Here is a 57192-nt window from a genome sequence, read left to right as displayed (position 1 = left end):
CAGCGGACACAGCACCTCGACGCGGCGGTCGAGGTTGCGTGGCATCATGTCGGCCGAGGAGATATACACAGCCGCTTTCGCGCTCGGCAGGCCCTGGCCCATGCCGAAGCAGTAGATTCGGCCGTGTTCCAGGAAGCGCCCGATGATCGACTTGACGCGGATGTTCTCCGACAGGCCTGGAATGCCGGGCCTGAGGCAGCAGATGCCGCGCACGACGAGCTCGACCTGGACGCCGGCTTGCGAGGCCTCGTAGAGCGCGTCGATGATGTCGGGGTCGACCAGCGCATTCATCTTCATCCAGACCGCGCCGGGGCGGCCATGCCGCGCATGCGCGGTCTCGCCTTGGATGTGCTCGATGATGCGCTTGCGCAACGTCAGCGGCGACACCGCCATCTTTTCCAGATCGCTCGGCGCGGCATAACCGGTGATGAAGTTGAACACGCGCGCCGCGTCGCGGCCGATGGTCGGATCGGAGGTGAAGTAGGAGAGGTCGGTGTAGATACGTGCGGTGACGGGGTGATAATTGCCGGTGCCGGTGTGGACATAAGTGGTGAGGCCGCCGCCCTCGCGGCGCACCACCATCGAGAGCTTCGCGTGCGTCTTCAGTTCGAGGAAGCCGTAGACGACCTGCACGCCGGCACGTTCGAGGTCGCGGGCCCAGCGGATGTTGGCCTCCTCGTCGAAGCGCGCCTTCAATTCGATCAGCGCGGTGACGGACTTGCCGGCTTCGGCGGCTTCCGCCAGCGTGCGCACGATCGGCGAATTGTTGGAGGTGCGGTAGAGCGTCTGCTTGATCGCGACGACATCGGGATCGCGGGCGGCCTGCTGCAGGAACTGCACCACCACGTCGAAGGATTCGTAGGGATGATGGACGACGAGGTCCTTCTGCCGGATCGCGGCAAAGATGTCGCCGCCATGCTCGCGCACGCGCTCGGGATGGCGCGGTACGTAAGGGGTGAATTCGAGATCGGGCCGGTCGAGGCGGGTGAGCTGCGAGAGCTCGTTCATGGCGAGCACGCCGTCGACCAGGAAGACCTCGTCGTCGGCGGCCGACAGCGCATGCTGCACGAAGCTGCGCAGCTCCTCCGGCATCTTGCCGTCGATCTCGAGCCGGATCACCGACCCGCGGCGGCGGCGCTTCAGCGCGGTCTCGAACAGGCGGACAAGGTCTTCGGCCTCTTCCTCGATTTCGAGCTCGGAGTCGCGGATGATGCGGAAGGCGCCCTGGCCGTGGAGATTGTAGCCGGGGAACAGGCGGTTGATGAACAGCCCGGTCGCCTGCTCGAGCGAGATCAGCCGGACGACCTTGCCCTCGGCCGGCAATCGGATGAAGCGGTCGATCTTGCCGGGCATGCGGATCAGAGCGTTCATCTGCTTGCCGTCGGCGGCGCGCGTGAGCTGGAGCGCGATGGTGAAGCCGAGGCTCGGAATGAACGGGAAGGGGTGGGCAGGGTCGATCGCGAGCGGGGTCAGCAGCGGGAACACGTTGTTGAGGAAGTAGTCCTCGATCCAGGTCCGTTCCGCCTTGGTGACGTCCTTGCCGTCGACCAGCACGATGCCGACGTCGGCCAGCGTGCCGCGCAGGTCGCGCCAGATCGCCTGCTGGTCAGAGGCAAGCTGCGAGACGGTGCGGTTGATCAGCGCGAGCTGCTCGGACGGCGTCAGGCCGTCGGGGCTGCGCTCGGCGATGCCCTCGCGGATCTGGGCCTTGATGCCGGCGACGCGGACCATGAAGAATTCGTCGAGGTTGTTCGCTGAAATCGACAGGAATCGCACCCGCTCCAGCATGGGGTGGCTGGGATTGACCGCTTCCTCCAGGACGCGGCGGTTGAAATGCAGCCAGGAGAGCTCGCGATTGATGAAGCGCTCGGGACTTGAGGCAATCGCCGGCAGGCCCTCGGTCTCCGGGGCTTTTTCTTTAATTTCAACAGCTTGCGCAGAGTCCATCAGAAGTCGATCCATCCAGTTCGCCCCAATTTGCGACTTATGCGCAAAACCGGCGGGAGCATGTGTTAGTCCGATGACGTTTCGATGACATTGCCTATAGAGTAACTCGCAAGCGCCCCCAAAGTATGGTTCCACCGTCTTCGGGCTGCGACATTATCGGCGTATTCATTTCGATGACATTGATGTTCCGCCGCTGCGTCGCGTCAAGCGGCCTTGGAGCCAGGGTGGAAGGGTCAGGCGTCCCGAAGCAGCTCGGCGGCCAGCGCCCGTGTGACGGGGCGACCGAGGCGCAGGGCCTCGCTGTCGAGCAACTGCACGGCCTCCCGTGCGGCCGCCGAGGACCGCTCCAGGCGGGTGGCGAGGTAGCTGACCACGCTCTCATCCACGGTGAGCTGGCGGTCGGCGCAGAACTTGACGATCAGGCCGCGGAAGAGCTGGTCGTCGGGCGGCAGCAGCGAGATCACAGGAACCGCGCGCAGCCGCGAGCGCAGATCGCGCAGCTCGATCTCGAGCGACGCCGGTACCTCGCGGCCGGTGAAGAGCAGGTAGGCTCCATCCTCGCGGGCGAGGTTCATCAGATGAAACAGGGCCCGCTCGTCGAACTCTTTTGCCTTGATATCCTCAACAACCAGCGCGCCGGTGGCGAGCGCGCCCGGGACGTTTTCGGCGGTCAGCCCATTGGCTGTGGTCGAGCGGGCGCCGGAATCCTCGGCCCAGATCGCGGCGAGATGGCTCTTGCCGCTTCCTTCCGGGCCGGCCAGCCACATGATCCGGTTCGGCCATTCAGGCCAGGCATCGATGAGGGCAAGACCGGCTTCGTTGGCGGGGCCTTCGAGGAAATTATCCCGGCTGAGGCTCTCCGCGTGCGGAAGCGAGAATGCCAATTGTCGGGGGTGAACGCGGCCTGCCACGCTTGCTGTGCTCCGTGCCGGCACGCCGGCTTCGTTTGAAGAGATTCGACGTCATCGAGCGGGAGTTGGCCTTTTGCGGGGCCGCATCCCGGCTCATTTGGCCTCGATGGTGCTACTTGGCCTCGATCGTGCTCATGTGCCGCAGCCACTCGACGAGATAGAGCGACACGGAAGAGAGCGTGAAGACCGTGACGAGGCCCATCAGGATCATATCATAGGGCGCCGGTTTGAAGCCGAAGGCCAGGGAGGCCAGCACCAGCGCCGCATAGGCCACCTGGGCGGCGGTGTTGAGCTTCGACACCTTCGACGGCTTCATCTCGACCGGCTTGTCGAACAGCCAGGACACGATCACGGCGGCGACGATCATGATGTCGCGCGACACCACCAGGATCACGATCCAGCGCGGGATGTCGCCCCAGATCCCCAGTGCCAGATAGATCGAGACCAGCAGCGCCTTGTCCGCGAGCGGGTCGAGCAGGGCGCCGAGCTCGCTCGTCATGTTGAAGCGCTTGGCGAGGAAGCCGTCGACCGCGTCGCTCACGCCGGCAATGAGGAAGACGGCGAACGCAACCTCCATTTGGCTCGACACGATGGCCCAGACGATGATTGGGACCAGCATGATGCGGCCCAGGGTAATGATATTCGGAATACTCACGCGGCGCTTCCTGGCACCCGGCCTGACCTCGAATCCGGCCCGTTTGAGGGCTGAACCGGTTGATATCTACATAGTATAGGGCGGGGCGCCACGCTTGCCATTGCGCGTCCCCGGAATTCGACGTAACCAGCCGCAAACCCACTGGAAATCGGGCATGACCGACCGCAAAAACGGCCTCACTTACGCCGATTCAGGCGTCGATATCGACGCGGGCAACCGCCTGGTCGATCTGATCAAGCCGATGGTGCGCGCCACCGCGCGGCCCGGCGCCGACGCCGAGATAGGCGGCTTCGGCGGCTTGTTCGACCTCAAAGCGGCCGGTTTCAAGGACCCCGTCCTGGTCGCCGCGACCGACGGCGTCGGCACCAAGGTCAAGATCGCGATCGAGACCGGCCTGCATGGCGGGATCGGCATCGACCTCGTCGCCATGAGCGTCAACGACCTCGTGGTGCAGGGCGCCGAGCCGTTGTTCTTCCTCGACTATTTCGCCTGCGGCAAGCTCGACCCGGAGGCGACCGCCTCGATCGTCGCCGGTGTCGCCGAAGGCTGCCGCGAATCCGGCTGCGCCCTGATCGGGGGCGAGACCGCCGAGATGCCCGGCCTCTACAAGGACGGCGACTACGACCTCGGCGGCTTTGCCGTCGGCGCCGCCGAGCGCGGTACCTTGTTGCCGCGCAAGGACATCGCCGCGGGGGATGCCGTGATTGGCCTTGCCTCGTCCGGCGTGCACTCCAACGGCTTCTCGCTGGTGCGCAAGATCGTCGAGCAGTCCGGCCTCAGCTTTGAGGCGCCGGCCCCGTTCGCGCCGGTCATGACGCTCGGCGGCGCGCTGCTGACGCCGACGCGGCTCTACGTCAAATCCTGCCTGCGTGCGATCCGCGAGACCGGCGCGGTGAAGGGGCTTGCCCACATCACCGGCGGCGGTTTCACCGACAACATTCCGCGCGTGCTGCCGAGCCATCTTGGCGTCGGCATCGATCTGGCGCGCCTGCCGGTGCTGCCGGTGTTCAAATGGCTGGCCGCCCAAGCCGGTATCGCCGAGCTCGAAATGCTGCGCACCTTCAACTGCGGCATCGGCATGATCGCGATCGTCGAGCCCGACAAGGTCGATCAGGTCGTCCAGGTCTTCAGCGATGCCGGTGAGACGGTGGCGCAGCTCGGTACCGTGATTCCGGCCGAGGGCGAGCACCGCGTCGTCTACAACGGCCACCTCGACCTGGCGCTGTGATGACTGGCGCTGTGATGAAGCGCCGCGTCGCCATCCTGATCTCCGGCCGCGGCTCCAACATGTCCGCGCTGATCAGGGCCGCTGCTGCGGCGGAGTTTCCGGCGGAAATCTCGCTCGTCATCTCCAACAAGGCCGACGCTCTGGGGCTCGAACGCGCCAAGGCGAGCGGCGTCAACACGCTGGTGATCGAGAGCAAGCCGTTCGGCAAGGACCGCGCCGGCTTCGAAAAGCTGCTGCAGGCCGCGCTCGACCAGCACGGCATCGAGCTGATCTGTCTCGGTGGCTTCATGCGCCTGTTCACGGCCGAGTTCACCAAGGCCTGGTACGGGCGGATGCTCAACATCCATCCGTCGCTGCTGCCGTTATTCCCGGGTTTGGACCCGCACGGTCAGGCTTTGCGCGCCGGCGTCAAACTGTCTGGCGCGACAGTGCACTTTGTCATCCCTGAGACCGATGCCGGCCCGATCGTGATGCAGGGTGCGGTCCCCGTCAGCGACCACGACACGGGCGCTACGCTGTCGGAGCGCATTCTCGAGGTGGAGCATCGCATCTATCCCGAAGCGCTGCGGCTGCTTGCGACCGGCAAGGTCCGGATCGAGGGCGATGTGTGCAGGACGGACGGAAGCGGGCCCTCGGAGAATTTCCTGGTATCGCCGGTGGTGCGCTGAAGCACCGTCGCGCCGTGTTTCGTCTTCGCAAACAAAATCCCCCGGCAGAGCCGGGGGCATCGTCATGATCTCTCGCGCTAAGCTTTGAGAGAAATCAGGAGACCTTGAGGTTCTCCGCGGATGCTTTGCCGCGGTTCTCCACGAGGTCGTATTCAACCACCTGGTTCTCATTAAGGGTCGAGAGTCCGGCACGCTCGACGGCCGAGATATGGACGAACACGTCCTTATCGCTGCCGTTCGGCTTGATGAACCCATAGCCCTTGGTCGGGTTGAACCATTTGACGGTGCCCTTTTGCGGCATCGCTCATCTCCTCCACTAGATACAAAAAAGACGCGGCCGCAGTTTCGCGTGCCACGCCACAAACGGGCTTCCGGAAGTCTGTTCGAGTCTCAATGTCGCGAAACGCACAGCCGAGCGGCCAATTCCGATTGTGTCCAATATTGCAACATGAAATTCGCGCGTTAGCAAGCGGCGCACGGCTTTCAAGATCGCGGCGGCTGTCGCCCTCTGCAATTTGCGACCTGTGGCAAGGGAACCACAATCGAGGCAATAGCCCCGCTCCAGCGCGCCAACCGGTTGACCCTGCGTGGCAGTTCGGCACAAATCGCCGCAAGCGCGCGCCGTTCGTGTTGCATTTTTGCGCTCCGCCACTTTGCTTCGGGATTAGTCGTCATGCGCTGCGCCTTGCAGCTCTCCGGGACACGGCAGACGGTCGGGCTGGGCCGTGTCCGCCGGATCGCGGCTGCGCTCGTCATGGCGCTTGGACTCGTCGTGACGATGTCGGCGACATCAGCCTTCGCGCAGAGTCCGACGCCCACGCCGACCCCGACCCCGACACCCACGGCGTCACCGACCCCCATGCCGACCGCGACCAATTACGACCAGTCGGCCGGCAACAGTGCGCTCAATCTTGGCTCCAATTTCCTGGAGCGGCTCGGCAACCAGGCCTCTAGCGGCGTCAACCGTGCATCGCGCAACAATCCCGGTGGGGGCGGCGCCTCGGCGAGCACGGAGGATCCGCTCTACCGCACCTGGTTCGAAGGCTATGGCATCTCGGTCCGGACCGACGCGCAGGGCGACTTCGTCGGCGACAAGCGCAAGACCTTTGGCGGCGTCGCCGGCTTCGGCGCGCGGGTCGCGCCGGGCGTCAACCTCGGCTTCTCCGTCGACCAGAGCCATACCGACATCGACGTGCCGCTGGCGCTGCAGTCGGCGACGCTCGACCTGACGCAAATCGGTTTCAACGGCTCGGTCGACAAGGGACCGTGGACCTGGGCATTCGCGGTGGTGCACGGTTTCGGCAAGGTCCGTTCCAGCAGGGACACCGGCGTTGGTCTTGCGACCGCGGGTTATCGTGCTGCGATCGACGGTGGCCTGACCGAGATCAGCTACTACTGGACCCAGGACCAGATGCGCGTCGTACCCAAGGGCGCGCTCGAATATGTGCGCGCCACCAGCGCTGCGTTCCAGGAGGCTGGAGGGCTCGATCCATTGAACGTCGGCTCCACGGCACTCTCTCGCGCACGCGTGATGATCGGCGCGGAGATCGGGCGCTACTTCATCTACGACCAGAAGATCCTGGACCTGTCGGCCTACGGCAAGTTCGTCGACAATTTCTACCAGAACCTGGGATCGGTGCAGGTCAGCCTGGGAACCCAGAGCATTGTCGTTCCCGGCATCGGGGAGAGCCGTTACGGCATGGATGCCGGCGCCTCGGCCTCGCTCAGCCTCACCAGCGTCGCGCGGCTCTACGTCAACTATGACGGCAAGTTCCGCAACGAGCTGACGTCGCATCAGGGCACGGTTGGCTTCGAATACAGATGGTGAGGGCGAAGCGCGCCCTGCGTCTACGTCGGCGTTGCCGCGACATAACCCGTTAGCCCAAAGCCCTCGCGCGCGGCCGTCATCATTGGCACCAGCGCATTCGGATGGATGAACTCGTCGCGGAAGCAGGGATAGGTCTTGGCATCGAAGATCTTCTTCAGCCAGTCGACCACGATCTTGTGGCGCTCGGAGTTGCGGAATTCCTTGTGATAGGTGAGCCAGAGATCGGCGTGGTGGCTGACGCCCAGATCGACGGCAACGAGCGGTGCGCCGAGCGCGATCGACACGGTCGGCAGGAAGCCGATGCCGGCGCCGCGCTCCACCGCATAGAGCACGCCGACCGAGGAGTTGGTCTTGATCCCGACGATGCCCTCGAGCGACTTCAGTCCAAGCACGCGCGCGTAGGCGCCGTCGTCGACCTGCGGCGCGCTCTGCTTGATGATGCGATGGTTCTTCAACTCGGCGAGGGACGCCGGCACGCCGTAGAGGCTCTCGTATTCCCTGGAGACGAAGGGATAGATGTGCAGGCGGCCGAGCTTGGCGACGATCAGGTCGGGATTGGTCGGCGGCTCGAGCTGGATCGCGATGTCGGATTCAAGCCGGGCGACGTCGGCCTGCTCCATCGCGCAGCGCAGATCGACGGTGATCTTGCGATAGGTCTTCTGGAAATCGATCAGCCGCGGCAGGATCCAGAAATTGCCGGGGCCTTCCGTCACCGCGACGCGCACGGTGCCTGACGTGTCGTTCGACGATCGCGAGGCACGCCGGAAGACGTTGAAGGCATGACGCTCCATATGCGCGACGTCGGCGATCATCGCAGCGCCTTCATCGCTGAGCGTCAGTCCGCTCTGGTCGCGCAGGAACAGCTTGCAGTCGATGCTCTCTTCGAGCCGGTCGATCCTGCGCATCAGCGTGGTGGAGGTGAGGCCGAGTTCTTCGGCCGCGTTGCGGAAACTTTTATATTTTGCGCACGCTAAAAAGAGTTTCAAATCGTCCCAGGACGCGTCCAGGGCTTCTTCACGGTGCTGCATCAAAGCAGCACCCCGGTGCAATAACTGCTGCATACGCCAGATCCCCAACCGCTAAGGTCATCGTCATAGCGGGGCACTAAATCCTCGAACGATAGAGGGGTGACATGAGTATGGAAAGGGGCTCCTTTGCCGCAAGGCATGATTTCGATGCATTGCCGCTCAGTCCGGACGTCGATGTACGATGTGCGCAATCTTCCGAAATTGCTGCGCTTTCTGACATGGCGCACCGGCTGGTACCGGGTGTGCAGATCGGAACGGCAGAGCTTGCGCGATATTTCACGTTCGATCCTCAGAGCATCCTGACGTTCAGTCGCAAGGGCAATCTGGTCGGCGGCATGGCCTTCTTGTTCCTCAACGACCGCGGACATGATGCGCTGCTGCTCGACGAGATCTGCCTGACCGCACCCGAGACGCGCTATCTCGCTTCCGCGAAGGAAGACGTTGCAGCGATCTACATCTGGGCGATCGCGGCGACGGGCCGCGGTATCGCCGGTCTCGGCAAGGCCGCGGCTCATCTCCGTCAGGTAAGGTTTCGCGGCGCGGATTGCTATGCGCAGCCGTCAACCGTGGCCGGACGCGACATCATGAAGGCGACGGGATTCGACCCCGTCCCGAGCTTCCAGCCCGATCTCTGGTGTTACGAGCGGCCCTGGCATCGGCAGCCGATGCGGATGCCGGGCGCGATCATCCAAACAAGGAGTTTTGCAGATGCACGGCACTAGGATTCCCCTCGCCAAGCCCGACTCCCGCGCCATCACCATTCGCCTCGCGCGCGATCCCAACGACCTCATGCTGGTCACCGCCATTCGCGCGGCGGTCTATCTCGCCGAGCAGGATTGTCCGTTCGACGAGGAGTTCGACGGCAACGACATGGTCGCAGCGCACTTCATCGGCTACGTCGGCAACGAGCCTGCGGGTTGCCTGCGGGTACGCTTCTTCGGTGATTTCGCCAAGGTGGAGCGGCTCGCGGTGCGTCATCAATATCGGCGCTCGCGCGTCTCGTTCAAGCTGGTGCAGGCGAGCGTCGACTATGTGAAGCGCAAGGGCTTTCGCAAGATCTACGGCCAGGCGCAGGACCGGCTGGTCGATTTCTGGGCTCATTTCGGCGCCAAGCCGCTCGGTCACAACCGCAAGATCACCTTCTCGGATTTCTCCTACACCGAGATGCTGCTGGAGATCGAGCCGGGGCCGGACGCCATCACGCTGGACAGCGATCCCTATGTGATCATTCGGCCCGAGGGCGATTGGGACCGACCCGGCGTGCTCGACGCATCCGCGGGGCGGGCGGTGACCTCGCCGCTACGGGACCTCGCACTCGCCGATCACTGAAATTGGTGCAGCTCTGCGCAAGACAATGCTGACTTCCATTACCGATGATCCGCCGATCCTGGTCTGTGCGGATCTCCAGGTCGAATATCTGACCCCCGGGCGTCGCCATGTCATCCTCGACGGCGAAGCCGCGACTGTGCGCTGCCTGGAGCTCCTGACGCTGTGGCGCACCAATCTCTGGCCGGTGATGCATCTGAAGCGCATCGCCCAGGCGGCGTGGTTCAATCCGGCATCCAGGCTGACTGATTGGATCGCTGAGGCGAAGCCGCGACCCGGCGAAATGACTTTCGAGCACCCGCTGCCGTCGGCCTACAGCTCTTCGCGGTTCGTGGACTACATGTCCAATATCCGCAATGTGCGCTGCATTCTGGTCGGCTTTTCCCTGGACGAAACTATCCTGGCCACCGCCGTCGACGGGTTTCACCGCAGCCATCGCTACCAGATCGTCACTGACGCCGTGGCCTGCCGGCAGCCGGGCACGGGCGATGCCGCCGTCTACAAACAGTCGGTGGTGAATGTGATCGGGAATTTTGCTACAGTCCATGCCAGCGCCGAACTGATCAGAACCAGCGGCGCCATCGCGGTCTAGGCGGCCGTGGTCGGCGGATGGATGGGGTGGGACATTGTCACGGGGGGACGAGCTCAAGGAGCTGGCGAGCGATTTGTCGCGTGCCGTGGAGCTGGCGCGCCGCGTCGGCTTGCCCACGACCGTCTATCTGCTCTCGATGGCGTTGGTGGAGGTGAAGGAAGCCGCTCGCGCTGCCGACGAAGGGGATGACGACGGCGCGGCGTAGGGTTTCGGGCCTGCGGCGAAAGCGTTTCTCTCAGGATCGGCCGATGGCGCGCATCAAGATGTCGGATGCGCCATCAGCGTTGTCGCCCGTGTAGGCAACGAATTGATCGGGCCGCACCAGGATCAGCCGCGCCTCGTATTTCTCGCGGCCGCCTGATGCGGTGTCCCTGATCACCTTCAGCGGGATGCCAAGCCGCGCGGCGGCTTGCTCAAGAGCTGTAGCCGCGCCGCCGTCCGTCAGATCGATCAAGGTGAAGCCGTCGCCCAATTCCTCGAACACGTTCTTGCCTGACGACAAAGGTTGCGGCGTGAGGTGATGACCTGCGCGCGCCGGATAGGCGTGCGAGCCGATCGCACTGCAGACAGCGCCGGCCGGACCAAAGACGATTGGTGACCCCTCGTAATTCGGCTCGAAGGCGTTGACCTCGGCGCGCGCGCCGGAGTGCCGCTCGTGCCAGGCGGCCTCGAAATCCGCCCGATCGCGCGCCGGATCGTGGCGGCGAAGAAAATCGCGGTCGCGGAAGATCGGCGTCTCTATGAAATCGCGCGCGGTGGACGCAAACACCGGACGCCGCTCGGCATCGTAGCTGTCGAGCAGACCGGCTGGCGCCCAGCCTTGCAGGGTCGCAGCAAGCTTCCACGCCAGATTTACGGCGTCCTCGAAACCGGTGTTGATGCCATAGCCGCCATAGGGCGGATGGCTGTGCGCGGCATCTCCGGCGACGAAGACGCGGCCTGCGCGGTAGCTGTCCGCGACCGTGAAGCGAAGATCCCAGAATCCGATGTGCTTGAATTCGATGTCGAATTGTGCGCCGGCGGCATCGTGCAGCAAGCGTCGGAAATCGAAATTGTCGGCGGTGGTGTCCGCGGGAACGGGGGCATGGAAGAACCAGGTGCTGCCGAGATCGACCCGGCCGAAGAACTTCCAATAGCCCTCGAGGTCAGGATGCAACACGCTGTAGAACGACTTGCCTGGAAAGGCCTCGAGCAGCCGATGCAATTCGACGGACCGAAACACCAGCAGCACCATCAGCCGGTCGTGGTCGGAGCGGGTCTGGGCGATGCCGGCGTGTTCGCGCACGATCGATCGGCTGCCATCGCAGCCGATCACATAGTCGGCGCGAAGGCTCTGTGTCATCCCGTTGCGATTTTCGATGTCGAGGCCCACGCCCTCGGCGTCAGGCCGGACATCCCGGCAGGTCCAGCCGTATCGCAGGTCAATGGAGGGAAGCTGTGCCGCCCGTTGCCGCAGCACGGCTTCGGTCGCGTATTGCGGCAGGCGTTCGTTGTCGGTGAAATAGAAGGGGCGGACGAGCTCGCGCTGCAGCCAGTTGTAATTGTAGCCGCTGAGCAGCGTCCCGTAGCTGGTCATTCCGCCGATGCCATAGTCGGGAGGAATGGTGCGGGCGGCGCGCAGCGACGCCTCCGCGCCCCAGAAGTGGAAATGCTCCATCGTCCGCTGCGTGAGGTTCTGCCCCTTGGGGATCGGCTGCGGCTGTTCGTGGCGTTCCACGACGATGGTCTTGATGCCGCGCTGGCCAAGGCCGATCGCCAGACCCATCCCGACCGGTCCGCCGCCGACGATCACGACGGGCGCGTCGCTATCCGCTGAAGCCTGCCTCACATCGCTTCCCCACGATTGTCATCGCGCGAGGCGCGATCGCTCGTCCTCATGAGATGTCGCACAGATCTCGTCAAGTAAAATCTCAAATAATGAGATTATTCTGTCGCAACCTCGGAGATCTGCCGGGCCGCTTCGCGGACCTCCGCGCTGATGCGATCGATCAACTCGCCCTTGGCATGTGGTCCGGCGATCGTGATGCAGAGGCTTGCGATCGGGTAGCCCGCATCGAGGATCGGCGCGGCGATCCCGACCGCGCCCGGTGTCACTTCGCCAAAGGCAACGGCGACGCCGGCGCGCCGCACGCGTTTCAGCGCTGCCAGGATTTCGTCGGAGGTGTCGCCGACGCCGACGCTGCGCAGATCGGCGGCATAGCGCGTCACCAGTGGCATCACGCGCTGCTTGGGCAGAAAGGCCATGATCGAGCGCGCGATTGCGCCGCGTCCCATCGCCATCGGTCGGCCGCGCGGATAGCTGCTTACGGGATTCACGACGGAGGCGATTGAAGCCACGCACAGCATCTTTTCGCCATACCAGCGCACGACCAGGGCCGTACAGGGGTGCGCGGCCGACAGCCGCTCCAGATGCGGGGTGGCTGCTGCGATCAGCGGATCGGAACAGCGGCTGAGATAGTCCATCTCGACCACGCGCGGGCCAAGCGCGAACCGGCCGCCGCGCGTCGGCATCACGAAGCCGCTGTCCTTCAAGCTCTTCAGATAGCGATACAGCGTCGGCCTCGTGTAGCCGAGCTCCTTCATGAGCTCTTCGGGCGACCATTGCGGCCGTGCCTCGGTGAAGAGATCGAGCACGGCAAGGACCCGATCCTGACTGTTTGCTTTGACCAAGTGAGATTCGATCCAGCTTCGCGTATTGGCCGTGATACCCGCATTCGCGCCGGCCGCAAAACGGCGGCACGGTAGCGGCTTGCCTTCGTTATAATCTCACTATAAGAGATTTTAAGAAGAATAATAGTGCATGAGCTGCCGGGGAGGGGTTGGGCATGGCTGTCACAGCTACGGATGAGATCGTGTCGGGCACGGTCGACGTTCCCGCTTATGTCGATCGTCAGCCGGTCGGCGCCTTTCAGGTCCGGGTTCTGCTCGTCTGCGCCGCGGTGCTGTTCATCGATGGCTTCGACACCCAGGCCATCGGTTATGTCGCGCCTGCAGTCGCGCAGGAATGGAAGCTGGCGCGTGGGAGCCTCGGTCCGGTGTTCAGCGCGGGGCTTCTGGGTCTCATGATCGGCGCCCTGATCTTCGGTCCGATGGCCGACAGGATCGGTCGCCGCCGCATCATCCTCGCAAGCGTGCTGGTGTTCGGCATCGGGACGCTGCTCACCGTGTTCGCGGTGGACACGACCTGGCTGATCGCGTTGCGCGTTCTGACCGGTCTTGGTCTCGGCGGTGCAATGCCCAATGCGATTGCGCTGACCTCCGAGTTCAGCCCGCATCGCCGCCGCGCCACCATGGTCATGATCATGTTCGCAGGCTTTTCGATCGGTGCGGCCCTGGGCGGGCTGCTGGCAGCCGCCATGATCCCCGCTTTCGGCTGGCGCTCGGTGTTCCTCGTCGGCGGCCTCGTGCCGCTGCTGCTTCTGCCTTTCCTCTTCAAGGCGTTGCCCGAGTCGATCCGGTTCCTGGCGATGATGGGCGGTCGCGACCGCGAGGTGGCGAACCTCCTGCAAAAGCTAGCCCCGGGGGTATCCATCGCCGGCAACGCCAAATTCGTAGTCCAGGAGCCCAAATTGTCGGGATTGCCCGTCGCGCATTTGTTTGCGGAGGGCCGCGCACCGGTGACGGTCCTGCTCTGGGTCGTGTTCTTCATGAGCCTGCTCGACCTCTATTTGCTGTCGAACTGGCTGCCCACCGTGCTGAACGATCTCGGCGTCTCGGTTTCGGGCGCGGCCGCGATTGGTGCGATGCTCCAGGTCGGCGGCGTGGTCGGCACCTTCACGCTCGGCCAGTTCATCGACCGTTTCTCGTTTCGCGCGTTGTCGCTGACCTATCTCGCGGCGGCGGTCGCGGTGGCCGCCGTCGGCATGGCCAGCCATTCGATCGTCCTGGTCACGATCGCGATCTTCGCGTCGGGATTTTGCATCGTCGGGGGACAGATCGCCTCGAACGCGCTGACGGCGACCTTCTATCCGACGGCGATCAGATCGACCGGCGTGGGCTGGGCGTTGGGCATCGGCCGCATCGGCTCGATCGTGGGGCCTCTGATCGGCGGCGTCATGCTGGCCCGCGACATGGGACCGCAGCCGCTGTTTGGCGCTGCGGCCGTCCCGGCATTGATCGCCGCGGCGGCGGCCTTCGTGCTGGCACGGCGAGGCTAGCCGAGGCGATATCTTCTGTGCCGAAGTGCCAGCGCTGCTTTCCTGCAACGCTCGTGTGCGCTTGTTGCCAACGAAATGACGTTGCAAGTTGCGGCCTGCCGCAATAGCCAAGATGTCGACGTTTTCTTTGGACAAGCTCGTCGTTTGGACAGGTCTGCGTCATGACCTCCAATGACGCACCGTTGAGGAATCCCGCAATGTCCATGCTGCCCAATTCGCAAGAGGCCCGGGATGTGGCCTACCAGCTCCATTCCTATACCAATGCGCGCGCGCATCAGCAGGCCGGTCCGCTGGTGATCGAGCGCGGCGAGGGCCCTTACGTGTTCGACGCGTCGGGCAAGCGCTATTTCGAGGCCATGGCCGGCCTGTGGAGCGTCGGGCTCGGCTTCAACGAGAAGCGGCTGGTCGAGGCGGCGCACAAGCAGATGCTGGCGCTGCCATTCTACCATACGTTCTCCGCCAAATCGCACGGGCCCTCGATCGACCTCGCCGAGAAGCTGGTGGCGCTCGCGCCGGTGCCGATGAGCAAGGTGTTCTTCACCAATTCCGGCTCGGAGGCGAACGACACCGTCCTCAAGCTGATCGCCTATCGCTCCAATTCGCTTGGCCAGCCGCAGCGCAAGAAGATCATCAGCCGGATGCGCGCCTATCACGGCGTCACCATTGCCTCGGCAAGCCTCACCGGCCTGCCGAACAACCACCGCTCGTTCGACCTGCCGCTGCCCAACATCCTGCACACGGGCTCGCCGCATTTCTACAAGGACGGCGCGCCCGGTGAGAGCGAGGAGGCGTTCGCAACGCGCCGGGCCGAGGAGCTCGACGCGCTGATCCAGAAGGAGGGCCCGGATACGATCGCGGCCTTCTTCGGCGAGCCGGTGATGGGCGCGGGCGGCGTCGTCGTGCCGCCGGCGACCTATTGGGACAAGATCCAGGCCGTCCTGAAGAAGTACGACATCCTGCTGGTCGCAGATGAGGTCATCTGCGGCTTCGGCCGTACCGGCAAGATGTTCGGCTGCGAGACCTATGGCATCAAGCCGGACGTGATGGTGGTCTCCAAGCAGATCACCTCGAGCTATTTCCCGCTGTCGGCGATCATTCTGAACGACCGCATGTTCGAGCCGATCGCGGACGAGAGCAACAAAATCGGCGTGCTCGGTCACGGTTTCACCGCGGGCGGCCATCCCGTCGGCTCGGCCATCGCGCTGGAGAATCTCAAGATCATCGAGGAGCGCGGCCTGGTCGCGCACGCCGCCGAGCTCGGCGGCTACATGCAGGGCAAGCTGCGCGAGCTCACCAGCGATCCGCTGGTCGGCGAGGTCCGCGGCGTCGGCATGATCGCGGCGATCGAGCTCGTGCTCGACAAGGGACGCAAGACGGCCGCCAGCACGCCTGGCGCCGTCGGCGGCATCGCCAGCCGCATGCTCCAGGAGCGCGGCGTGATCTCGCGCAACATGCTGGATGCGATCGCCATCTGCCCGCCGCTGATCGTCACCAAGGCTCAGATCGACGAGCTGGTCGCAGCGATCACCGGCGTGCTGAATGATATGAAGCCGGAAGTGGCGAAGCTGACGCCGGCGTAGGCTCTCTCCTCGTCATTGCGAGGAGCCCGCAACAAAATTGCGAAGCAATTTTGCGCTAGCGACGAAGCAATCCAGACCGTCTCCGCGGAAAGATTCTGGATTGCTTCGCTTCGCTCGCAATGACGGCGTTGATGCAGCGAGCCTCGATTTATCACCGTCACCCTGAGGTGCTCGCCTCTTCGGCGAGCCTCGAAGGGCGACGGCCGACTGGCCGCAGCGGGGGCCGCTCATCCTTCGAGGCTCACGCCTCGCGCCTCAGGATGACGGTTTAACCGGCTCCACCCGTTGGACCCCGATCACGCGGCCTTTCTCGATCGCGAGCGCCAGCTCGCCGCGCTTCAGTTTCAGCGCGGCATCGCCGAACAGCTCGCGGCGCCAGCCGCGCAGGGCGGGGACGTCGGCCTCGTCGTCGGCTGCGATCTCTTCGAGATCGTCGACGGTGGCAATCACCTTGCTGGCGACCGCGTGGCGCTCCGCGGTCATGCGCAGCAGCACCTTCAACAGCTCGACGATGGCGGCGCCATTGTTGTTGTTGCGCGGCTTCTCCAGCTTCGGCAGCGTCGCGAAATCCCGCGCCAGCCCGCGCTCGACCGCGGCGACGATGTCCGCGCCCCATTTGGATTTCTCGAACCCCTTCGGCACCGAGCGCAGATGGGCGAGCTTCTCCAGCGTGTTCGGCGCGTGGGTCGCGATGTCGCTGATGGCTTCATCACGCAGCACGCGGCCGCGCGGCACGTCGCGGCTCTGCGCTTCCTGCTCGCGCCAGGCCGCGACCTCCATCAGGACCGCGAGGTCCTTGGGCTTGCGGACCCGCGTCTTCAGCCGTTCCCAGGCGCGCTCGGGGTGGAAGTCGTAAGTGCGGGGCGAGGTCAAAACCTCCATCTCGATGGAGACCCACTCGCTGCGGCGCCGCTTCTTGAGGTCGGCATCGAGCGCGGCGAACACGTCGCGCAGGTGCGTGACGTCGGACACCGCGTAGTGCATCTGCTCTTTCGTCAGCGGCCGGCGCGACCAGTCGGTGAAGCGGTGGGTCTTGTCCGGGCGGTGGCCCGCGACCTTCTCGACCAGCGCGTCATAGGCGATGCTGTCGCCATAGCCGAGCACCATGGCCGCGACCTGGGTGTCGAACACCGGGTGCGGGATGATGTTGGCCTGGTGCCAGATGATCTCGATGTCCTGGCGGGCGGCATGGAATACCTTCAGCACGCCCTCGTTGCCCATCAGGTCGAAGAACGGCTTGAGGTCGATCCCCTCGGCCAGGGTGTCGATGACGATCGCTTCCTCGGGGCTGGCCATCTGCACCACGCACAGCAGCGGGTAGTAGGTGGTTTCGCGCAGGAACTCGGTATCGACTGTAATAACGGGGTGCTTGGCCAGCCGGCTGCAGGCAGCCGCGAGGTCAGCGGTGGTGGTAATCAAATCCATGAACGGCCCATGACACTTGGTATCAGCCGTTCTGCCGAAAGCGCTGTGATGTCAAGGGGCTCTAAGCGAATTCGAGCATTGCATCGGGCCGGAATCGTCTCTTTCCGACGAAATTCCTATTCGTAACGGATCCGGTGCGAGGATTTGCGCGCGCAGGGCAGCGCCACCACGACCACGCACATGGCGACCAGCGCCAGCCCCAGGAACTCGAAAACCAACAGATCCACGGCGAAATCTCCAGAAACATTGATAGATTTGTCGGGGGTACGTTGAGGGTCTGTTAATGCTCGTGGTTACCGGCCGCCCGGCAAGCCGGATGGTGGACGGGGAGTTAACGGGGGCGGGCTCGACCATCACCCCATGAGCTTCGGCAAGGCGGCGAGCGCGTCCACGGCGGCACGCACTTTTGGCGGAATCCGGGGCGAACGGGGCCACAGCGCGTGGCAGTCGTAGAGGAATTCGGGCTGGCCTTCGAGGAGGCCGACCAGCGCGCCGCTGTTGAGACGCTCGCGGACCAGCCAATAAGGCAGCCAGGCGAGCCCCATGCCCTGTGCGGCGGCGTCCGCGATCGCCTCCATATCGTCGAGCCTCAGCCTGCCTGACGGCATGATCTCGCGTGCCGGCTGGTCGGCTTGTGGAAACAGCCATGGCCGGACGCGTCCAGAGCGGCGATAGATGATCGCCTGATGCGCGGCGAGATCGTCGAGCGATTTTGGTTTGCCGTTGGCGCGCAAATAGGACCGCGCGCCACACACGACCATGCGCTGGCTTGCGATGCGCCGCGTGATCAGACCGGACTGGTCGTCGAGATCGCCGGTCCGGATCGCAAGATCGTAGCCGGCCTCGAGGATGTCAGCGATCGGATCGCCGAAGGAGAGGTCGAGCTCGAGATGCGGATATTTTCGCACGAGCTTCATCAGCAAGGGCGCGAGGCAGTGTCGGCCCAGCAGGGCAGGCATGGTCACGCGCAGCCTGCCGCGCGGCGCGGAGAGCTCGTCGGCCACGACGGCGTCGGCGGCTTCGGCCTCGCTGAGTACCGCGCGGCAACGCTCGTAATAGGCCTGGCCAGCCTCGGTCAGGCTCTGGCGCCGCGTGGTGCGGTTGAGGAGGCGGACGCCGAGGCGCTCTTCCAGGAAGCGCACATGCTTGCCGACCATCGGCCCTGACATCTCCAGGGCGTCGGCCGCGGCCGCGAACGAGCTGAGATCGACGGCCCGGACGAATACGGCCATGCTGGTCAGGCGGTCCATGATTGAAAACTCCTGGTTTTGACTGTTCGCGTATTCGGGCCATTTATCCACTTCGGTGGGATCGGCATAGCTCCATTCAGCTCAACTGTTTTGGAGTGTATCCATGGCGCGCGTCGTTCGCTTTCACCGGCATGGCGGTCCCGAAGTGCTGCGCATCGAGACGGTCGACGTTCCACCGCCGGCAAAGGGCGAGGTGCAGATCCGGGTCAGGGCGCTCGGTCTCAACCGTGCGGAGGCCCTGTTGCGGACGGGCACCTATATCGAGACCGCGACATTTCCGTCCGGCCTTGGCCTGGAGGCGGCGGGTATCGTCGAGGCCATCGGCGAAGGCGTGGCCGACTTTGCGCCGGGCGATGCGGTCAGCATCGTGCCGCCGCTGTCGATGGTGCGATGGCCGGCCTATGCCGAGCTTGCCACCTTTCCGGCCGAGCTCGTCGTGAAGCATCCGCCCGAGCTTGGCTTCGAGGCGGCGGCTGCGGTGTGGATGCAGTATCTGACGGCCTACGGCGCGCTGGTCGACATCGCCGCACTTGGGCGAGGGGATGTCGTCGCCATCACGGCGGCATCAAGCAGCGTCGGGCTTGCCGCCATCCAGATCGCGAACCGGATCGGCGCTGTCCCGGTCGGCTTGACGCGGACCTCGACCAAGCGGCGCGCCTTGCGCGAGGCCGGCGCCGCCCACGTGATCGCCTCGCAGGAGGAGGACATCGAAGCGCGGCTCGCGGAGATCGCCGGTGCGAGCGGCGTCCGCGTGGTGTTTGACGCCGTCGGCGGTCCGGCATTCGAGCCGCTGACCGCGGCGATGTCACCGGGCGGTATCCTGATCGAGTATGGCGGGCTGAGCTCCGCGCCGACGCCGTTCCCGCTCTTCAACGTGTTGACCAAGAGCCTGGTCCTGCGCGGCTACCTCGTGCACGAGATCATCCGCGATCCCGTGCGCCTTGCGAAAGCAAAGGCGTTCATCCTCGACGGGTTGTCAGACGGCAGCTTGAAGCCGGTGATCGCCAGAACGTTCCCGTTCGAGGAGATCGTCGAGGCGCATCGCTTCCTGGAGTCGAACAATCAGTTCGGCAAGATCGTGGTGACGATCTAACCGCGCGCGGCGCGTGGCTCACGTCGCGGCGATCAGCCCCCCTCGAATATTCTCTTGCGGGCATTTTCGACATGCGTGCGCATGGCGCGGCGGGCGCCGTCCTCGTCTTGTGCCTCGATGGCCTCGAACACGCGGCGATGCTCCTGCTGCCCCCTGAGAATGCGACCGCGCGGCTGAATGAGCGACAGGTTGCGGTTGAGATTGACGCCAATGGCGATCTGCTCTCTCAACGAGGTCAGCGTCTCGACAAAGAAGCGGTTGCCGCTCGCCTCCGCAATCGTGCGGTGGAAGAGGAGATCTTCCTCGACACCAAGGCCGCCCTCGCGCCCTTGGGCGACCATCGTATCCAGCCTGGTCAGGACCTGCTGAATGCGGCGCAGGCTTTGCTTGTCCCGGTTGCGTGCGGCGAGGCCCGCGGCATCGCCCTCGACGGCCATCCGGAACACGAAGCAGCGCTGGATGTCGGGGATGCTGCTGACAGGCGCGAAGTCGAAGGCATTGGCGGCCGGGCGCCGCGTCACGAACCAGCCCGCACCCTGGCGTGATGCGATCAGCCCGTCGTCGCGCAATCGCGTCAGCGCCTCGCGAACGACGGGCCGTGAAACGCCGAGGAGTTCGGCAAGGCCATTCTCGGGCGGTAGCCGGCAGTTCACGGGAAGGATGCCGATCGCGATCTGACCGAGCACATGGTCGTAGATCCGGTCGCTCAATCGTCCCGTCGAGGACGACAGCGGCAACTCCGCGGATTTCATCGCAGGCTTTTTCAAGTCCGGCTCCGCCCGGTTTTGCGTTCGGCTTCCAAACAAGTTTTTGACATTTCAGTCCGTGCACAAGGCGATCGGCCGCCAGTTCAAAACAGCTACAGAACAGACCGCTTGACAGCCAGCGAAGATTTCGTCGATGCTTGCCTTACAAATAAATAACAAGTTGCGCAAAAAATAAAGCGCTTGGGAGGCGAGAATGAAACCGAGGTCAGCAACCCCAATGGTCGCCGCTCTGGTGGGGGCGTGTCTCTGCAGCGGAGCCCTGGCCGCTCCGATCAGTCTTTCGATCATCGATACCGGCGGTGACCTGGCCTCGGTGCAGACCATCATCGAGAACTACAAGAAGGCGAATCCGGACAAGGTCAGCGAGATCAGAATCCAGCGCGCGCCCGCGCCGGAGCTTCCGGCCAAGATCAAGGCGCAGCAGGACGCCGGACGCCTCGATATCAATCTGGTGCTGACCGGGCAGGATGGCGGCGCGCTGCTGGCCCAGAACGGCCAGCTCATCGCCATCCCCGATTATCAGAAAAACTTTCCGCGCGACGGCCTCACCGATGCGGGCAAGGCGCTTTACGACGAGGGCAAGGGCGTCCTCATTCCGTCAGTCGGCAATGCCGGTGGACCGGTCCTGATCTACAATCCGGCGAAGGTGCCGAGCCCGCCGAAGACCGCGCAGGAATTGCTGACCTGGGTGAAGGCGAACCCGGGCAAATTCATGTATGCGCGTCCGGCGAACAGCGGGCCGGGCCGCGCGATCCTCCAGGGCTTTGCCTTCATTCTTGGGGACTCCAAGCCGCTCGACCCCGAAAAGGGCTGGGACAAGAGCTGGGATTTCCTGAAAGAGCTCGGCAAGTCCGTCGAATATTATCCGACCGGTACCGCGATCACGTTGAAGGAGTTCGCCCAGGGGCAGCGCTGGATGATCGCCGGGATCATGGAATGGGACATGAAGCCGCGCGCGCAGAGCGTGATCCCGCCGGACTCGAAGATCGCAATTTTGGAGAACACCACGTTCGTGGTGGACGGTCACTATTGGTGCATCCCGAAGGGCGTGCCGCAGGAACAGGTCGATGTCATCGTCGACCTCATGAAGTTCATGTGGAAGCCGGAGCAGCAGGCGCTCACCTGGAAGGCCTTCATCGGGCCGGTCGTGAAGGCCGCGGCCCTGGCATCGGCGCCCAAGGATATCCAGGACGAGGTGAAGGAGTTCTGGCGTCCCGAATATGATCAGATCGGGACCAAATGGAAGGTATCGCCTCCGCTGGGCGTGACCGAGCTGAGCTACGCGATGGAACGGTGGGACCGTGAGGTCGGCGCCGATCAGGTCAAGAAATAACAATAACCGGGACCAAGACGCGAGGGCGCGCAGGTGCGGCCCTCGCGCGCGTATGCGGGGCGGGGAATGGCCGACTCTATCGATAAGCTGCAGATGTCGATCACCAAGCGTTATGGCGGCAAGGTGGTGCTCGACCGCTTTCCGCTGGAGATCGGCGGCGGCGAGTTCGTCACCTTCCTGGGGCCGAGCGGGTGCGGAAAGTCCACGGCGCTCGGCATCATCGCAGGCCTGGTGCCGCCGAGCGACGGCGAGATCCATCTCAACGGACGACGGATTGACGATGTCTCGCCCGAAAAGCGCGGGTTCGGCATGGTGTTCCAGAACTACGCGCTGTTTCCGCATCTGACTGTGTTCGGCAACGTTGCCTTCGGCCTCTCTCTCCAGAAGCGGCCGTCTGCGGAAATCGAGCAGCGCGTGCGGGACATGCTCGGTCTGGTGCGTCTTGCCGGTTATGAAGACCGCTATCCCGGTCAGCTCTCGGGCGGACAGCAGCAGCGAGTCGCCATCGCGCGCGCTCTTGTGCTGCACCCTCGGTTGATGCTGTTCGACGAGCCGTTGTCCAACCTCGACGCAAAGCTCCGCGTCGAGATGCGCGCCGAGATCAAGCAGCTGCACGCACAGCTCGGCCTGACCTCCATCTACGTCACCCACGACCAGGCCGAAGCTCTATCGCTCTCCGACCGCATCGTCGTGCTGCGCGAAGGTGTGCTCATGCAGGTCGGGACGCCGCAGGAAATCCACGACCGTCCCAAGAATGTCTTCGTGGCGGATTTCATGGGCTTTCGAAATTTCCTCGATGTGACGCTCGGCGAGGAAGCGGGCGGTATGATCGAAGCCGGTTTCAAGGGACAAATCCTGCAGGCCAGGGCCAGGGATAGCTTCCGCCCGGGCGAGCACGCCGTTCTGGCTATCCGGCCGGAAGATGTGCGTCTCGGCAAGTCTGGTGATGGCGTCAATGTGCTGCGCGGCAAGGTCGAGCTGGTCGAGTATCTCGGACGCGAGCAGGAGGCCGAGATCGCGCTCAATGGCGACGCAAGGCTCTGGGTCCGCTCGCACGAGAAGCTCGTATTGGGCGAGATGCTGGATCTGACCTTGCCGGCGGACAAGTTCGTCCTGCTGCGTCGCGAGTGAGGGGGCAGATCGTGGCTCGCATCCGCTCTGATTCTCGCAGCGAACTGGACCTCGTCGCGATCCTCTGCCTTGCGCCGTCGCTGCTCTACGTGCTCGCGATGTTCGTCTACCCGTTCCTCTACGGGATCTACATCAGCTTGCAGCCGAAGAAGCGCGACGCCGGGATATTCTCGAACTATGTCGCGTTCTTCAACGACGCCTACCAGTACAATACGATCAAGACGACCTTCATGTTGGCGTTGCCGACGACGGTCGCGGTCGTGTCAGTTGCGCTGTTCCTCGCATACGGCATGCGGCGTGGCATCTGGTTCGAGCGCACCATCACGACCATTCTCGTGCTTCCGATCTCGCTCGGTGTCGTCTTCCTGTCGGAAGGGATCCTCGGCTTCTACGGCCACAATGGTTGGCTCAATCAGTTGCTGCTTGCTGCCGGATTGATCCAGAACCCGCTCGAGCTGACGCATAATTCGATCGGCGTCACCTTCTCGCTGTTCATGCAGAACTTTCCGTTCTGCTTCCTGATGTTGCTCGGTTACATCTCCGGCATCGACCCGAGCCTGGAAAGCTCCGCACGCATGCTGGGCGCCGGGCCCTGGACCATCTTCCGGCGCGTCATGTTCCCGTTGATCGCACCGGGTCTGATCATCGCGTTTGCCCTCGTCTTCGTGATGAGCTTTGCCGTGTTTCCATCCGCGGTGATGGTTGGCCAGCCGGCCGGTTCGACGCGGACGATCTCGATCGCGGCCTACCAGCAGGCCTTCGAGCAATATGACATGTCCTACGCATCCGCGATCGCGGTCATCATGGGGCTCTGCCAGCTCGCGGCGCTGGTGGTCATCGTGCTGGTGCGCCGCCGCATGACGATTGCAACAACCATGGGCGTCGGCAAACGCTGAGGGGGCGCCAATGCGCGGACGGATGTGGAAATTGGCGATCTACCTGTTCCTGCTGGGATTCATCCTGAACCTGGTCGGCATCGTGACGCATGTCGTGGTGAGCTCGTTCGCCAAACGCTGGTTCGGCAAGCCGTTGCCGCCAGCGTTCACGACGGATTGGTTTACCTACGCCTGGCGGGAGTTCGAGCTGTCCCATGTTCTCTTCATCACGCTGTTCATCGCGCTGGCCGTGGTCTTCATCGCGCTCGCGATCGGATTTCCAGCGGCCTACGTGCTGGCGCGGCGGAATTTCAACGCCAAGCCGGTCCTGCTGCTGCTCTACTTCCTGCCGCTGCTGATCCCTCAGATGACCTACGGCATTCCGCTTGCCACGACGCTTTATGGGTTTGGTGTCGGCGGGACGGTCATTGGCGTCATTCTCGCCGTGCTCGTCCCGATGGTTCCTCTTGCCGTCTTCATCCTGTTGCCGTTCTTCGAGCAGATCAGCTTGAACCTTGAATGGTCGGCGCAGATGCTCGGCGCGAGCCGGCTGCAGATATTCCGCCGCATCCTGTTGCCGCTGATGCTGCCCGGCATTTTGACGGCGGGCCTGCTGGTTCTCGTGAATACGATCTCGAACTTCGAGCTGGCGTTTCTGCTTGCGGGCGGGGGATCGCAGACCCTGATCGTGGCGCTGTATTACAACGTCTTCGCTGGCGGTGTGCGGCCGGTCTATTCGATCGATGCGATGGCTGTCATCTACATGTGCACCGTCATGGCCGTGCTGCTGGTCGCATTGCGGTTCGTGCGTCCGACGCAGATGGTGTTCAGGCTCGACGGCAGGCGCAACTGACGCAATCACGGCCCCTGAAATGATTTCGGCGCCCCACACCGTGGAGCGCCGAGGTTGTTCGGCTGATCGCTGGCCTTACGGCAGCTTCAGCGAGGTCTCCGCGTTGTACGGCTTCAGCGTCTCGTCGGCGGCCTTCTGGGCGGCGACCAGCGCCTCCTTCGGCTGCTTCTTGCCGTTGAGGACCAGCATCACCTCGTCCTCGAGCGTCTTGCGGACCGGCACGGTCTTGTAGGTCGCGAACCAGGGTTTTGCGACGTCGAGCTGCTCGACGGCGGTCTTGGCGTCCGGGTTCTTGTTGAGGAAGTCGACCATGTCAGGCGTCTTGTAGGCGGCCATGTTGGGCGCGAAATAGCCGGTGGCGCGGCTCCACCAGGCGCTCTTCTCGGGCGAGGTCATCCACTTGATCAGGGTCCAGGCGGCCTTCTGCTTGTCGGCTTCGAGGCCGGCCGGAACGATCAGCGAGGCGCCGCCGATCGGCACGGCGTTGCGGACGTTGCGCGGGATGAACGCGACCTTGTAGTTGAACTTGGCGTTGTCGCGCACATAGGTCAGCGAGCCCGTGGACAGCATCATCATCGCGGCATTGCCGGAGATGAAGGAGGTGCTGACGGCCGGGCCGGGCGTCGCGCCGGGCGCATGAACCTTGTGCTTGTAGATGAGGTCGTTCCACCAGGTCAGCGCGCCCAGCATCGAGGGCGTGTCGTAATAGACTTCGCCGCCGAACTCCTCGTTGTAGTAGCGCCCTCCATTGGTCATGGTGAGCGTTTCCATCATCCAGCCGCAATAGTCATAGGCGCAGGGGATCGCGATGCCCCATTGGGTTACCTTGTCGCCCTCGCGCTTGGTGAGCTTCTTGGCCCAGTCGGTGAGCTCGGCCCAGGTCTGCGGCGGCTTGCTCGGATCGAGGCCGGCTTCTTTGGCCTTGTCGGCGTTGATGTAGAGCAGCGGCGTCGAATTGTGGAAGGGCACGCCGTAGACTGAGCGGTTGATCACCGCGTTGCCCTGCAGCGCCGGGAAGAACTGGCCCAAGAACTTTTCCTTGGTGGTGCCGTCGGCGGCGATCAGGCCGTCGAGATTGGTGAGCTCGTTCTCGATCTGCATGTCGAGCAGGAAGTTCGCCGACATGATCACGGCAGCCGGCGGCTTGCCGGCCTTGATCGACGCACGCGTCTTGATCAGCGTGTCATCATAGGAGCCGGTGTAGACCGCGGTCGCCTTGATGGCGGGATGGGTCTCGTTGAACTCCTTGATCAAGGTGCCCATGTCGCGTGCGAGCTTGCCGTCGACGGGAACGGGGAAGAACAGGTCGATCTCGGTCGGACCTTCGGCCGTCGCCGGGACGGCGAGGGCGCCGGCCATAGAGCCTGCCATGGCAAGGCCAAGCATGAGCCTGCGGGTAAACAGCATCGAAAAATCTCCTATTTGATGCCTGAGGTGACGAAAGAGCTGATGAAGCGTTTCTGGAAGATCAGGAAGGTGATGAGCAGCGGCGCGATCACCATCAACGTGCCGGCGGCAATCGTGCCCCAGGCCTGCGTGCCTTCGGCGGTCGCGGTGAAGACGGACAGACCGACCGTGAGCGGCCGCTTGTCCGGCGAATTGATCACCATCAGCGGCCACAGGAAGTCGTTCCAGTGGCTGGTGACGGAGATGATGGCGAAGGCGGAAAAGCTCGGCATGGACAGCGGCACGTAGATGTGGCGGATGCGCTGGAGAAGGCTGGCGCCGTCGATCAGGGCGGCGTCTTCCAGCTCGGTCGGAATGGCTTCAAAAGCCTGTCGCATCAGGAAGGTGCCGAAGGCCGAGGCGAAGAACGGCATCATCACGCCGGCGAGCGTGTCGTAGAGCCCGAGCTGCGCCACCAGGCTCAAATTCGGCACGATCAGCAGCACCGGCACCAGCATCAGCTGCATCAGGAACAAGTAGAAGATCAGCGTCTTGCCGGCGAATTCGAGCCGCGCAAAGGCAAAGCCGGCCAGCGTGATCGTGACGAACTGCACCAGCAGGATGCCGGTGCAGATGATCGTGGTGTTGAGGGTGTAGCGCGGGAAATCGCCGATCTCCCAGGCATCCCTGACATTGTCGAGCGTGGGCTTGAGGCTCGGGATCAGCTCGGCCATCACGTTGATGCCGTCGGACGCCGGGCGGAGCGTCGCCACGCCCATCCACAGGAACGGGATCAGCCAAACGATCGCGAGCAGCACGGTCAGCAGAAAGCCGAGCTTTGGCGTGATCTCGCGGCGCGTGGCGAGCGGGGCGTCCCTGAGCAGCCAGTCGATCAGCGTCATGCTCCGCCCTCACGATTGGCCATCGTCCGGAAGGAGAGCGCGGTGAGGCCCATCAGCGCCGCAAGCGTCAGCAGCGTTGCCGCCGAGGCCTTGCCGATGTCGTAATGCTCGACCGCCTGCTGGTAGATGTAGAACAACACGAGATTGGTCGAGTTCGACGGCCCGCCCTTGGTCATGACGAAGACGTGGTCGACCTGCGTGACCGCGTTGAGCATGGCGATGACGATGACGAACAGGAAGGTGGGCTTGAGCTCGGGGAGGATGATGTAGCGCAGCCGCATGAACGGGCCGGCGCCGTCGAGATGCGCGGCTTCCATGACATCCTCGGGCACGGCCTGCAGGCCGGCGAGGAAGAACAACATGTAGTAGCCGGCGTTCTTCCAGATGGTGATCACCATGATCGCATAGAGTGCGATGTCGGGGTCGCCGAGCCAGTTCGGCACCACCGGAAGCAGGCGGCCGATGTAGTAGTCGAGCAGGCCGACATTGGGCAGGAAGATGAACAGGAACAGCGCGGAGGCCGCGACCATTGGGATCAGCACCGGCAGGAACAGCGCGGCGCGCAGCGCGCTGCTCACCGCATTGGTGCGCGACAGCGCCAGCGCGAACAGCAGTGCAAGTCCAATGCTCGGGATCGCGGTGCCGAGGGCGTAGACGAGATTGTTGACGACCGCGCCGGTAAAGGCGGGATCGGCAAGCACCGCACTGACATTGTCGAGGCCGACGAAGCGGACCGGTGCCTTCGGCGTGGCGCGCTGGTAGAGCGCGTCGATGAGCACGCGCCCCATCGCGCCGTAGGTGAACAGCGCGAGGAAGACCAGCGAGGGCAACAGCAGCAGATAGGCAGGCAGCGAGGCTTTGAATCGGCCAAGAAACCGCTTCAGGACGTGCAGACGCGGTGCCGCCGAAGTCGCGACCGGGAGAGCCGCGGGTTCAGCGAGGCTCATCTCATCGCGCCGGGAAATTGAGCGCATAGTCGCGGTCGTTCATTCCCGTCGGTGCGGCGAATGGAAAGCGCAGACTGGTGTCGAGGAAGTCGTGACTGTGCACGACCAGGTTCTCGCTGTCGATGAGCACCACGCCATAGGCCGGCGGCTCATGGCTGGCGAGATGGTCGGTCGCGGCAGCGTCAAGCTCGAACCAGACCTGGTGGTTGGTGCCGCGGAGCGTCGAGAACGGGATCTTGCCGTAGCTGCCGAAGATCGGCCGGTGCACGTGGCCGAAGAAGAGGTGACGGATACGAGCACGATAGGGCGCGATCACCTCGGCGAATTCGGCGCTCTGCGCCAGTGCGATCTCGTCCATCGCGTGGACGCCGACCGGGAAGGGCGGATGATGCATGAAGACGACGAACGGCATGTCGGCGGGCGCTGCGGCCAGCGTGCTCGCGAGCCAGCCGAGGCGCTTGGCGCACATCTCGCCGGCGTGGCTGGTCTCGTCCAGCGTGTCGAGGAAGACGAACAGGCCGTGCTCGGTGGTGCGGGTGCCCTGGACGAAGCCGTTCGGGTCGCGCGGCGCGGCCTTCAGGCCGTCGAGGCAGGCCACGCGCTTGTCGTGATTGCCGACCATGGCGATATAAGGGATTTTCAGCGCGCCCATCGCCTCGGCGAAATTGACGTAGGATTCAGGCTCGCCCCAATGGGTGAGGTCGCCGGTCACGACTGCGAAGGCAGCGTCGGACTGGTGCTTGTTGATGTCGGCAACCGCCGCGTCCAGCCGGGCGCGCGGATCGAGGCCATAGAGCTTCAGTCCGGGGTTCGCGAGATGCGTGTCGGTGATGTGGATGAATTTGAAGGGCATGGCGCGTCAGGACTGTTGGAGGATGGGCGCCTCCGGCAGGACGTCCCTGACAGGCCGTTAGAGCGCCAGTGTTTCAGTTTGATGACAGCGGTTCCTACGGCGCGTGGAAGGTGTGGACATGCTTGGGACGACCGGGCGAGCGTACTCTGGGGCCGAATGACCTCTCACGATTGAGGCGCAAGATGCGGTCTACCTTGCCGCGAAGATGCGGTCGTGGTTTGCTCTTACTGCTCACCGAATTTGCATCACGAGACCTCCGAATGTTGCCGCCCCGTGGCCTCCCCAAGCTGGGTTTGCTTGCCGTCTCCCTGCTGCTTGTCGTCCTCTCCGCCGTCCCCGATGCGGCGCGCGCCGAATTCAATTTCGCCCGTTACAAGGAGACCGATCTCGACGAGTTCCTGGCACGGCGGCGACCGACCACCGGCCTCGACGTCTACCCGATGTCGCCGCTGAAGCTCGACGTCACGCTGGCCTCCCACGGCGAGCCGTGCGCAAGCGGCGCGCTCAAGCGATCGCTGATCATGAGCGGCATGCCCAAGACCGACGCCGACGCCTTGCAGGCGACCAACTGCATCACGGTCCGCTCCGCCAAGGGGCGCGAGCTGAAGGTCTTCATCCAGGATGTGGTCTACGGCTTCTTGCCGGCGGAGGTGCCGGTTGGGGACAAGCTCTCGCTCTATGCGATCCATGCCTTCACGTCCCCCGAAGGGCCGGGACTGCTGGTCAATGAATTCCTCACCCCGCGCAGCTTTCCGCGCGCCGAGAAGCCGGCCGACAAGACGATGACCTCCTGTGGATGCTGGACCCAGGACGAGCATCCCGGCGTCGATTTCACCTCCGACAAGGCAGGCGGCCCGGTGGCGGCGATGGCGGACGGCGTCGTCGTCAAGATCGAGACCAGCGAGCAGGCGCCGGCGGACCTGCCCGTGATCGGCGGTTGCGGCCGCTACGTCGTGCTCAAGCACACCTATCCCAACGGCGGCGTCGTCTACACGCGCTACGTCCAGCTCGGCCGCATCGTCGGTCCGAAGGGCGAGCCGCTTGCGGTCGGCGCGAGCGTCAAGGCCAAGGACACGATCGGCGAGATCGGCCCGAACAAGGTGCTGCATTTCGAGATCCGCCCCGTCGCGCCCGGAACGACGACGACGAACAAGGCCTGGGCCGAGCGGTACGCCAATGTGCCCGACATGGAGTGGTCCCGCTACGATCCCGTCGATCCGCAGAAGTTCGACGCGGCGTCGTTCGGCGGGATCAGCAAGGCGACGAAGTAAGAAGGTGCGTAGGGTGGATTAGCCGAAGGCGTAATCCACCACTGTGAGCCAACTTCAAGTTGTGTTATCGGTGGTCTATGTCCGACTACCGCCGCGCATTCATCCCCGGAGGGGGCTGGTTCTTCACCGTGAACCTGCTCGATCGGCGGAAAGCTCTTTTGACCCACCACATCGAAATCTTACGGGACGCGGTCGCCGCAACGCGCCGGAGCCATCCTTTCGAGATCGATGCTTTCGTAGTTTTACCGGATCATCTCCACGCGATCTGGAAGCTGCCACCGGACGATGCCAATTTTTCGGTCCGCTGGAGGCTGATCAAGACGCGATTTGCCAAAGCACTCCCAGCGAATGTGCGGCTGAGCGTTGTCCGTGCAGCGCGAAACGAACGCGGCATCTGGCAACGCCGGTTCTGGGAGCATCTGATCCGTGACGAAGCCGACTACGCTCGCCACGTCGAATATTGCTATTACAATCCTGTTAAGCACAGGCATGTCTCGAAGGTTTGCGATTGGCGGTACTCGTCATTTCACCGCGACGTGCGGGCTGGCTTATTTCCCGAGGATTGGGGCGGTGACGCCAAGATCGCAGGCGAATTCGGTGAGCGGGCGTGACGATCGCGGCACGCCACTCTGTTGGGTGGACTAGCGAAGCGTAATCCACCTCTTTACTTTCTGCTTGTTGAGAGAAGGGGGGATTACGCCTTCGGCTAATCCACCCTACGCACCGAGTTTGTTGCTAAGTCCCGCAGAACGTCTGCAGCACTCGCTGGTCCGGCAGCGGCGGATCGGCGTAGGCGGCATAGTCCGGCTGCTCCTCGAACGGCTTCGCCAGCACCTTCACCAGCTCCTCGAACGGCGCGTAGTCGTCGTTGTTTACCGCGGCCTGGATCACGGCCTCGACGCGGTGGTTGCGCGGGATGAACATCGGGTTGACGGCGTGCATGGCGGCCTGCCGCTCGGCTGCGGCCTGCGGCTCCAGCGCGGTGCGCTCGCGCCAGCGTCTGGCCCAGTCGTCGAGGGCTGAGGGGTCCATGAACTGCGCGCGGACGTCGGCAGCGGCGGCCTCGTCGCCTGCGGCGTCACCGAGCTTGCGGAAGGTGAGGGTGAAGTCGGCCTGGTTCTTGGCCATGGCATCCAGCAGGTCCTGGATCAGCGCCTCGTCGCCGTCGCGTTCCGTGAACAGGCCGACCTTCTTGCGCAGGCCTGCTTGATAGGCGTTGCTGAAGGTCTCGGCGAAGGCGCCAAGAATGTCCTGGGCTTCGGCGACTGCCTTTTCCTGGTCGTCGGAGAACAGCGGCAGCAGGCATTCGGCGAGCCGGGTCAGATTCCACAGCGCGATGCGCGGCTGGTTGGCATAGGCGTAGCGGCCCATCTCGTCGATCGACGAAAACACCTGCGCGGGGCTGTAGGCGTCCATGAAGGCGCAGGGGCCGTAATCGATGGTCTCGCCCGAGATGGAGCTGTTATCGGTGTTCATCACGCCGTGGATGAAGCCGACCAGCAGCCAGCGCGCGATGAGATCGGCCTGGCGCGCGACGACGCCGGCGAGCAGGGCGTGATAGGGGCGCTCTGCCTGGAGCAGGTCCGGATAGTGGCGGGCGATGACGTGGTCGGCGAGCCGGCGGATCGCGCTGGTGTCGCGGCGGACGGCGAAGAACTGGAAGGTGCCGACGCGGATGTGGCTCGCGGCGACGCGCGTCAGCACGGCACCGGGCAGCGCGGTCTCGCGGATGACGTGCTCGCCGGTGATGACCGCGGCGAGCGAGCGCGTGGTCGGGATGCCGAGCGCAAACATGGCTTCGCTGACGATGTATTCACGCAGCACCGGCCCGAGCGCGGCGCGTCCGTCGCCGCGGCGGGAGAATGGGGTGGGACCCGAGCCCTTGAGCTGGATGTCGCGACGGACGCCGTCTCTGTCGATGACCTCGCCGAGCAGGATCGCCCGGCCATCGCCGAGCTGGGGCACGAATTGCCCGAACTGGTGGCCGGCATAGGCCATGGCGATTGGGTCGGCGCCAGCGGGAACCGTCTTGCCGGCCAGGATTTCGGCACCCTCAGGGGTCTCCAGCAGGTCCGGGTCGAGCCCGAGCTGGACCGCCAGCGGGCGGTTCACCTTGATCAGCCGGGGGGCGGCCACAGGGGTCGGCGCGACCCGGGCAAAGAAGCTGTCCGGCAGTGCCGAATACGAGTTCTGGAAGGGGAAATGAACGGTCATGGAGGTAAAGATAGGCGGGGAACGCCTGATGGCAAAGGCTTGAGGCCCAATCGGCCAAAAATGGGCGCTTCTGGCCCCAAAACAGCCCGTTCCCTTGGTTGCCGCCTCCGGCCTCGTCGGGTAAACCCTGCCGCAACTTCGGACCGGTCGTTTCAGGCCGTCCGATTCGACCCCTCCGACATTAATTTTGGGACGACCATGCATCGCTACCGGTCACATACATGCGGCGCGCTCCGCGAGAGCAACATCGGCGAAACAGTTCGCCTCTCGGGCTGGGTCCATCGCGTTCGCGACCATGGCGGCGTGCTGTTCATCGACCTGCGCGACCATTACGGCCTGACCCAGTGCGTGGTCGATCCGGACTCGCCGGCGTTCGCGCTGGCCGAAAAGCTGCGCTCGGAATTCGTGGTCAAGATGGACGGCAAGGTCCGCCGCCGCCCCGAGGGGACCGACAATGACGATCTGCCGACCGGCAAGATCGAGATCTATGTCAGCGAGATCGAGGTGCTGGGCCCGGCCGGCGATCTGCCGCTGCCGGTGTTCGGCGACCAGGAATACCCCGAGGACATCCGCCTGAAGTATCGCTTCCTCGACCTGCGCCGCGAGAAGCTGCACCAGAACATCATGACGCGCGTCGAAATCATCAAGTCGATGCGTCGGCGCATGGAGGGGCAGGGGTTCTTCGAGTTCAACACGCCGATCCTGACCGCGTCCTCGCCGGAAGGCGCGCGCGACTTCCTGGTGCCGTCGCGCATCCATCCCGGCAACTTCTATGCGCTGCCGCAGGCGCCGCAGCAGTACAAGCAGCTGCTGATGATGTCGGGCTTCGACCGCTACTTCCAGATCGCGCCGTGCTTCCGCGACGAGGACCCGCGCGCCGACCGTCTGCCGGGCGAGTTCTACCAGCTCGACGTCGAGATGAGCTTTGTCACGCAAGAGGACGTCTTCGCGGCGATGGAGCCCGTGATCACCGGCGTGTTCGAGGAGTTTGCCAAGGGCAAGCCGGTGAGCAAGAACTGGCGCCGCATCCCGTTCGCCGAAGCGCTGCGCAAATACGGCAGCGACAAGCCGGACCTGCGCAACCCGATCGAGATGCAGGACGTCTCCGAGCATTTCCGCGGCTCCGGCTTCAAGGTCTTTGCGCGCATGCTCGAAGACCCCAAGAACCAGGTCTGGGCGATCCCGGCCCCGGGTGGCGGCAGCCGCGCCTTCTGCGACCGCATGAACTCGTGGGCGCAGGGTGAAGGCCAGCCCGGTCTCGGCTACATCATGTGGCGCGAGGGCGGCGAGGGCGCTGGCCCGCTTGCGAACAACATTGGGCCAGAGCGTACGGCTGCGATCCGCGCGCAGATCGGCGTCAAGGAAGGCGATGCCGCCTTCTTCGTCGCCGGCGACCCCGACAAGTTCTGGAAATTCTCAGGTCTTGCCCGCAACAAGGTCGGCGAGGAACTGAACCTCACCGACAAGGAGCGGTTCGAGCTCGCCTGGATCGTCGACTTCCCGATGTACGAGTACAACGAGGACGACAAGAAGGTCGACTTCTCGCACAACCCGTTCTCGATGCCGCAGGGCGGTCTCGACGCGCTGAAGGGCCAGGACCCACTGACCATCAAGGCGTTCCAGTACGACATCACCTGCAACGGCTACGAGATCGCCTCGGGCGGCATCCGCAACCACGTGCCGGAAGCGATGGTGAAGGCGTTCGAGATCGCGGGTTACGGCGAGCAGGAAGTGGTCGACCGCTTCGGCGGCATGTACCGCGCCTTCCAGTACGGCGCGCCGCCGCATGGCGGCATGGCCGCGGGCGTCGACCGCATCGTGATGCTTCTGTGCGGCACCAATAATCTCCGCGAGATCTCGCTGTTCCCGATGAATCAGCAGGCCATGGATCTGCTGATGGGTGCACCGTCGGAGCCCAGCACCAAGCAGCTCCGCGAGCTGCATGTGCGGGTGAACCTGCCGCAGAAGTGATCTGAGCCAGTTTTCGGTCTCGTGCCCCGGACGCAGCGCAGCGCGACTTCGGCGGTGCGCTGCAGAGCCGGGGCGCATGTCTCGGCGAGCCGCGGCGCTTCTGGGTCTCGGCTCTGCGCAGCAGCGTAAGAACGCTGCAGCGCGTCCGGGACACAAGACCACCGCTCGCCCCTACAGCCCCGTCGACGCCTCGATCCTGAACTGCGCGAGCGCGACGATCGGCTCGCTGTTCAGCGCGTCCATGAGCTGAAGCACCGGCAGCTTGCCGAGCGGCGTGAGCTTGATGGTGAGCGTCTGACCTGAGGTCTCGACGAAGCCGGCGAGTGCATCGACCGCCGCTTTGGCATCGAGATTGGCGGCGGTGACCTTCTCACCCTGCGCCCGGATCATCTCGGCGATGGCGCTGCGGGCGGCGTCGCGGCTGACATTCTGCATGCGCGAGAACTGCGCCACGACGAGATCGACGACGCCGCTGTCACGCAGGGAGAGCTCGATCGCACCGGTCTCGACCTGCGCCGCCTGCTCCACGGCCTGCACCGGATCGGCCGTGAACACGCCGCGCGGCACGTTGGCGAGCGCGAAGCGAGCCTGAGCTTTGGCAAGGTTGCCGAGATCGATCGTGGCAGGCGCGAGCGCAAACGCGCCCGAGGACTCCGTCCAGGCGGCACCAAGATCGAGGTCGATCGCGAGCTTGTCCACGCCCGCCATGATCAGCGGCCGTTGCGCCGGATTGGAGGGATCGGTCGGCGTGACCATCTTCACGACGAGATTGGCCTTGCTCGGGATCGATCCGACCAGCTGGCCCCAGTTCAGGCTGATCGTATCGATGGTGATGAGCTGCCGCGTGTTCTTGTAAGGCGAGACCACGCCCTTGATCTCGGCACCTTCGAGCACCCGGAACAGGCCCAGCATCTGATCGGGCGAGGGCGACCGCCCGGGAGTGACGAGGCCTGCTGTCCAGCGCATCAGGCTCGTTACGCTGAAGGACTTCAGCGCGAAGCGCTCCATCTTGAACTGACCTTGCGGAGACGGCATGTCGACGCCTTCAACTGCGAATTCGCCGTCTTTGTACCTGACCAGATTGACGCTGCCGGTCCCTTGCGGCGTCCTGATCGACGACTTGCCGATCTCGATCTTGCCGATGCGAAGGCCCTCATACACGCCGACCATTTTTTCGAGCATGTCGCGCGCTTGGGCTGGTGTCGGCGGTGCCGACGGATCCTTTGGCAGTGCGGCAAACATGTCGGCGAACCGGAGTTTCGACGGCTGGACGGCGATATCGTCGATGGCGATGCCGTCGATCCGTAGGCGCATGCCCTCGGACGTCAGCGTGTAAGGCCCCGTCGAAATCTGCCCGTAGACTTGATGGTAAGTGTCGTCATTCGCCTTTTGCGGATCGAGAGTGGCGAGCATGGCGACTGAATCGAAATTGGCCATGGCGAGGTTCGACAGCTCACCCGTCAGTTTGTCCGATTTGCCGGCCTGGACCGTCGTGAACGTGAAGGTGAGCCGGTCCGCCTTGGTCGCCTCGACCTTGCCGCGCCTGAGATTTTTCATCACAAGGCCGGAATAGGCAAAATCGCCACCTTCCGGCTTGGCCGCGCCGGGATTGCCGGCGATGGTCACGGCAATGGTCGGCACCTCGATCGAGGACGCAGTCACGCTGTTGAACTGTTCCAGACCAAATCGATACAGATCGGTGATGTCGTTTGATGCCGGCAAGACCTGGGTCTGGAGCGCGCCGGTGTAATCCCGTATCGCCGCCTGCGCGATCTTGTAGACGGCCTTGAGCGGCGATGGACCGACCGCGCTGTCGACCGCGAACTCGATGCCTGTGACGTCGATGGCATCGGCAGAGAACCGTCCCTCGTCGAGCTGGCGCACACCGGTCGCCTTGACGCCGGCAATCTTGACCTGCATCTGTGGGCTAGGCTCGACCGCGATGTCCTCGATCGTGACGGTGCGCGTCGGCAGATCGAAGCCGATCTTGCCGTGGCTCGCCTTGCCGCCCTGTTGGCGCATCTGCTCGAACGCCGCCTCGACCTCGCTGGTCGCGCGGTGCTGGACATAGAGGTTGAAGCCGAACCAACCGCCCGCGGCAAGCACGGCCGCCACGATCAGGCCGATCAGGATCCGCTTCATTCCGAGCTCCAGTTGCCCGTTTTGCACTGCGCAACCTGCCATATTCGGGAAATGCCGCGCGGTCTAGGGAAAGCTAGCGCTATCAGGTATTTGACCATGCGCCCTGTTGATGGGGCCGTAATCGGATGTTGCCACCGGGGCGCCCGCCGTGCTTCATCCCGTTTCCATGACCCGGAAATACCGTCCGCTTGGGCGGCGGCTCCGGATGAGGCATTTTGAAGCCGGTAACGCGAGGCGAGACACCGCATGTCGTCTTATTCTGATGATCTCCACCAGGCGGCGCTGGCCTATCACCGTCTGCCGCGCCCCGGAAAGCTCGAGATCCAGGCGAGCAAGCCGCTCGCCAACCAGCGCGACCTCGCGCTTGCCTATTCTCCGGGCGTTGCTGCCGCCTGCACCGAGATCGCCAAGAACCCGGCGGAGGCCGCCACGCTCACCACCCGCGCCAATCTGGTCGCGGTGGTCTCGAACGGCACCGCGGTGCTCGGCCTCGGCAATATCGGCCCGCTGGCCTCCAAGCCGGTGATGGAGGGCAAGGCGGTTCTGTTCAAGAAGTTCGCCGGTATCGACGTGTTCGACATCGAGATCGCCGCCGACACCATCGAGCGCGTGGTCGAGACCGTGGCTGCGCTCGAGCCGACCTTCGGCGGCATCAATCTCGAGGACATCCGCGGACCGGAATGTTTCGAGATCGAGGCGCAGCTGAAGGAGCGCATGAAGATCCCGGTCTTCCATGACGACCAGCACGGCACCGCCATCATCGTTGCTGCCGCCATCACCAATGGTCTGAGGCTGAACGGCAAGAAGCTGTCCGACGTCAAGATCGTGGCGTCGGGGGCAGGGGCCGCCGCGATCGCGACGCTCAACCTGCTGGTGTCGATGGGCGCGCAGCGCAAGAACATCTGGGTCTGCGACATCGACGGCCTCGTGCATGAAGGCCGCAACACCACGATGGACCGCTGGAAGGCGGTCTACGCACAGAAGACCGACAAGCGCACGCTGGGCGACGTCATCGGCGGCGCCGACATCTTCATCGGGCTGTCGGCACCAGGGGTGCTCAAGCCGGAGATGGCCAAGGCGATGGGCGACAAGCCCCTGATCATGGCGCTCGCCAATCCGACCCCGGAGATCATGCCGGAGGAGGCGCGGAAGGTGCGCCCCGACGCCATGATCTGCACCGGCCGCTCCGACTATCCGAACCAGGTCAACAACGTCCTCTGCTTCCCCTTCATCTTCCGCGGCGCGCTCGACGTCGGCGCCAGCGCCATCAACGAGGAGATGAAGCACGCCGCGGTCGAGGCTATTGCGCAGCTCGCGCGCGAGGCGCCGTCGGATGCGGTCGCGCAGGGCTTTGACACCGGCGAAACGCAGGGCTTCGGCCCGGGCTCGCTGATCCCGAGCCCCTTTGATCCCAGGTTGATTCTGCGCATCGCGCCCGCCGTCGCCAAGGCGGCGATGGAGTCGGGCGTCGCGACGCGCCCCATCACCAACTTTGACGAATACACCGCGCTGCTCGAGCGCTTCGCCTTCCGCTCTGGCCTCGTCATGAAGCCGATGTTCGCCAAGGCCAAGACCCAGCCGGTGCGCGTGATCTACGCCGAGGGCGAGGACGAGCGCGTGCTGCGCGCCACGCAAGTGGTGCTGGAGGAGAAGCTGGCGACGCCGATCCTGGTCGGGCGTCCGTCGGTCGTCGAGGCGCGCATCAAGCGCTTCGGCCTGTCGATCAAGGCAGGCAAGGATTTCGACCTCGTCAATCCCGAGGACGATCCACGCTACCGCTCCTATGTCCAGTCCTATGTCGAGGTCGCCGGCCGCCGCGGCGTGACGCCGGATGCTGCGCGCACGGTGGTGCGCACCAACAACACGGTGATCGCCGCGCTCGCGGTCATGCGCGGGGAGGCGGATGCCATGCTTTGCGGCGTCGAAGGCCGCTACATGCACCACCTCCGCCATGTCCGCGAGATCATCGGCTTCTCCGCGGGGATCATCGACTATGCGGCACTGGCGCTGCTGATCACCAGCAAGGGCGCCTTCTTCATCGCCGACACGCAGGTTCGGCCCAATCCGAGCGCCGAGGAGCTCGCCGAGATCGCCTCGCTGGCGGCGGTCCACGTCCAGCGCTTCAACATCAAGCCGAAGATCGCCTTCGTCTCGCACTCGGATTTCGGCAGCTACGACACCGAGTCCTCGCGCAAGATGCGCCGGGCGACCCAGCTGTTGAAGGAGAAGCATCCGGAGATCGAGGCCGACGGCGAGATGCAGGGCGACACGGCACTTTCAGCTGCTGCGCGGAAAATGGTGCTGCCGCACTCCAAGCTCGAGGGCGAGGCCAACATCATGATCATGCCGAGCCTCGACACCGCCAACGTCGCCTATCAGATGATCAAGTCGCTGGCGGATGCGCTCCCCGTCGGCCCGATCCTGATCGGCCCGGCACGCCCCGCCCATATCCTCACGCCCTCGGTGACCGCGCGCGGCATCCTCAACATGACGGCCGTTGCGGTCGTGGAAGCGCAGGAGCGCGCTGCACGGCAGCAGCCGACGTTGTTTACGTAAGATGCCGTCTTACCCTCTCCCCCTGTGGGAGAGGGTGGATCGCCACGTTAACGGCGAGACGGGGTGAGGGGTCTCTATCCACGAGTCCCACCGCTATTGAGCTCGCGGAGAGATACCCCTCATCCGGCGCCATAGCCGAAGCTTCGCTTCGGCGTTCTTAAGAACGGCGGCCGCAGGCCGCCTATGCCACCTTGTCCCACAACAAGGGGAGAAGGCCCACCGCCCGTGCCGCCAACTTTGAATTGCTCGCAGTTCGCCATTTCCCCGTTTGTAAACCGGCGCACGACTCTTCATAATCGCCCGGTACTCTCGTCAAGACGCCTTTTTCAAAAAGCCTGAGCCAAGAGGCCGATCATGCCAGCGTTCGTGACTTTCGGGCGAATCCTGTTCGCCGTGCTGTTCATCTACACGGGCGCGACCAAGTTCTTTCCCCTCCAGGCGACGGCCGATTTCATCGCCACCAAGGTGGTGGTGCCTGAGGTCATCGAGTCCTACACCAAGCAGATCGAGACGGCGACCGCCATGACCACGCCGCAACTGCTGGCGATCGCGGCCGGCGGGCTCGAGATCATTGCAGGCCTGATGATTGCGCTGAACTTCGGAGCGCGCTTTTTCGCATTGCTCATGATCATCTACATCGCGGGCTCGACCGTCCTGTTCTCCGATTTCTGGAATCAGGCCGCGCCCGACAACGCCAGGATGGTGGTCGACGCGCTGAAGAATCTCTCGATCATCGGCGCGCTGTTCATGATCATGGGCTATGGCCGCGCTACGCGCTCGGCTGAGACGGCCTACGGGGACGTGTAAAGCGAGTTGATGGCTCGTCCGTTTGCGACGAGTGCATGAACCATCATTCACAGATTATGGTTTTGAGATCACAGCGGTTCCACAAAATCGTGGCCGCTGCGGATCGACCGGTCTCTCCACTTGTCGGAATCCGTCCGAGCCCAATAGTACCGACGGTTCCGGTTGCACAGGCGCAATCGGCACTGGGTGATTGGGGGCGAACTTGGTTCAATCGAAGCGCAAGACGGCGGCACGCGCTGTTGTCGTTCTGGGGGCGGCGCATGTCGCGGCGGTTTCTATAACCACGGCCTGTGCAGCAGACTTGCCCGTGAAGGCGCGGCCGCTAGCGGCGCCCGTGGCGAACTGGACCCAGTTTTACGTCGGCGGCGGACTGGGCTTCGACTTCGCGACGGGGCGGTCGAACCTGACGCCGGTCGGTGGTGGCCCGGATTTGTTCAGCCTCGACGGCTTGCAGGGCGCCGATCTCGGACTATCGGTTTTCGCCGGATTTGACGTCCAGGTTGCGCCGCGTTTCGTGGTCGGCGGTTTCGTCGATTATGACTGGTCGCGCCAGCGCACGACGGCCAGTGCGTCGAGCCCGTTCTTCGGCCAGAGCCTGAGTGCTGCGCTGCCATCGCTCGATCAGGGCTGGACGATCGGCGGCCGTGCTGGATTTCTGGTGACGCCCGATATCCTGCTCTACGGCCTCGCCGGCTACAGCGAGATGCGCATCAACAATTGGAACTTGAACTACGTGATCCTCGGGGGAGGGCCTTCGTTCACGGTGCAGGAATCGGGGCTGACGTCGCACGGTTACACGGTCGGCGCCGGCGCGGAATATCGCCTCGCGAGCAACGTGTCACTGCGCGGCGAATACCGCTACGTCGCGCTTGGCCGCAACACGACGGTCGATCCGCTCGGCGCGGTCTGGACCACGGACCTGTCCGAGCATGTGGTCAGGATCGGCGCGGCCTATCGCTTCGGCCAGTTCGGCGGACCTGCGACCGCTTCAGTGGCGCCCGCGCCGAATCCGACATGGACGGGCGTTTACGTCGGCGCGGGTATCGGGGGGCGACGTCATCACGCCCCATGTCGCAGGCTCGTTCGCCGGTGTGCTGGATTTCAATGCGTCCGGTTTGGGCGGCGCCGACGTCGGCGGCACTTTCACGATCGGCTACGATCGCCAGGTCGCGCCGAGATGGGTCCTTGGCGCATTCGGCTTGATCGATGCCGGAACCAATGGCGGCGCCAAGGTCAACGCATCGGGCGGAGGTGTTGCGATCTCGTCGGATCTGGCGGCGGTGAAGTGGGGTTGGAGCGTCGGCGGACGCGTCGGCTACCTCGTGGCGCCGGAGACGCTCGTCTACTTGCTCGGCGGCTACAGCGGAACGACGGCGCAGTCGATCTCGTACAATTTCCTCGGATTTCCCGGCAGCGCTCCGACGCGGGAATATCACGGCGCGACCTTCGGCGGCGGCTTCGAGCGCTTCTTCACCGACAGCATCTCCGCCCGCGCCGAATATCGCGTCACGCATCTCGGGGCGCGAGACGATCTGGCGTCCGATTTCATGACCAGCCTGAGCGCGGGCGGCACGGTGCACACGCTGCGCGGTGTGCTGGCCTATCACCTTCCGACGCCGTAGCGGGGGCGACCGCGCTCTTCGGGCTCGGTGTGTTCAATCCGCCGTGCCCGGGGGCGCGATCTCGCGCATCCACCGCGAAATTGTTGTGTTGCTTGCTCCATCGGTGCCGCGCTGCACGCCAAGCAATGCGGCCTCGCGCGCCGCGCGCGGCGTGATGCCATAGGCGGCCTTGAAAGAGCGCGTGAAATGCGCGTCGGTGCCGAGCTGCCAGCGCCGCGCGACCTCGCTGATTCTCAGGCTGCGCGCATCCGAATTGGCGAGGTCGAAGAATGCGCGGTGCAGCCGGCGGCTGCGGATGTAGTCGGCGATGCCGCCGACCGGTGCGAACAGCCGGTACAGCGAGGCCCGGGACAGTCCGAAATGGGCCGCGACCGAAATGGCCGACATATCCCGCTGGGCAAGGCCGGCCTCGATATGTTGGCGGATTCGTATCAAGGACGGGCTCGCCATGGCTGAATGGTCGGCGTCATCCTCGACCCGCTCGAGCTCGTTGCGCAGGCATGCTGCGAGGAGCGAGACCGTGCCCTCGACCACTGACTGGCATTCGTCGAGCGTCATGCGCGGCGCAAATTCGAGCAGGGCGGTGAGATGTCCTGCGAGAAGCCTGGCGATCACACCGCTCTCCGGCAAGACGAGGCCGTGCAGGTCTTCGATCCGCAAGAGACGAGCGCCGAACATCGGGCGCGGCACGACCAACGTGACATTCTCGAATGCCGTCGCTTTGGTCGCCAGGGTCTGGGCAAGGTCGAACAGGCAGATGTCGCCGGCGCGCACGCGGATCGGCCGGGCGCCCGCGATACCGTCGAAGCTGCCCTTCACATAGAGCTGAAGGATGATGTGATCGACGCCGCTGCGTGCAATCGTCTCCGGCGTGCGGAGGAAGCGCTGGCCGCTGGCGCGGCTCAGCCCGATCAGCACCGGTCCCATGGCAAACGATCTGATGTCGGCGCGGAACGGACCCGGTTCGTCGGCGGCGAGCTCGTCAACGTCGAACAGGGTTGCGACCGCCTCGCGCCAGGCTGCGACGTTCGTGTGTGTCTCCATCTGATCGGCCGTGAAGCCGAATGCCGGCAGCAGGGAGGAGGCCGGGGCAGCATCGCCCATCGATCCGGCGGCTTCGTTCGGACCTGTCGTGGTGCGGTCGTCGGTCATAGTGGCGTGGTCGTATCTCGATCGTCGTAGATGGCCGGGGCAAGGGCGGCACCGTTCTGCCGGGCCATTGATGGCAGGGCCTCTCCGAGCGCGCGCCCCGGGGGTATAGGGAGATATCCGGGGCAGGGAAAGGCGTTCGTTTGTATACGAATCCTGCCGGTATTGTGGGGTGCGCAGGACCCGATCAGCGTCCCCGCCGGGCTCCCAGGCCGTCCGGCTTTTGCTCTTTTGTCTCAGTCTATTGATGCGGCGTTTCCAGACGGTCCGCTCGTATTGACGCTACGTCATGGACGCTCGAATAGCGCCCCAGGGAACGGGAGACCGGGCCCACGACGGCATGATGCCGAAGGCGGGGTTAAGGACTGGAATGGTGTTGCGTGTTGATCCCGGAGCGGTCGTCGGAGGCCGGTCCGCTGACGGGTGGGTGATTGCATCGGCACGGTCGTTGACCGCCTGGCTCGCCACTTCGGCCCTGGTGACGGCCGCGCTGGTCGCGACCGCATCCCCTGCCGAAGCGATCGATGCAACCTGGCTCAGCACGCCCGGCTCGGGCACCTACGCGGCGGGATCGAGCTGGAGCGGCGGCAGCGTTCCTGACGGCACCGCGTCGTTCGGAGCGTCCACCATCACGAACCTGAGTATTCTGAGTACGCAATCGGTCGGCGGATGGACCTTCAACGCCGACGCAGGAAATTATGTCATCACCGTTGACGGCGAGGTGTCGTTGCGCTTTCTCGGCGCCGGCATTGTCGTCAACGGCGGCAGCGTCGTGCTCGACATCAATGTCAGCGGTGTCAGGTTTGGAAACAACAGCACGGCCGGGACCGCAACGATCAACGTCAACGATTCCACGCTGTCCTTCACCCAGAGCGCCACCGCCGGCAGCGCCACGATCCGCAGCGATAGCGAGATCAGTTTCAAGAACACCAGCACCGCCGGCAATGCCGGTATCAGCAATACGCGCAGGGTCTATTTCGACGATGCGAGCACGGCGGGCAATGCCACGATCACCAACACCGGCAGGGGAACAATCTATTTCCACGGCGCGAGCAGCGGCGGCACGGCGCGCTTCATCAACAACGCCGAAATCGACGTGTCGGACCGCTTGTTTCCCTTCATCACGATGGGGTCGATCGTAGGCTCCGGCACCATCTATCTGGGTTCGACGAACCTCGAGATCGGTGGCAACAACCTTTCGACCGTCTATTCGGGCGTGCTGCGCGACGGCGGCAGTGGCGAGGGCTCGGGCGGCTCGCTGACCAAGGTCGGCACGGGCACTCTCACCCTGACAGCCACGAGCACCTATACCGGCGGTACCGTTGTTGCCGGCGGCGTGCTCGACGTGGAGGGATCCCTCAACGGGACCTCGTCCGCGACGGTGCAATCCGGCGCCGTGCTGATGGGCGCGGGCAGCATCGTGTCGCCGACGGTATCGATCGATAGCGGCGGCACCCTTGCGCCCGGCAACGGCAGCGCCGGGACGATGCTGACGATCGCGGGCAGTCTCGCCTTCGCATCCGGTGCGTTCTACCTGGTGCAGGTGAACCCATCGGTGGCCGCTTCCACGACAGCAACGGGGACAGCAGATCTCGGCGGTGCCACCGTGAAGGCTGTGTTCGCGCCGGGAAGCTACGTCTCCAAGACCTATACGATCCTTAGTGCGGCAGGCGGCGTCTCCGGGACGTTCGCATCCACCATCGTCAACACCGGCCTGCCGTCGAACGTCCACAGCTCGCTGAGCTACGACGCCAACAACGTCTATCTGAACCTTGCGCTGGATTTCGCGATCGCTCCAAACCTCAACATCAACCAGCGCAATGTGGGCAACGGGCTGACGAACGCGTTCAACCGGAACGGGGGTATCCCGGGCGTCTACGCCGCTCTGTCGGCCGGCGGGCTGACGCAGGCCTCCGGCGAGCTCGCGACGCGCGTACAGCAGACGACGTTCGAGGCGATGGGGCAGTTCGTCGGTCTGCTCGCCGCGCCCGGTCTGCCGGACTGCGTCGCGACTGATTTGCGAGGCAAGCCGCGGCCGTGCCGTGCGCCCGCACGCTGGAACGTTTGGGCGTCCGGCTTCGGCGGGGCGCAGGACAGCGATGGACATGCCGGGCTCGGATCGCACGATGCGACGAGCCGCGTGTTTGGGACCGCCGTCGGGGCCGATTACCGGCTTTCGGCAAATACGCTAGCCGGCTTTGCGCTGGCCGGCGGCGGGACCAATTTCAGCGTGAATGGTCTCGGCAGCGGACGCTCCGATCTGTTCCAGGCCGGTGCCTACCTGCGGCACGTCGACGGTCCGGCCTATTTTTCCACGGCGCTCGCCTATGGCTGGCAGGACGTCACCACCGATCGCACCGTGGCGATTGCCGGTTCAGAGCGCCTGCGCGCCAAGTTCAACGCATACGCGTGGTCCGGCCGCGCCGAGGGCGGTTATCGTTTCGCTGCGCCGTGGATGAACGTGGGCGTCACGCCCTATGTGGCTGGGCAATTCGTCACCATCGCCTTGCCGTCCTATGCGGAGTCCGTGCTGTCAGGCAACGGCGCGTTTGCGCTGACGTATGATGCGAAGAGCGTGACTGATCCTCGCGCCGAGCTTGGCATCCGCACCGACAAGGTTTTCGGCGCGAGCGACGGTGTTCTCACGCTGCGCGGACGGCTCGCATGGGGACATGATTTCAATCCCAACCGCACCATTGCGGCGACCTTCAGGGCACTGCCTGACGCGAGCTTCGTCGTGAACGGCGCCGCGCAGGCCGCGGACTCCGCGCTTGTGACGGCGGCCATCGAAAGGAAATGGCTGAACGGCTGGTCGACCCTGGCAGCGTTCGAGGGCGAGTTCTCGAACGTCACGCGGTCCTATATGGGCAAGGGTGTCGTTCGTTATGCGTGGTAAATGTATAGGATAGTAACGGGTAGCAGCGTACCGGTACTATGCATGGGGTTGTTTTCGAGTTTTCAGGTGGAGCTTCTCGCCGGCCGCCACGGCGTGACGGTGACATCATGCGCCGCGTCGAGCAGATACGGCGCCCCCGGCTTCATCCCGTGTGACGCCAGCACCTCATGCGGCGTCCGCTCCGGCACGCCGACAAAGCAGCCTTCGCCACCGGGCAGCCGCACATGCGGGGCTTCCGACAGCCAGAACGTGTCGTAGCGGTCCATGAACATGTCGAACACGACGGGGCCGCCGATGATTGCGACCGTGCCGGAGGCGACATCGGCGAAAGCGCAGGCCTCCTCGAAGCTCGCATGCTCGGGATTCCACAGCGTCGCGTTCGGCATCTCCGGGTCGACGGTGAGCGCCTTGATCTTGCGGGTGAGGATCAGCCGCTTCCGCTTCGGTGAATTCGGCTGCTGCTCGTGCGAGTGTCCGCCGTGCACGACGACCGCGGCTCGATCGAGCGCTTGCTCGAAAAAGCGCTTGTCGCCTTCGAACACCAACGTTGAGGGCATGATGTGCGACGGATCGGCAAGCATGCCGTCCGCCGATATGATGACGTAACCTTCAAACCGGAAAGACAATTGCGGTCTATTCCGAGACCGTCGTCACGACGGAATTGACCGGGCGCGTGCTCACCGTCGGTAGCTTGACGTCCTTGAGCAGCTCCTGGTCGTATTCGGGCAGCGTCGAGGCCGGGAACTTGGCGCGCATCGCCACCACCTTGTAGCCGCCGGCCTTCAGGCGCTTGAGCAGCTCGGGCAGGGCCTCCGCTGTGTGCTTCTGGAAGTCGTGCATCAGGATGATGCCCTTGCCCTTGGTGTCGAGCTTCTTCATGACGGTCTCGATCACCTTCTCGGGCTTCGAGGCCTTGAAGTCGAAGGAGTCGATGTCGCAGGAGAAGATCGCGACGTTGCGGTTGCCGAGATAGGTGACCATCTCCGGCGGGTGCTGGAGCGCCGGGAAGCGGAAGAACGGCGAGGGCGAGATGCCGCCGAGCGCCCACTTCACCGCCGAGAATCCCTTCTCGATTTCTTCCTTGCGCTGCGCTTCCGTGAGCTTCTTGTTGTTGAGGTTGGCGTGCGACCAGGTGTGGGCGCCGACGGTGTGGCCGGCCGCATAGACCTGCTTCAGGATCTCCGGCTCATAGGTCGCGTGCTTGCCGATCGAGAAGAAGATGCCGGTGGTGCATTCGTCGGCGAGAGCCTTCAATACGGCGGGCGTGTTCTTCGGCCAAGGGCCGTCGTCGAAGGTCAGCACGACCTCCTTGTCGCGCAGGAAGTCGAGCTCCTTGAAATGCTCGAAGCCGAAGCCCGGACCACCCGTGGTGTCGATCTCGACCGTGCGGGCGACGCCGAGCGCGCCGGGCGTGTTGCAGGCCGCGCGGGCGGGCTGGGGCGCCTGTTTCGGCGGGGGCGGGAAGGCCGCTTGCGTCGGCGCAGCGGCTGCCGCCGCGGGAGCGGGCGCCGGTGCCGCGGCGGGGGCTGCAGCCGGTGCCGCTTGGGTGGCGGCTGCGGGCTTTGCGGCCGGGGTCTGCGACCACGCTGCGCCTGCCATCGCAACCGACATCGCGCTTGCCAAAATCAGTCCTGCCGCCACACGCATGGTGTTGTCCTCGAGATTGATCCCGTTGTTCCGCCGCAGCTTTTCGCCTCTGGCAAAACCATCCTGCCCCTTGATCGTCCTAGCCTAGATGGTGGGCCCTCGTCATTGCAACGGCTGTTTGGCACCCCGCCACAATTGTGCCCAACCGGATGCGGGCTGCGGGTGTCAGCTGTCGGCCAGCGCCTTCGCAATCGCCGTCTTGACCCGTGTGTCCGTCGGATCGACCGCAGACGGATACACCTCGGCAATGTAGCCGTCGCGCCCGATCAGGTATTTGTGGAAGTTCCAGCGCGGAACGTCGCGGGGGCGCGCCTCGGCCGCCCATTTGTAGAACGGATGCGCCTTGGCGCCGACCACCACCGCCTTGGCCGCGATCGGGAAGGTAACGCCGTATTGGTGGTGCGCGGTCTCCGTGATCTCGCTGATGCCGCCGGGCTCCTGGCCGCCGAAATCGTTGGAGGGCACGCCGATCACGGTGAGCCCGCGCTCGCGAAACTCGCTCCAGAGCTCCTGCAGGCCGGCATATTGCGGAGTGTAGCCGCACAGCGAAGCGGTGTTGACCACCAGCAGCGGCTTGCCCGTGAACGCGGCAAGGCGGATGTCGTCGCCTGATAATGCAGGGAAGGAGAAGGCATAGGCCGAGATCCGGCTCATGCCGCCATCGGCGCGGCTGCGTCCAGCAGACGCGGTCGTCGCGACAAGCGCGGCGAGCATGGTCCTGCGGTTCAGCATGGCAACGTCCCCCGACGTGATCCGGGACGCACCTTACTGCGTCGGCGCGACGCGCCTGGTCAACACCGCGTTATCGGACGCGGCAAGGCGCAACTTCGCTCGAAAGCGCTCTAGTACAGGCGGACGATGAAGTCGGTGCCTTCGCCGGTCTCGCCCTGGTTGATGCCCTGGTCGGAGACGATGATCGAGCCGCCCGATGTCAGCATCTCGTTGATCTTCGCCATGATGTCCGCAGGGATCGAGATACGGTCGAGTGCCTCGGCCGGGCTGTCCGGCATGACCACGGGCTTGGCTGTAACGGGCTTGGCGGCGACGGGGATCACGGCGGCGCCACGCTGGCGGAGTGTCACGCGGCTGTCATCTTCGCGCGCGGCGGCGCGGGCAGAGACCGGCAGCGATACCACCGACCAATGCAGTGCGTTGGTGTCGGTCTTGTCGACCTCGGCGGTGAAGACGTGGGTGCCGAGCGGCCGGTCGCTCGCAGCGATCGTGACGGGAACCTCGAACAGCGGCGCAAAGTTCTGCCGCACGTAGAGCTTGGAATCCTTGCGGCTGATGAACACCGCGATCTGGCCGGCGCGTTTGGGCGTCTCCGGCTTCGCGGCAGGCGCAGGATCAGCGACGCGGGTCTCGTCCTTCTTGGCGTCGGGCGAGGCGGTGAGCGCCGGTGCGGCAGCGGGCGCATCGGGTTTCTTCGCGGGCTCGGCGGCTTCAGCCTTGGGCGCTTCTGCAGTCTTGGGCGCTTCTGCGGCCTCAACGGGCTTTGCGTCGGTGCTTGCGGGCTTGGCTGCTTCTTCCGACTGCGGCTTGACCGGGGCAGATGCCTCGGCGCTCTTTTCAGACTTGGCCTCAACCTTGTCGGCTGGTGCGGCTGCTTCCGCGCGCGCCGGTGCATTGCCGGTGGTCGCATCCGACATCACGGTATGGCCGAGCGACGAACGCAGCTCGAGCGCGCTCTCCGCGCTGGCGGTCTTCGTCTCGACGGGTTTTGCTTCGCTGACTTTGGTTGGTGCGGCGCCCTTGTCGGCCTTGTCGCCGACATTGGTCTGCGGCTCTAGGCTGGCGGCGGGCTGCGGCGGCACGCGCACCGAGGCGAGCAGGGGATGCGAGAAATTTTGCGGCGACATCTGGCCGGGCGAGACGATCACGCGCGCGCCCATCCTGGTCCAGTTCCACATCTTCACCGCGAACGCCATCGGCATGCGGATGCAACCGTGCGAGGCCGGATAGCCCGGCAGCACGCCGGCATGCATGGCGATGCCGGACCAGGTGATCCGCTGCATGTACGGCATCGGCGCGCCGCTATAGATGTTGGACTGATGGAATTTGTGCTTCTGGATCACGCTGAACACGCCCATCGGCGTCGAGTGGCCCTTCATGCCTGTCGACACCGCGGATTCCGCGAACACGCCGTTGGTGTCGTAGACCGTCACCTTCTGCCGATCGATCGACACGACGATCACGAGCGGACCTTGCGGCTTGGTGCCGGCTTCCTTCTCGGCGACGACCGCTTTCTTGCCAGCCGTACTGCGCTTCTGAGGCTTCTGCCGGGGAATGTCGGGATAGCGCTCCTGCCGGGCGGCGTAGGACCCGTCGGAGTAGTCGCTCCAGTAGTAGAACGCCGCGTCCGCCTGGCTGGTCAAGCCAATCGCACCCGCCGCCGTCAAAATGGCGACCTGCCACAGCCGGGCCGGCCTGGCAGAAAAACTGGCCCCGTTCACGCTATTCATTCCTCGAATCCACAATCCAACTCAGAAATTAGTCTCGCAGAGGGGATACGCGTTCACTAGCACGGCAGTTCTGCCGTCAGCGAATTTTGTCCATGACGTAGCAAAAAAGCCTCACGGAGCGGTAAACGGCGGCCGCGACGGCTGCCGGTCGTCTTCCTGACCGGCTGTCGCATGCCTACATTGCCGGGACTTGTTACCGGAGAACTTCATGTCATCTCGTTTCCCCGGTCTTTCCGGCATCCGCTTGAAAGGCCTTGCTTTATTCCTCCTGTTGCTGGCTGTTCCAGCGAGCTCTGCAATCGCCGCCGACGAGCCGGATCTGATCTTCCGCCGCTCGACGGTGTTCAAATGGATGAGCCCGAACGACAAGCTCGCGACCTACGGCCTCGACGACCCCGAAGTCGAGGGCGTGGCGTGTCATTTCACCGTGCCGGAGAAGGGCGGCTTCAAGGGCTGGCTCGGCCTTGCCGAGGAGGTCTCGGATATCTCGCTGGCCTGCCGCCAGGTCGGTCCGATCAAGTTCAAGAACAAGATGGAGCAGGGCGACGACATGTTCCGCCAGCGCCGCTCGCTGTTCTTCAAGAAGATGCAGATCGTGCGCGGCTGTGACGCCAAGCGGAATGTGCTGGTCTACATGGTCTATTCGGACCGGCTGATCGAAGGCTCGCCGAAGAACTCGACCTCGACGGTACCGGTCATGCCGTGGGGACCGGCTGACGCCAACGTCCAGAAATGCGGCGAGTTCTTCACTCAGTGACGCGCGTGCGTTCACTCAGTGACGCTCTTGCGTTCACCCAGTGACGCGCTCGCGTTCACTCAGTGACGAGAGTGCGGCTGGCGCGCGGCTTTGCGAGATGCGAGCCGGTCAGCCGCACGAATGCTTGTGGTGCGGCCTCGTGGCCGCGGTCCGACTGCAGCGACATTGCCCCGATTGAAGCGACGCGGCTGGGTTGCTGGTCGGCGCGGTCCGTCCGCAGGTCCGCGTCGCGCGGCGTTGCGCGATCTTGCGCCGTCATGATGGCATCCCTCAACTGAACGCGCCCAGTGGTTCCGGGCTTCTCGGTTTCGATGGCTTGGGTCGCAGTCGAATCGCCGCCGGTTCGACGGAACCCAGCCCTCGTTCGGGCTTCTCTTCAGCAGAAAAACGTAAAATGCATGTGAAGTGCGGAAGGCGTGCGTGTGACGGCGCGCATTGTGGGTCTGCTTCCAAGCCCGAGCGGAGCCTGCAAGGCCACTTTCAGGCGCCGCGCGACCCCTCTGAAAAGACTGGGATTTTCTGTTGAATGTTTCGTCGCCTGGCGCGCGACGAAACAATTCTCACAAAGACGAAACCATTTTCCGCTTTTGGCGCATCACGCGCGAAACGACGCATGGTTATCAGCTTCGCAACGACGACGGCGGCACCGCCGGCCACGGAACTGGGACACAAGATCATGCGCACGCTCAGCTTCATCCTTGCCTTCGCTTTCGTGCTCGCCGGCTCTTCGTTCGCGGGGGCGCCGGACGGCAATCTCCCGGGTGTCGGCACCTTCCAGTACAGCGGCTCGCCGGTCACCACCACTGCGCCGCAGCCGATCGTGGTCGCTGCGCGTTTCTGATCGACAGCCAAGAAAATCAAAAGAAAAATCACAAGAAAAACCAGCCGATAAAGGCCATCATGATTGTCCGATTCTGCGCCGCAGCGTTCGTTTCGCTTCTGACGATCAGCGCTGCCCACGCGCAGGTTCGCGCTCCCTCGAGACTACCGGATCCCCGCAGCGAGTTCGTGCGTCAGTGTGCGCCGCGGATGCTCGGGCGCTGGGAGCATCCCGAGGAGGTCTGCGGCTGCCTGCATGATCACGCCGCTGCGGCCGTCGAGGACCGCGACCTGCGCGAGGCGCTGCTGCGCGGCATCAGCGAGACCGGCGTGCCAACGATCGAGACCGATTGGGTGCCCGCGTCCAAGCAGGGCGAGATCGGCTCGACCTTCACCAAGATCGCCAAACCGACCTTGCAGTGCATGTTCGACCCGGCGAAGTCGTAACCATCACTTCGATTTCGGACCGTAGCGCGGCACGCAGGCGATGGTCCGCGCCACACCCTTGTCGGTCATTCTCGCACCGCGCACTTCCTTGACCTGCCCGGCGGGGCAGGTTCCGTCATCCACTTGCACGCGCTGGCCGAGCTTGAGATCCGTGATGTCCTGTTCACGTCCGACAGTGACGGCGTGCGCCGTCGTCGCGAGCGCGATCGAGATCAGCAGCGAGAGGCAGGTCGCGCGGCGCAGCAGCATGATGTGAGGTCCCGGCATCGATGCCGCAATGTAGGGAGCGGCAGGCGATTCTCATAGTGAACGTTCGTCACGCCCGCCGGGTAGATTTGCTCCTCGCGCGCAAGGCGCCGCGCGACGCCAGCGCGAGCCGTTCGGCGGAGGCCACGAGTTGCGGAACCGCGTGGCCGGAAAATCCCAGCACGAACCCGGGCAGGGGACGCGCGCGCGAATAGGTGTCGGCCAGCAGCCAGCCTTCCGCGCCTGCCTTCTGCTTGGCTTCTGCCGCCGCCGACAGATCGACCGATGGATCGAACCGGGCGACGAGGTGCAGCCCTTGCGACGGCACCGGCACCGACAACGCACCGTCGGATGCTGCCTCCAGCGTCTCAGCCAGCGCATCGCGCGCCTCGCGATAGAGCTTTCGTACCCGCTTCAGGTTGGCGGCGAACGCGCCGGAATTGAGCATGTCGGCCACCGCGCCCTCCATCAGCGTACCGGGAAAGCGGTCGAGCGCGGCGCGCGCGGCCGTGACGTCCGCGATCAGCCGCTCGGGCAGCGCGCAATAGCCGATGCGCAGGCCCGGAAACAGCGTCTTGGCGAACGTGCCCATGTAGATCACGCGCCGGAGATGATCGATGCCGGCAAGCGACATCAACGGCGCGCCGTCATAGCGGAACTCGCTGTCGTAATCGTCCTCCAGCACGAAGGCGCCGGCCTGCCTCGCCCAATCCAGCAGCTCCAGCCGTCGCGGCATCGACATCTGTACGCCCAGCGGAAACTGGTGCGATGGCGTCACATAGGCCGCGCGTGCGGACGATGCGGCGGTGCGGCCCTTGGCGACACGTATCCCGTGCTCGTCGACGGGAACGGGCACGGCGCGATAACCGCAATGCGAAATGGTGTTTCGCGCGGCGGGGTAACCCGGGTCCTCGCACCAGACCTGGTCGTTGGGCTTCAGGATCGCGCTCAGCACGATGCGCAACGCGTGCAGCGTGCCCGAGGTCAGCATGATCTGATCGGGATCACAGCGCAGTCCACGTGCCGACAGCAGATGATCGGCGATCGCCGCGCGCAGCTCGCGGCTGCCGCGCGGATCGCCATAGTGCAGATGCTCAGGTCCGAACGCGCGCATGCGCCGCCCGACGAAGGCACGGAAGCGCTGCAGCGCGCGCTCGTCGATATGGGTGCAGCCGAGCGAGAACGCGCCCTGCCGCGGTGCTTCGACCACGGCCTTCGGCTTCTTCGGTTCGGCCGCAGGCGCCGGAATCCGCGCGGCGACGAAGGTGCCGGAGCCAACGGTCGCGTCGGCAAAGCCGTCGGCGATCAGCCGTTCATAGGCAGTGACGACGGCGTTGCGGCGGAAGCCGGTCTGCTTGGCCAGTGTCCGCGACGGCGGCAGCGGCTCACCGGGTTTGACCAGGCCAGAGACGATCATGTCGCACAACGCCTGGTATAGCCGGTGCGCCGATGACGCGCCCGCGGTGATGTGCGGGCCGGTCAGGTCGAGCGGCAGTTCGGCCTTGGCCGGCGAGGGGACTAAATTGGTCGGAATTTTTCGCATGGAATTGGCACTATCGCAGACCAAATCCGCGGCTACAACTCTCCTGGAATTGTTCCAAGCCCGACAGGAGCGGCCGTGAGCCAGACTGAAAGCCAGAATTCCTATCCGACGTCAGCGCGCAATCAGGTCAAGCGCCGTCACGACCGCGGCTTCTACGATCACGAGACGGTTCACCGCATCCTGGATTCCTCGATGCTCTGCCACGTCTCCTATGTCATCGACGGCCAGCCCTATTGCACGCCGACCTTCTTCTGGCGCGAAGGGACAAAACTCTATTGGCACGGCTCGAGCGCGAGCCGCATGCTGCGCAACCAGACCAGGGGCGAGCGCGTCTGCCTCACGGTCGCCCATCTCGACAGCCTCGTGCTGGCGCGTTGCGGCTTCAACCATTCCGCCGACTACCGCGCCGTGATGGCGTTCGGCACTGCCTATCTGGTCACCGATCCCGAGGAAAAGGAGCGGGCAGTGATCGCGATGGTCGATCGCTTCTTCCCGGACCGCACCGCGACCCTGCGTCAGAGCAACACGCAGGAGATCAAGGCGACCTCCTTCATCGCGATGGAGATCGAGGAAGCCTCGGCCAAAGTCCGCGCCAAGGGTGTCGCCGATGACGACGAGGACTACGAGTTGCCGATCTATGCCGAGCGCATCCCCGTGCGCACCGTCTTGGGCGCGCCGGAGCCGTGCCCGCGCCTGCTGGATGGTGTAACCCGGCCTGCGACGCTGAATGGCTATTCGGAAGGCCGGCTGCTCGAAGATGCATTGCGGGATGCTTATTTTGTGGAGTACCCGAACGGCTGAAATCGGCTAGCTTGCGCGCACCATTGACCAATTGGATGCCTGGAGTTGCCCGATGAATGCCGAAACGCAGCAGAGGATTCTTGACGCCGTCGATGTCGGCTTCGAAGCCCAGCTTGCGACCACAAGCGATTTCGTTGCGATCCCTTCGACCCGCGGGGCCGAGGGGCCGTGCCAGGACATGATCGGCGACCTCCTGCGCGAACGCGGCTACGAGGTCGACGACTGGCACATCGATGTCGATGACCTCAAGGATCTGCGTGGTTTCGGTCCGATCGAGCATGATTTCTCCAAGGCGCGCACGGTGGTGGGCACCTACCGCCCGCAAACGAACGGCGGCAAATCGCTGATCCTCCAGGGGCACTGCGACGTGGTGCCCGCGGGGCCGCTGGAACTGTGGGACACGCCGCCATTCTCGCCAGTCATCAAGGACGGCAAGATGTTCGGCCGCGGCGCCTGCGACATGAAGTCGGGCACGATCGGCGCGCTCTACGCGCTGGATGCGATCAAGGCTGCGGGTTTCAAGCCGACGGCGCGGATCCACTTCCAGTCCGTGATCGAGGAGGAGAGCACCGGCGTCGGTGCGCTCTCGACATTGCAGCGCGGCTATCGTGCCGACGCCTGCTTCATCCCGGAGCCGACCGGCGGCAAGATGGTGCGCTCGCAGGTCGGCGTGATCTGGTTTCGCCTGCGCGTGAAGGGCCATCCGACCCACGTTGCCTTCGCTGGCTCCGGCGCCAACGCAATCATGGCGGCCTATCATTTGATCCAGGCGCTGCAAAAACTCGAGATCGAGTGGAACGAGCGCGCGAAAGCCGATCGGCATTTCAAGACGCTGAACCATCCCATCAACTTCAACCCCGGCATCATCAAGGGCGGCGACTGGGCCTCCAGCGTGCCGGCCTGGTGCGACGTCGATTGCCGTATCGCGGTCCTGCCGGGCTGGTCGATCGCCGATCACCAGAAGGAGATCATGGCCTGCGTTGCGGCTGCCGCGCGCAACCACCGCTTCCTCGCCAACAATCCGCCGGAGGTCGAATGGTCGGGCTTTTTGTCGGAGGGGTATGAACTGACCGACGCCGCGGCGCCCGAGGCCGCGTTCGGCAAGGCCTTCAACACCGTCTATGGCGGCGAAATCCAAGACCTCGTCTTCACCGCGCTGACCGACACCCGCTTCTACGGTCTCAATCACGGTATCCCGAGCCTCTGCTTCGGCGCGAGCGGCGGCGAGATGCACGGCTTCAACGAATTCGTCGACCTGGAATCGCTGAAGAAGTCGACCAAGGCGATGGCCCTGTTCATCGCGGATTGGTGCGGGGTGGAGAAGGCGTAGGTCTCTCCGCCGTCATTGCGAGGAGCCCTTGCGACGAAGCAATCCAGACCGTCGCTGCGGAAGCAGACTGGATTGCTTCGCTGCGCTCGCAATGACGGGCGGACGGTCCTGTAGGGTGGGCAAAGGCACCCTTGCGCCGTGCCCACCATCTCTCTTCGATCTTGCACGAAGGGTGGGCACGCTTCCGCCTTCGCTCTTCGAGCTACGGCGGACAAGTCGCTTGGCCCACCCTACGGCATCTCGGCCGGGACGGCCGCTGCCCGAAACACGGGCGCGTCCAAATGCTTTAAGCTTAAAAGAAAGACTAGGACGCCGTCCTGACTGGTGGCAGACTGGCGCCCAGTTCGACGGCCGAATCCTTGGGTGTCACGATGCGCGATTGGGATGATGCTTATGCCAATTCGGCCCATATCCCGGGCTCGGACAAGATGCCGGCCCAATGGGCGGAGCGAGCGGCGGCTTACCGCGCCGGCCTGAAAGACTTCCGCGCGGACGTCGCCTACGGCCCGGGCGAGCGCCAGCGTCTCGACCTGATCCTGCCAGACGGCGACAGCAAGGGCCTCGTCGTCTTCGTCCACGGCGGCTACTGGATGCGCTTCGACAAGTCGACCTGGACCGATCTTGCCGAAGGCGCGCGGCATCACGGCTGGACGGTGGCGCTGCCGAGCTACACGCTGACGCCGGCCGCGCGCATCTCCGACATCACCGCAGAGATCACCGCCGCGATCACCAAGGCGGCTTCGCTCGTCTCCGGCCCGATCCGGCTCGCCGGCCATTCCGCGGGCGGTCATCTCGTCACGCGCATGCTGTGCAACGACAGCCGGCTCGAGCCTGCCGTCTACAACCGCATCGCTGGCACGCTCTCGATCAGCGGGCTGCATGATCTGCGACCGCTGCTGAAGACGAAGATGAACGAGACGCTGCGCATGACCATGGAGGAGGCGACGCTTGAAAGCGCGGCGCTGCACCTGCCGCGGGGACATTCGCCGGTCACGGCCTGGGTCGGCGGTGGCGAGCGGCCCGAATTCATGCGTCAGTCCGATCTGATCGCCAATGTCTGGACCGGCTTCGACGTGCCGACGCGCCTCGTCGTCGATCCAGGGCTCAACCATTTTACGGTGATCGACGGACTGAAGGATCCGTCGTCCCCGATCACCGCGCGCCTGATCGGCCTCGACTGACGCGGCGAGGATCGATCGATCGAAAGGGCCTGCCATGACGTCCAACGATTACGATCCCACGAGCGAAGGCGCCGAGACCGATTTCGCCCGGCGTATGTCCTACGGCGACTATCTGGCGCTGGATGCGATCCTCGGCGCGCAGCATCCGCTCTCGGAAGCCCATGACGAGATGCTGTTCATCATCCAGCATCAGACCACGGAGCTGTGGATGCGGCTCGCCATCCACGAGCTCAGCGCCGCGCGCCGCGCCATCGCCAGGGACGAAGTGCAGCCCGCAATGAAGATGCTGGCGCGGATGTCGCGCATCTTCGAGCAGCTCAACGGCGCCTGGGACGTACTGCGCACCATGACTCCCAGCGAGTATACGCGTTTCCGCTCGCAGCTTGGCCAGTCCTCGGGCTTCCAGTCGCGTCAGTACCGGCTGATCGAATTTCTGGTCGGCAACCGTAACCACGCCATGCTCAAGCCGCACGCGCACGATGTGGAAACGACCAGGCTGCTCGAGGGCGAGCTTGCCACGCCGAGCCTGTACGACGAGGTGCTGCGGCTCGCCGACCGCAACGGGCTCAAGATGCCCGCGTCCGTGCTGGCGCGCG

The 57192-nt window shown here is 64.4% G+C and carries 52 protein-coding genes and 1 pseudogene (2 of these 53 cut by a window edge); 28 read left to right on the top strand and 25 right to left on the bottom strand.

The features are described from left to right. The 3 genes from AB7290_RS24325 to AB7290_RS24315 form a co-directional block, all read right to left on the bottom strand. Positions 1–1947: the 5' portion of an RNA degradosome polyphosphate kinase gene (locus AB7290_RS24325; protein ID WP_085402874.1), read on the bottom strand. 246 nt of this gene lie to the left of the window's left edge; 1947 of the gene's 2193 nt are visible here — the first part of the coding sequence; the start codon lies at positions 1945–1947; its stop codon lies beyond the left edge, outside the window. Positions 1948–2180: 233 nt separating this feature from the next. Then, on the bottom strand, positions 2181–2858 hold the full coding sequence (locus AB7290_RS24320; protein ID WP_071914608.1) for a DnaA ATPase domain-containing protein: 678 nt from the start codon (positions 2856–2858) through the stop codon (positions 2181–2183). Between the two features lie 112 nt (positions 2859–2970). After that, entirely contained in the window at positions 2971–3513 is a 543-nt protein-coding gene (locus AB7290_RS24315) for a CDP-alcohol phosphatidyltransferase family protein (RefSeq protein ID WP_063983669.1), read from the bottom strand. A 154-nt stretch (positions 3514–3667) separates the two neighbouring features. Here AB7290_RS24315 and purM point away from each other — a divergent pair, with 154 nt between their 5' ends. Further along, a complete protein-coding gene (gene purM / locus AB7290_RS24310; RefSeq protein ID WP_085402875.1) occupies positions 3668–4741 on the top strand; it encodes a phosphoribosylformylglycinamidine cyclo-ligase in 1074 nt (357 codons plus the stop codon). A gap of 14 nt (positions 4742–4755) precedes the next feature. After that, positions 4756–5409, top strand: coding sequence for a phosphoribosylglycinamide formyltransferase (purN, locus tag AB7290_RS24305; RefSeq protein ID WP_085402909.1), 654 nt, complete (start codon positions 4756–4758; stop codon positions 5407–5409). Positions 5410–5503: 94 nt separating this feature from the next. On the opposite strand, the gene AB7290_RS24300 is transcribed toward purN, so the two are convergent. Continuing rightward, complete coding sequence (locus tag AB7290_RS24300; RefSeq protein WP_007591938.1) at positions 5504–5710, bottom strand: cold-shock protein; 207 nt, start codon at positions 5708–5710, stop codon at positions 5504–5506. Positions 5711–6082: 372 nt separating this feature from the next. Between AB7290_RS24300 and AB7290_RS24295 the strand changes: the two genes are divergently transcribed. Continuing rightward, positions 6083–7237, top strand: a complete 1155-nt coding sequence (locus AB7290_RS24295) for an autotransporter outer membrane beta-barrel domain-containing protein (RefSeq protein ID WP_085402876.1) — start codon at positions 6083–6085, stop codon at positions 7235–7237. Positions 7238–7257: 20 nt separating this feature from the next. On the opposite strand, the gene AB7290_RS24290 is transcribed toward AB7290_RS24295, so the two are convergent. Continuing rightward, complete coding sequence (locus tag AB7290_RS24290) at positions 7258–8298, bottom strand: LysR family transcriptional regulator (RefSeq protein ID WP_028147769.1); 1041 nt, start codon at positions 8296–8298, stop codon at positions 7258–7260. A gap of 71 nt (positions 8299–8369) precedes the next feature. On the opposite strand from AB7290_RS24290, the gene AB7290_RS24285 reads away from it, so the two are divergent. From AB7290_RS24285 to AB7290_RS24270, 4 genes are read left to right on the top strand one after another with little or no spacing between them, the layout of a single operon-like run. Further along, positions 8370–8987, top strand: a complete 618-nt coding sequence (locus AB7290_RS24285) for a hypothetical protein (protein ID WP_063983665.1) — start codon at positions 8370–8372, stop codon at positions 8985–8987. Further along, on the top strand, positions 8974–9594 hold the full coding sequence (locus AB7290_RS24280; protein ID WP_063983664.1) for a GNAT family N-acetyltransferase: 621 nt from the start codon (positions 8974–8976) through the stop codon (positions 9592–9594). Before AB7290_RS24285 ends, AB7290_RS24280 begins: the two co-directional genes overlap by 14 nt. Before the next feature lie 25 nt (positions 9595–9619). Continuing rightward, positions 9620–10183 (top strand): isochorismatase family protein, encoded by a 564-nt coding sequence (locus AB7290_RS24275; protein ID WP_085402878.1) that lies wholly within the window; start codon positions 9620–9622, stop codon positions 10181–10183. Positions 10184–10217: 34 nt separating this feature from the next. Beyond that, on the top strand, positions 10218–10388 hold the full coding sequence (locus AB7290_RS24270) for a hypothetical protein (RefSeq protein ID WP_201266213.1): 171 nt from the start codon (positions 10218–10220) through the stop codon (positions 10386–10388). A gap of 30 nt (positions 10389–10418) precedes the next feature. On the opposite strand, the gene AB7290_RS24265 is transcribed toward AB7290_RS24270, so the two are convergent. Together AB7290_RS24265 and AB7290_RS24260 are read right to left on the bottom strand one after the other, a co-directional pair. Continuing rightward, positions 10419–12011 carry an FAD-dependent monooxygenase gene (locus AB7290_RS24265; protein WP_283808581.1) on the bottom strand — a complete coding sequence of 531 codons (1593 nt, stop codon included), beginning with the start codon at positions 12009–12011 and terminating at the stop codon, positions 10419–10421. Between the two features lie 95 nt (positions 12012–12106). Continuing rightward, the gene (locus tag AB7290_RS24260; RefSeq protein WP_085402879.1) at positions 12107–12853 is read right to left on the bottom strand and encodes an IclR family transcriptional regulator; all 747 of its coding nucleotides are present in this window, start codon (positions 12851–12853) and stop codon (positions 12107–12109) included. A 155-nt stretch (positions 12854–13008) separates the two neighbouring features. Between AB7290_RS24260 and AB7290_RS24255 the strand changes: the two genes are divergently transcribed. Together AB7290_RS24255 and AB7290_RS24250 are read left to right on the top strand one after the other, a co-directional pair. Next, positions 13009–14340, top strand: coding sequence for an MFS transporter (locus AB7290_RS24255; RefSeq protein ID WP_201266214.1), 1332 nt, complete (start codon positions 13009–13011; stop codon positions 14338–14340). A 197-nt stretch (positions 14341–14537) separates the two neighbouring features. Then, complete coding sequence (locus tag AB7290_RS24250) at positions 14538–15920, top strand: aspartate aminotransferase family protein (RefSeq protein ID WP_085402880.1); 1383 nt, start codon at positions 14538–14540, stop codon at positions 15918–15920. Between the two features lie 255 nt (positions 15921–16175). Here the strand turns inward: AB7290_RS24250 and rnd are convergent, their stop codons facing one another. Both rnd and AB7290_RS24240 read right to left on the bottom strand, forming a co-directional pair. After that, a complete protein-coding gene (gene rnd, locus AB7290_RS24245; RefSeq protein ID WP_085402881.1) occupies positions 16176–17345 on the bottom strand; it encodes a ribonuclease D in 1170 nt (389 codons plus the stop codon). A gap of 353 nt (positions 17346–17698) precedes the next feature. Next, on the bottom strand, positions 17699–18595 hold the full coding sequence (locus AB7290_RS24240) for a LysR family transcriptional regulator (RefSeq protein WP_085402882.1): 897 nt from the start codon (positions 18593–18595) through the stop codon (positions 17699–17701). 103 nt (positions 18596–18698) lie between these two features. Here AB7290_RS24240 and AB7290_RS24235 point away from each other — a divergent pair, with 103 nt between their 5' ends. Next, the gene (locus AB7290_RS24235) at positions 18699–19688 is read left to right on the top strand and encodes a zinc-dependent alcohol dehydrogenase family protein (protein WP_085402883.1); all 990 of its coding nucleotides are present in this window, start codon (positions 18699–18701) and stop codon (positions 19686–19688) included. Positions 19689–19720: 32 nt separating this feature from the next. Here AB7290_RS24235 and AB7290_RS24230 read toward each other — a convergent pair whose 3' ends face one another. Continuing rightward, on the bottom strand, positions 19721–20455 hold the full coding sequence (locus AB7290_RS24230; RefSeq protein ID WP_201266215.1) for a FadR/GntR family transcriptional regulator: 735 nt from the start codon (positions 20453–20455) through the stop codon (positions 19721–19723). Between the two features lie 193 nt (positions 20456–20648). Here AB7290_RS24230 and AB7290_RS24225 point away from each other — a divergent pair, with 193 nt between their 5' ends. From AB7290_RS24225 to AB7290_RS24210, 4 genes are all read left to right on the top strand, one after another. Next, positions 20649–21788, top strand: coding sequence for an ABC transporter substrate-binding protein (locus AB7290_RS24225; RefSeq protein WP_085402884.1), 1140 nt, complete (start codon positions 20649–20651; stop codon positions 21786–21788). A gap of 66 nt (positions 21789–21854) precedes the next feature. Further along, positions 21855–22919 carry an ABC transporter ATP-binding protein gene (locus AB7290_RS24220; RefSeq protein ID WP_085402885.1) on the top strand — a complete coding sequence of 355 codons (1065 nt, stop codon included), beginning with the start codon at positions 21855–21857 and terminating at the stop codon, positions 22917–22919. Between the two features lie 11 nt (positions 22920–22930). Continuing rightward, positions 22931–23815 carry an ABC transporter permease gene (locus tag AB7290_RS24215; RefSeq protein ID WP_085402917.1) on the top strand — a complete coding sequence of 295 codons (885 nt, stop codon included), beginning with the start codon at positions 22931–22933 and terminating at the stop codon, positions 23813–23815. A 10-nt stretch (positions 23816–23825) separates the two neighbouring features. Next, positions 23826–24647 (top strand): ABC transporter permease, encoded by an 822-nt coding sequence (locus tag AB7290_RS24210; RefSeq protein ID WP_085402886.1) that lies wholly within the window; start codon positions 23826–23828, stop codon positions 24645–24647. A 75-nt stretch (positions 24648–24722) separates the two neighbouring features. Here the strand turns inward: AB7290_RS24210 and AB7290_RS24205 are convergent, their stop codons facing one another. From AB7290_RS24205 to AB7290_RS24190, 4 genes are read right to left on the bottom strand one after another with little or no spacing between them, the layout of a single operon-like run. After that, positions 24723–26054 carry an ABC transporter substrate-binding protein gene (locus AB7290_RS24205; protein WP_085402887.1) on the bottom strand — a complete coding sequence of 444 codons (1332 nt, stop codon included), beginning with the start codon at positions 26052–26054 and terminating at the stop codon, positions 24723–24725. Positions 26055–26065: 11 nt separating this feature from the next. After that, positions 26066–26935, bottom strand: coding sequence for a carbohydrate ABC transporter permease (locus tag AB7290_RS24200; protein ID WP_085402888.1), 870 nt, complete (start codon positions 26933–26935; stop codon positions 26066–26068). After that, on the bottom strand, positions 26932–27882 hold the full coding sequence (locus tag AB7290_RS24195; RefSeq protein WP_085402889.1) for a carbohydrate ABC transporter permease: 951 nt from the start codon (positions 27880–27882) through the stop codon (positions 26932–26934). The genes AB7290_RS24200 and AB7290_RS24195 overlap by 4 nt, the downstream gene beginning before the upstream one ends. A gap of 1 nt (position 27883) precedes the next feature. Next, complete coding sequence (locus tag AB7290_RS24190) at positions 27884–28735, bottom strand: phosphodiesterase (protein ID WP_085402890.1); 852 nt, start codon at positions 28733–28735, stop codon at positions 27884–27886. Between the two features lie 260 nt (positions 28736–28995). On the opposite strand from AB7290_RS24190, the gene AB7290_RS24185 reads away from it, so the two are divergent. Next, a complete protein-coding gene (locus tag AB7290_RS24185; RefSeq protein ID WP_085402891.1) occupies positions 28996–30006 on the top strand; it encodes a M23 family metallopeptidase in 1011 nt (336 codons plus the stop codon). Between the two features lie 77 nt (positions 30007–30083). Further along, entirely contained in the window at positions 30084–30617 is a 534-nt protein-coding gene (locus AB7290_RS24180; protein ID WP_085402892.1) for an REP-associated tyrosine transposase, read from the top strand. A 124-nt stretch (positions 30618–30741) separates the two neighbouring features. Here the strand turns inward: AB7290_RS24180 and AB7290_RS24175 are convergent, their stop codons facing one another. Then, a complete protein-coding gene (locus tag AB7290_RS24175; RefSeq protein WP_085402893.1) occupies positions 30742–32220 on the bottom strand; it encodes a protein adenylyltransferase SelO in 1479 nt (492 codons plus the stop codon). A 198-nt stretch (positions 32221–32418) separates the two neighbouring features. Between AB7290_RS24175 and aspS the strand changes: the two genes are divergently transcribed. Continuing rightward, the gene (gene aspS / locus AB7290_RS24170; protein WP_085402894.1) at positions 32419–34191 is read left to right on the top strand and encodes an aspartate--tRNA ligase; all 1773 of its coding nucleotides are present in this window, start codon (positions 32419–32421) and stop codon (positions 34189–34191) included. Positions 34192–34362: 171 nt separating this feature from the next. Here aspS and AB7290_RS24165 read toward each other — a convergent pair whose 3' ends face one another. Next, positions 34363–36333 carry a hypothetical protein gene (locus tag AB7290_RS24165; RefSeq protein WP_085402895.1) on the bottom strand — a complete coding sequence of 657 codons (1971 nt, stop codon included), beginning with the start codon at positions 36331–36333 and terminating at the stop codon, positions 34363–34365. Positions 36334–36579: 246 nt separating this feature from the next. On the opposite strand from AB7290_RS24165, the gene AB7290_RS24160 reads away from it, so the two are divergent. From AB7290_RS24160 to AB7290_RS24145, 4 genes and pseudogenes are all read left to right on the top strand, one after another. Then, a complete protein-coding gene (locus AB7290_RS24160; protein ID WP_063983646.1) occupies positions 36580–38889 on the top strand; it encodes an NADP-dependent malic enzyme in 2310 nt (769 codons plus the stop codon). Between the two features lie 354 nt (positions 38890–39243). Next, positions 39244–39696 (top strand): DoxX family protein, encoded by a 453-nt coding sequence (locus tag AB7290_RS24155; protein WP_085402896.1) that lies wholly within the window; start codon positions 39244–39246, stop codon positions 39694–39696. A gap of 307 nt (positions 39697–40003) precedes the next feature. Further along, positions 40004–40603, top strand: a pseudogene (locus tag AB7290_RS24150) (outer membrane protein); the annotation flags it as partial. Between the two features lie 184 nt (positions 40604–40787). Then, positions 40788–41318 carry an outer membrane protein gene (locus AB7290_RS24145; protein ID WP_245344187.1) on the top strand — a complete coding sequence of 177 codons (531 nt, stop codon included), beginning with the start codon at positions 40788–40790 and terminating at the stop codon, positions 41316–41318. 33 nt (positions 41319–41351) lie between these two features. On the opposite strand, the gene AB7290_RS24140 is transcribed toward AB7290_RS24145, so the two are convergent. Beyond that, entirely contained in the window at positions 41352–42470 is a 1119-nt protein-coding gene (locus AB7290_RS24140; RefSeq protein ID WP_354075876.1) for a helix-turn-helix domain-containing protein, read from the bottom strand. Between the two features lie 445 nt (positions 42471–42915). On the opposite strand from AB7290_RS24140, the gene AB7290_RS24135 reads away from it, so the two are divergent. Beyond that, positions 42916–45363 carry an autotransporter family protein gene (locus AB7290_RS24135; RefSeq protein ID WP_245344185.1) on the top strand — a complete coding sequence of 816 codons (2448 nt, stop codon included), beginning with the start codon at positions 42916–42918 and terminating at the stop codon, positions 45361–45363. Positions 45364–45425: 62 nt separating this feature from the next. On the opposite strand, the gene AB7290_RS24130 is transcribed toward AB7290_RS24135, so the two are convergent. The 4 genes from AB7290_RS24130 to AB7290_RS24115 all read right to left on the bottom strand — a co-directional run bounded on the left by AB7290_RS24130 (position 45426) and on the right by AB7290_RS24115 (position 49472). Next, complete coding sequence (locus AB7290_RS24130; protein WP_085402899.1) at positions 45426–45989, bottom strand: dihydrofolate reductase; 564 nt, start codon at positions 45987–45989, stop codon at positions 45426–45428. A 7-nt stretch (positions 45990–45996) separates the two neighbouring features. Then, positions 45997–47010, bottom strand: coding sequence for a polysaccharide deacetylase family protein (locus AB7290_RS24125; protein WP_028147793.1), 1014 nt, complete (start codon positions 47008–47010; stop codon positions 45997–45999). Between the two features lie 165 nt (positions 47011–47175). After that, the gene (locus AB7290_RS24120) at positions 47176–47742 is read right to left on the bottom strand and encodes a glutathione peroxidase (protein WP_085398715.1); all 567 of its coding nucleotides are present in this window, start codon (positions 47740–47742) and stop codon (positions 47176–47178) included. A 110-nt stretch (positions 47743–47852) separates the two neighbouring features. After that, the gene (locus AB7290_RS24115) at positions 47853–49472 is read right to left on the bottom strand and encodes a L,D-transpeptidase (protein ID WP_085398716.1); all 1620 of its coding nucleotides are present in this window, start codon (positions 49470–49472) and stop codon (positions 47853–47855) included. A gap of 208 nt (positions 49473–49680) precedes the next feature. Between AB7290_RS24115 and AB7290_RS24110 the strand changes: the two genes are divergently transcribed. Further along, positions 49681–50229: a CreA family protein gene (locus tag AB7290_RS24110; RefSeq protein ID WP_028157500.1), complete on the top strand. Its 549-nt coding sequence runs from the start codon at positions 49681–49683 to the stop codon at positions 50227–50229. A gap of 55 nt (positions 50230–50284) precedes the next feature. Here AB7290_RS24110 and AB7290_RS24105 read toward each other — a convergent pair whose 3' ends face one another. Next, on the bottom strand, positions 50285–50488 hold the full coding sequence (locus AB7290_RS24105; protein ID WP_071914555.1) for a hypothetical protein: 204 nt from the start codon (positions 50486–50488) through the stop codon (positions 50285–50287). A 221-nt stretch (positions 50489–50709) separates the two neighbouring features. Continuing rightward, positions 50710–51189: a hypothetical protein gene (locus tag AB7290_RS24100; protein ID WP_201266111.1), complete on the bottom strand. Its 480-nt coding sequence runs from the start codon at positions 51187–51189 to the stop codon at positions 50710–50712. Here AB7290_RS24100 and AB7290_RS24095 point away from each other — a divergent pair. After that, complete coding sequence (locus AB7290_RS24095) at positions 51130–51495, top strand: hypothetical protein (protein ID WP_028147797.1); 366 nt, start codon at positions 51130–51132, stop codon at positions 51493–51495. The genes AB7290_RS24100 and AB7290_RS24095 overlap by 60 nt on opposite strands. Before the next feature lie 3 nt (positions 51496–51498). Here the strand turns inward: AB7290_RS24095 and AB7290_RS24090 are convergent, their stop codons facing one another. Next, the gene (locus AB7290_RS24090) at positions 51499–51744 is read right to left on the bottom strand and encodes a DUF6719 family protein (protein WP_085398718.1); all 246 of its coding nucleotides are present in this window, start codon (positions 51742–51744) and stop codon (positions 51499–51501) included. Between the two features lie 67 nt (positions 51745–51811). Next, entirely contained in the window at positions 51812–53284 is a 1473-nt protein-coding gene (gene pdxR / locus AB7290_RS24085) for a MocR-like pyridoxine biosynthesis transcription factor PdxR (RefSeq protein WP_085398719.1), read from the bottom strand. A 75-nt stretch (positions 53285–53359) separates the two neighbouring features. Here pdxR and AB7290_RS24080 point away from each other — a divergent pair, with 75 nt between their 5' ends. From AB7290_RS24080 to kynA, 4 genes are all read left to right on the top strand, one after another. After that, entirely contained in the window at positions 53360–54085 is a 726-nt protein-coding gene (locus tag AB7290_RS24080) for a pyridoxamine 5'-phosphate oxidase family protein (protein WP_085398720.1), read from the top strand. A gap of 52 nt (positions 54086–54137) precedes the next feature. Next, positions 54138–55415 carry an ArgE/DapE family deacylase gene (locus tag AB7290_RS24075; protein WP_085398721.1) on the top strand — a complete coding sequence of 426 codons (1278 nt, stop codon included), beginning with the start codon at positions 54138–54140 and terminating at the stop codon, positions 55413–55415. A gap of 371 nt (positions 55416–55786) precedes the next feature. Further along, entirely contained in the window at positions 55787–56596 is an 810-nt protein-coding gene (locus AB7290_RS24070) for an alpha/beta hydrolase (protein WP_085398722.1), read from the top strand. A gap of 34 nt (positions 56597–56630) precedes the next feature. Further along, positions 56631–57192: the 5' portion of a tryptophan 2,3-dioxygenase gene (gene kynA, locus AB7290_RS24065; protein WP_354115665.1), read on the top strand. 278 nt of this gene lie beyond the right edge of the window; the window shows 562 of its 840 coding nt (coding positions 1–562); the start codon lies at positions 56631–56633; the stop codon falls past the right edge of the window.

The organism is Bradyrhizobium sp. 613_E4_N2_2 (genome assembly GCF_052075995.1).
GTDB lineage: Bacteria > Pseudomonadota > Alphaproteobacteria > Rhizobiales > Xanthobacteraceae > Bradyrhizobium > Bradyrhizobium barranii.
Note: the sequence above shows the minus strand (reverse complement) of the source record. Positions and strands in the feature narration are given on the sequence as shown.

Coding starts and splice junctions, on each gene's coding strand:
- AB7290_RS24220 (WP_085402885.1), top strand. CDS start 21,855: ATGGCCGACTCTATCGATAAGCTGCAGATGTCGATCACCAAGCGTTAT.
- AB7290_RS24140 (WP_354075876.1), bottom strand. CDS start 42,470: ATGACCGACGACCGCACCACGACAGGTCCGAACGAAGCCGCCGGATCG.
- AB7290_RS24155 (WP_085402896.1), top strand. CDS start 39,244: ATGCCAGCGTTCGTGACTTTCGGGCGAATCCTGTTCGCCGTGCTGTTC.
- AB7290_RS24105 (WP_071914555.1), bottom strand. CDS start 50,488: ATGACGGCGCAAGATCGCGCAACGCCGCGCGACGCGGACCTGCGGACG.
- pdxR (WP_085398719.1), bottom strand. CDS start 53,284: ATGCGAAAAATTCCGACCAATTTAGTCCCCTCGCCGGCCAAGGCCGAA.
- AB7290_RS24160 (WP_063983646.1), top strand. CDS start 36,580: ATGTCGTCTTATTCTGATGATCTCCACCAGGCGGCGCTGGCCTATCAC.
- AB7290_RS24115 (WP_085398716.1), bottom strand. CDS start 49,472: ATGAATAGCGTGAACGGGGCCAGTTTTTCTGCCAGGCCGGCCCGGCTG.
- AB7290_RS24070 (WP_085398722.1), top strand. CDS start 55,787: ATGCGCGATTGGGATGATGCTTATGCCAATTCGGCCCATATCCCGGGC.
- AB7290_RS24255 (WP_201266214.1), top strand. CDS start 13,009: ATGGCTGTCACAGCTACGGATGAGATCGTGTCGGGCACGGTCGACGTT.
- purN (WP_085402909.1), top strand. CDS start 4,756: ATGAAGCGCCGCGTCGCCATCCTGATCTCCGGCCGCGGCTCCAACATG.
- AB7290_RS24185 (WP_085402891.1), top strand. CDS start 28,996: ATGTTGCCGCCCCGTGGCCTCCCCAAGCTGGGTTTGCTTGCCGTCTCC.
- purM (WP_085402875.1), top strand. CDS start 3,668: ATGACCGACCGCAAAAACGGCCTCACTTACGCCGATTCAGGCGTCGAT.
- AB7290_RS24225 (WP_085402884.1), top strand. CDS start 20,649: ATGAAACCGAGGTCAGCAACCCCAATGGTCGCCGCTCTGGTGGGGGCG.
- AB7290_RS24095 (WP_028147797.1), top strand. CDS start 51,130: ATGATTGTCCGATTCTGCGCCGCAGCGTTCGTTTCGCTTCTGACGATC.
- AB7290_RS24250 (WP_085402880.1), top strand. CDS start 14,538: ATGTCCATGCTGCCCAATTCGCAAGAGGCCCGGGATGTGGCCTACCAG.
- AB7290_RS24110 (WP_028157500.1), top strand. CDS start 49,681: ATGTCATCTCGTTTCCCCGGTCTTTCCGGCATCCGCTTGAAAGGCCTT.
- AB7290_RS24280 (WP_063983664.1), top strand. CDS start 8,974: ATGCACGGCACTAGGATTCCCCTCGCCAAGCCCGACTCCCGCGCCATC.
- AB7290_RS24090 (WP_085398718.1), bottom strand. CDS start 51,744: ATGCTGCTGCGCCGCGCGACCTGCCTCTCGCTGCTGATCTCGATCGCG.
- AB7290_RS24190 (WP_085402890.1), bottom strand. CDS start 28,735: ATGCCCTTCAAATTCATCCACATCACCGACACGCATCTCGCGAACCCC.
- AB7290_RS24240 (WP_085402882.1), bottom strand. CDS start 18,595: ATGGACCGCCTGACCAGCATGGCCGTATTCGTCCGGGCCGTCGATCTC.
- AB7290_RS24290 (WP_028147769.1), bottom strand. CDS start 8,298: ATGCAGCAGTTATTGCACCGGGGTGCTGCTTTGATGCAGCACCGTGAA.
- AB7290_RS24195 (WP_085402889.1), bottom strand. CDS start 27,882: ATGAGCCTCGCTGAACCCGCGGCTCTCCCGGTCGCGACTTCGGCGGCA.
- AB7290_RS24300 (WP_007591938.1), bottom strand. CDS start 5,710: ATGCCGCAAAAGGGCACCGTCAAATGGTTCAACCCGACCAAGGGCTAT.
- AB7290_RS24175 (WP_085402893.1), bottom strand. CDS start 32,220: ATGACCGTTCATTTCCCCTTCCAGAACTCGTATTCGGCACTGCCGGAC.
- AB7290_RS24295 (WP_085402876.1), top strand. CDS start 6,083: ATGCGCTGCGCCTTGCAGCTCTCCGGGACACGGCAGACGGTCGGGCTG.
- AB7290_RS24205 (WP_085402887.1), bottom strand. CDS start 26,054: ATGCTGTTTACCCGCAGGCTCATGCTTGGCCTTGCCATGGCAGGCTCT.
- AB7290_RS24210 (WP_085402886.1), top strand. CDS start 23,826: ATGCGCGGACGGATGTGGAAATTGGCGATCTACCTGTTCCTGCTGGGA.
- AB7290_RS24125 (WP_028147793.1), bottom strand. CDS start 47,010: ATGCGTGTGGCGGCAGGACTGATTTTGGCAAGCGCGATGTCGGTTGCG.
- AB7290_RS24165 (WP_085402895.1), bottom strand. CDS start 36,333: ATGAAGCGGATCCTGATCGGCCTGATCGTGGCGGCCGTGCTTGCCGCG.
- AB7290_RS24235 (WP_085402883.1), top strand. CDS start 18,699: ATGGCGCGCGTCGTTCGCTTTCACCGGCATGGCGGTCCCGAAGTGCTG.
- rnd (WP_085402881.1), bottom strand. CDS start 17,345: ATGGATTTGATTACCACCACCGCTGACCTCGCGGCTGCCTGCAGCCGG.
- AB7290_RS24200 (WP_085402888.1), bottom strand. CDS start 26,935: ATGACGCTGATCGACTGGCTGCTCAGGGACGCCCCGCTCGCCACGCGC.
- AB7290_RS24180 (WP_085402892.1), top strand. CDS start 30,084: ATGTCCGACTACCGCCGCGCATTCATCCCCGGAGGGGGCTGGTTCTTC.
- AB7290_RS24075 (WP_085398721.1), top strand. CDS start 54,138: ATGAATGCCGAAACGCAGCAGAGGATTCTTGACGCCGTCGATGTCGGC.
- aspS (WP_085402894.1), top strand. CDS start 32,419: ATGCATCGCTACCGGTCACATACATGCGGCGCGCTCCGCGAGAGCAAC.
- AB7290_RS24275 (WP_085402878.1), top strand. CDS start 9,620: ATGCTGACTTCCATTACCGATGATCCGCCGATCCTGGTCTGTGCGGAT.
- AB7290_RS24285 (WP_063983665.1), top strand. CDS start 8,370: ATGAGTATGGAAAGGGGCTCCTTTGCCGCAAGGCATGATTTCGATGCA.
- AB7290_RS24120 (WP_085398715.1), bottom strand. CDS start 47,742: ATGCTGAACCGCAGGACCATGCTCGCCGCGCTTGTCGCGACGACCGCG.